The organism is Ruegeria sp. K5, from assembly GCF_056531805.1.
Map to the genome: position 1 here is coordinate 230,686 of NZ_JBQFML010000003.1, position 57,229 is coordinate 287,914.

50 protein-coding genes and 1 tRNA gene (2 of these 51 running past the window's edge) are annotated in these 57,229 nt (G+C 59.3%); 16 read left to right on the forward strand and 35 right to left on the reverse strand.

The genetic code is table 11. The annotated features are described in order from the left end of the window. A protein-coding gene (locus ACR0MO_RS12250; RefSeq protein WP_170453897.1) for an ABC transporter transmembrane domain-containing protein crosses the window boundary here: on the reverse strand, positions 1 to 1,799 show its 5' portion. Its footprint begins 1,309 nt before the window's first position; only the first 1,799 of its 3,108 coding nucleotides appear in the window; its start codon is at positions 1,797 to 1,799; its stop codon lies off the left edge, out of view. A 250-nt stretch (positions 1,800 to 2,049) separates the two neighbouring features. Here ACR0MO_RS12250 and ACR0MO_RS12255 point away from each other — a divergent pair, with 250 nt between their 5' ends. The 3 genes from ACR0MO_RS12255 to ACR0MO_RS12265 all read left to right on the forward strand — a co-directional run bounded on the left by ACR0MO_RS12255 (position 2,050) and on the right by ACR0MO_RS12265 (position 4,787). Next, entirely contained in the window at positions 2,050 to 2,811 is a 762-nt protein-coding gene (locus ACR0MO_RS12255; protein WP_480882025.1) for a DUF6478 family protein, read from the forward strand. 11 nt (positions 2,812 to 2,822) lie between these two features. Further along, on the forward strand, positions 2,823 to 3,182 hold the full coding sequence (locus ACR0MO_RS12260; protein ID WP_170453899.1) for an Ig-like domain-containing protein: 360 nt from the start codon (positions 2,823 to 2,825) through the stop codon (positions 3,180 to 3,182). Positions 3,183 to 3,260: 78 nt separating this feature from the next. Beyond that, on the forward strand, positions 3,261 to 4,787 hold the full coding sequence (locus ACR0MO_RS12265) for an MFS transporter (RefSeq protein WP_170453900.1): 1,527 nt from the start codon (positions 3,261 to 3,263) through the stop codon (positions 4,785 to 4,787). 179 nt (positions 4,788 to 4,966) lie between these two features. Here the strand turns inward: ACR0MO_RS12265 and ACR0MO_RS12270 are convergent, their stop codons facing one another. From ACR0MO_RS12270 to gpmI, 4 genes are all read right to left on the reverse strand, one after another. Beyond that, entirely contained in the window at positions 4,967 to 7,000 is a 2,034-nt protein-coding gene (locus ACR0MO_RS12270; RefSeq protein ID WP_480891500.1) for an autotransporter family protein, read from the reverse strand. 591 nt (positions 7,001 to 7,591) lie between these two features. Beyond that, positions 7,592 to 8,932, reverse strand: coding sequence for a S41 family peptidase (locus ACR0MO_RS12275; RefSeq protein ID WP_170522571.1), 1,341 nt, complete (start codon positions 8,930 to 8,932; stop codon positions 7,592 to 7,594). Positions 8,933 to 8,938: 6 nt separating this feature from the next. Continuing rightward, positions 8,939 to 10,069, reverse strand: coding sequence for a murein hydrolase activator EnvC family protein (locus ACR0MO_RS12280; RefSeq protein ID WP_480891502.1), 1,131 nt, complete (start codon positions 10,067 to 10,069; stop codon positions 8,939 to 8,941). After that, positions 10,066 to 11,580: a 2,3-bisphosphoglycerate-independent phosphoglycerate mutase gene (gene gpmI, locus ACR0MO_RS12285; RefSeq protein WP_480891504.1), complete on the reverse strand. Its 1,515-nt coding sequence runs from the start codon at positions 11,578 to 11,580 to the stop codon at positions 10,066 to 10,068. Before gpmI ends, ACR0MO_RS12280 begins: the two co-directional genes overlap by 4 nt. A 214-nt stretch (positions 11,581 to 11,794) precedes the next feature. On the opposite strand from gpmI, the gene ACR0MO_RS12290 reads away from it, so the two are divergent. Both ACR0MO_RS12290 and ACR0MO_RS12295 read left to right on the forward strand, forming a co-directional pair. Further along, a complete protein-coding gene (locus ACR0MO_RS12290) occupies positions 11,795 to 12,928 on the forward strand; it encodes a DUF819 family protein (protein WP_480584854.1) in 1,134 nt (377 codons plus the stop codon). Positions 12,929 to 12,931: 3 nt separating this feature from the next. Next, on the forward strand, positions 12,932 to 14,353 hold the full coding sequence (locus ACR0MO_RS12295; protein WP_480584856.1) for a pyridoxal phosphate-dependent decarboxylase family protein: 1,422 nt from the start codon (positions 12,932 to 12,934) through the stop codon (positions 14,351 to 14,353). Here ACR0MO_RS12295 and ACR0MO_RS12300 read toward each other — a convergent pair. From ACR0MO_RS12300 to ACR0MO_RS12315, 4 genes are all read right to left on the reverse strand, one after another. Continuing rightward, positions 14,350 to 15,990, reverse strand: a complete 1,641-nt coding sequence (locus ACR0MO_RS12300) for a sulfatase-like hydrolase/transferase (protein WP_480891571.1) — start codon at positions 15,988 to 15,990, stop codon at positions 14,350 to 14,352. The genes ACR0MO_RS12295 and ACR0MO_RS12300 overlap by 4 nt on opposite strands. 93 nt (positions 15,991 to 16,083) lie before the next feature. Then, positions 16,084 to 16,320, reverse strand: coding sequence for a (Na+)-NQR maturation NqrM (gene nqrM / locus ACR0MO_RS12305; protein WP_170453907.1), 237 nt, complete (start codon positions 16,318 to 16,320; stop codon positions 16,084 to 16,086). A 15-nt stretch (positions 16,321 to 16,335) separates the two neighbouring features. Next, positions 16,336 to 17,361, reverse strand: coding sequence for an FAD:protein FMN transferase (locus ACR0MO_RS12310; protein WP_480873722.1), 1,026 nt, complete (start codon positions 17,359 to 17,361; stop codon positions 16,336 to 16,338). Positions 17,362 to 17,428: 67 nt separating this feature from the next. Then, a complete protein-coding gene (locus tag ACR0MO_RS12315; protein ID WP_170453909.1) occupies positions 17,429 to 17,614 on the reverse strand; it encodes a hypothetical protein in 186 nt (61 codons plus the stop codon). Positions 17,615 to 17,726: 112 nt separating this feature from the next. Here ACR0MO_RS12315 and ACR0MO_RS12320 point away from each other — a divergent pair, with 112 nt between their 5' ends. Continuing rightward, positions 17,727 to 18,251, forward strand: coding sequence for a CBS domain-containing protein (locus tag ACR0MO_RS12320; RefSeq protein ID WP_170453910.1), 525 nt, complete (start codon positions 17,727 to 17,729; stop codon positions 18,249 to 18,251). On the opposite strand, the gene ACR0MO_RS12325 is transcribed toward ACR0MO_RS12320, so the two are convergent. Further along, on the reverse strand, positions 18,248 to 19,009 hold the full coding sequence (locus ACR0MO_RS12325; RefSeq protein WP_170622237.1) for a metallophosphoesterase: 762 nt from the start codon (positions 19,007 to 19,009) through the stop codon (positions 18,248 to 18,250). The two genes, ACR0MO_RS12320 and ACR0MO_RS12325, sit on opposite strands and share 4 nt — an antisense overlap. Positions 19,010 to 19,186: 177 nt before the next feature. On the opposite strand from ACR0MO_RS12325, the gene ACR0MO_RS12330 reads away from it, so the two are divergent. The 4 genes from ACR0MO_RS12330 (at position 19,187) to ACR0MO_RS12345 (ending at position 22,199) form a co-directional block, all read left to right on the forward strand. Beyond that, entirely contained in the window at positions 19,187 to 20,200 is a 1,014-nt protein-coding gene (locus tag ACR0MO_RS12330; RefSeq protein WP_480891506.1) for a GDP-mannose 4,6-dehydratase, read from the forward strand. Between the two features lie 13 nt (positions 20,201 to 20,213). Further along, positions 20,214 to 21,497, forward strand: coding sequence for a Vi polysaccharide biosynthesis UDP-N-acetylglucosamine C-6 dehydrogenase TviB (gene tviB, locus ACR0MO_RS12335; RefSeq protein ID WP_170453912.1), 1,284 nt, complete (start codon positions 20,214 to 20,216; stop codon positions 21,495 to 21,497). A gap of 94 nt (positions 21,498 to 21,591) precedes the next feature. Continuing rightward, the gene (locus ACR0MO_RS12340; protein WP_170453913.1) at positions 21,592 to 21,816 is read left to right on the forward strand and encodes an AbrB/MazE/SpoVT family DNA-binding domain-containing protein; all 225 of its coding nucleotides are present in this window, start codon (positions 21,592 to 21,594) and stop codon (positions 21,814 to 21,816) included. After that, positions 21,813 to 22,199 carry a type II toxin-antitoxin system death-on-curing family toxin gene (locus ACR0MO_RS12345; protein WP_480873711.1) on the forward strand — a complete coding sequence of 129 codons (387 nt, stop codon included), beginning with the start codon at positions 21,813 to 21,815 and terminating at the stop codon, positions 22,197 to 22,199. The genes ACR0MO_RS12340 and ACR0MO_RS12345 overlap by 4 nt, the downstream gene beginning before the upstream one ends. Positions 22,200 to 22,286: 87 nt before the next feature. Here ACR0MO_RS12345 and nqrF read toward each other — a convergent pair whose 3' ends face one another. The 6 genes from nqrF to ACR0MO_RS12375 are packed head-to-tail and all read right to left on the reverse strand — an operon-like array spanning position 22,287 to position 28,147. After that, positions 22,287 to 23,510, reverse strand: coding sequence for an NADH:ubiquinone reductase (Na(+)-transporting) subunit F (gene nqrF, locus ACR0MO_RS12350; protein ID WP_480873708.1), 1,224 nt, complete (start codon positions 23,508 to 23,510; stop codon positions 22,287 to 22,289). 10 nt (positions 23,511 to 23,520) lie between these two features. Further along, positions 23,521 to 24,129, reverse strand: coding sequence for an NADH:ubiquinone reductase (Na(+)-transporting) subunit E (gene nqrE, locus ACR0MO_RS12355; protein WP_170453916.1), 609 nt, complete (start codon positions 24,127 to 24,129; stop codon positions 23,521 to 23,523). Continuing rightward, complete coding sequence (locus tag ACR0MO_RS12360; RefSeq protein ID WP_152460184.1) at positions 24,129 to 24,782, reverse strand: NADH:ubiquinone reductase (Na(+)-transporting) subunit D; 654 nt, start codon at positions 24,780 to 24,782, stop codon at positions 24,129 to 24,131. Before ACR0MO_RS12360 ends, nqrE begins: the two co-directional genes overlap by 1 nt. After that, positions 24,782 to 25,597 carry a Na(+)-translocating NADH-quinone reductase subunit C gene (locus tag ACR0MO_RS12365; RefSeq protein ID WP_170522537.1) on the reverse strand — a complete coding sequence of 272 codons (816 nt, stop codon included), beginning with the start codon at positions 25,595 to 25,597 and terminating at the stop codon, positions 24,782 to 24,784. Before ACR0MO_RS12365 ends, ACR0MO_RS12360 begins: the two co-directional genes overlap by 1 nt. Next, a complete protein-coding gene (locus tag ACR0MO_RS12370) occupies positions 25,590 to 26,798 on the reverse strand; it encodes an NADH:ubiquinone reductase (Na(+)-transporting) subunit B (RefSeq protein WP_480891507.1) in 1,209 nt (402 codons plus the stop codon). Before ACR0MO_RS12370 ends, ACR0MO_RS12365 begins: the two co-directional genes overlap by 8 nt. Before the next feature lie 5 nt (positions 26,799 to 26,803). Continuing rightward, the gene (locus ACR0MO_RS12375) at positions 26,804 to 28,147 is read right to left on the reverse strand and encodes a Na(+)-translocating NADH-quinone reductase subunit A (protein ID WP_480891508.1); all 1,344 of its coding nucleotides are present in this window, start codon (positions 28,145 to 28,147) and stop codon (positions 26,804 to 26,806) included. 298 nt (positions 28,148 to 28,445) lie between these two features. Here ACR0MO_RS12375 and ACR0MO_RS12380 point away from each other — a divergent pair, with 298 nt between their 5' ends. Both ACR0MO_RS12380 and ACR0MO_RS12385 read left to right on the forward strand, forming a co-directional pair. Continuing rightward, positions 28,446 to 29,561: a THUMP domain-containing class I SAM-dependent RNA methyltransferase gene (locus ACR0MO_RS12380; protein ID WP_480891511.1), complete on the forward strand. Its 1,116-nt coding sequence runs from the start codon at positions 28,446 to 28,448 to the stop codon at positions 29,559 to 29,561. A 113-nt stretch (positions 29,562 to 29,674) separates the two neighbouring features. Continuing rightward, positions 29,675 to 29,751 (forward strand) — tRNA-Pro (locus tag ACR0MO_RS12385). A 248-nt stretch (positions 29,752 to 29,999) separates the two neighbouring features. On the opposite strand, the gene glf is transcribed toward ACR0MO_RS12385, so the two are convergent. The 3 genes from glf to ACR0MO_RS12400 all read right to left on the reverse strand — a co-directional run bounded on the left by glf (position 30,000) and on the right by ACR0MO_RS12400 (position 32,970). Continuing rightward, a complete protein-coding gene (glf, locus tag ACR0MO_RS12390) occupies positions 30,000 to 31,169 on the reverse strand; it encodes a UDP-galactopyranose mutase (protein ID WP_480891514.1) in 1,170 nt (389 codons plus the stop codon). Positions 31,170 to 31,291: 122 nt separating this feature from the next. Beyond that, positions 31,292 to 32,173 (reverse strand): hypothetical protein, encoded by an 882-nt coding sequence (locus ACR0MO_RS12395; RefSeq protein ID WP_170622247.1) that lies wholly within the window; start codon positions 32,171 to 32,173, stop codon positions 31,292 to 31,294. Then, on the reverse strand, positions 32,170 to 32,970 hold the full coding sequence (locus ACR0MO_RS12400) for a glycosyltransferase family 25 protein (RefSeq protein ID WP_170453922.1): 801 nt from the start codon (positions 32,968 to 32,970) through the stop codon (positions 32,170 to 32,172). Before ACR0MO_RS12400 ends, ACR0MO_RS12395 begins: the two co-directional genes overlap by 4 nt. Before the next feature lie 594 nt (positions 32,971 to 33,564). Between ACR0MO_RS12400 and ACR0MO_RS12405 the strand changes: the two genes are divergently transcribed. Then, a complete protein-coding gene (locus ACR0MO_RS12405) occupies positions 33,565 to 35,349 on the forward strand; it encodes an ABC transporter ATP-binding protein (protein ID WP_170453923.1) in 1,785 nt (594 codons plus the stop codon). Between the two features lie 57 nt (positions 35,350 to 35,406). Here the strand turns inward: ACR0MO_RS12405 and ACR0MO_RS12410 are convergent, their stop codons facing one another. From ACR0MO_RS12410 to ACR0MO_RS12470, 13 genes are all read right to left on the reverse strand, one after another. Further along, positions 35,407 to 37,350 (reverse strand): vWA domain-containing protein, encoded by a 1,944-nt coding sequence (locus ACR0MO_RS12410; protein WP_480873692.1) that lies wholly within the window; start codon positions 37,348 to 37,350, stop codon positions 35,407 to 35,409. A 10-nt stretch (positions 37,351 to 37,360) separates the two neighbouring features. Then, positions 37,361 to 38,698 (reverse strand): protein kinase domain-containing protein, encoded by a 1,338-nt coding sequence (locus ACR0MO_RS12415; RefSeq protein ID WP_480891517.1) that lies wholly within the window; start codon positions 38,696 to 38,698, stop codon positions 37,361 to 37,363. A gap of 8 nt (positions 38,699 to 38,706) precedes the next feature. Next, positions 38,707 to 38,967 carry a hypothetical protein gene (locus tag ACR0MO_RS12420; protein ID WP_170453926.1) on the reverse strand — a complete coding sequence of 87 codons (261 nt, stop codon included), beginning with the start codon at positions 38,965 to 38,967 and terminating at the stop codon, positions 38,707 to 38,709. Positions 38,968 to 38,984: 17 nt separating this feature from the next. Further along, positions 38,985 to 40,616, reverse strand: a complete 1,632-nt coding sequence (locus ACR0MO_RS12425) for an SUMF1/EgtB/PvdO family nonheme iron enzyme (protein WP_170453932.1) — start codon at positions 40,614 to 40,616, stop codon at positions 38,985 to 38,987. Next, positions 40,609 to 41,799: an ABC transporter permease family protein gene (locus ACR0MO_RS12430; protein WP_480708467.1), complete on the reverse strand. Its 1,191-nt coding sequence runs from the start codon at positions 41,797 to 41,799 to the stop codon at positions 40,609 to 40,611. Before ACR0MO_RS12430 ends, ACR0MO_RS12425 begins: the two co-directional genes overlap by 8 nt. After that, positions 41,799 to 42,530 (reverse strand): ATP-binding cassette domain-containing protein, encoded by a 732-nt coding sequence (locus ACR0MO_RS12435; protein ID WP_170453934.1) that lies wholly within the window; start codon positions 42,528 to 42,530, stop codon positions 41,799 to 41,801. The genes ACR0MO_RS12430 and ACR0MO_RS12435 overlap by 1 nt, the downstream gene beginning before the upstream one ends. Next, positions 42,511 to 43,761 carry a trypsin-like peptidase domain-containing protein gene (locus tag ACR0MO_RS12440; RefSeq protein ID WP_170453937.1) on the reverse strand — a complete coding sequence of 417 codons (1,251 nt, stop codon included), beginning with the start codon at positions 43,759 to 43,761 and terminating at the stop codon, positions 42,511 to 42,513. The genes ACR0MO_RS12435 and ACR0MO_RS12440 overlap by 20 nt, the downstream gene beginning before the upstream one ends. A 5-nt stretch (positions 43,762 to 43,766) precedes the next feature. Then, positions 43,767 to 44,861 (reverse strand): serine/threonine protein kinase, encoded by a 1,095-nt coding sequence (locus tag ACR0MO_RS12445; RefSeq protein ID WP_480891522.1) that lies wholly within the window; start codon positions 44,859 to 44,861, stop codon positions 43,767 to 43,769. 8 nt (positions 44,862 to 44,869) lie between these two features. After that, on the reverse strand, positions 44,870 to 46,102 hold the full coding sequence (locus ACR0MO_RS12450; protein WP_480891525.1) for a PP2C family protein-serine/threonine phosphatase: 1,233 nt from the start codon (positions 46,100 to 46,102) through the stop codon (positions 44,870 to 44,872). 5 nt (positions 46,103 to 46,107) lie between these two features. Then, on the reverse strand, positions 46,108 to 46,728 hold the full coding sequence (locus ACR0MO_RS12455; RefSeq protein WP_480584907.1) for an FHA domain-containing protein: 621 nt from the start codon (positions 46,726 to 46,728) through the stop codon (positions 46,108 to 46,110). A gap of 34 nt (positions 46,729 to 46,762) precedes the next feature. Further along, positions 46,763 to 48,277 carry an FHA domain-containing protein gene (locus tag ACR0MO_RS12460; protein WP_480891527.1) on the reverse strand — a complete coding sequence of 505 codons (1,515 nt, stop codon included), beginning with the start codon at positions 48,275 to 48,277 and terminating at the stop codon, positions 46,763 to 46,765. Positions 48,278 to 48,353: 76 nt separating this feature from the next. After that, positions 48,354 to 48,821: a hypothetical protein gene (locus ACR0MO_RS12465; protein ID WP_170622254.1), complete on the reverse strand. Its 468-nt coding sequence runs from the start codon at positions 48,819 to 48,821 to the stop codon at positions 48,354 to 48,356. Positions 48,822 to 48,880: 59 nt separating this feature from the next. Beyond that, positions 48,881 to 49,585: a hypothetical protein gene (locus ACR0MO_RS12470; RefSeq protein ID WP_170453949.1), complete on the reverse strand. Its 705-nt coding sequence runs from the start codon at positions 49,583 to 49,585 to the stop codon at positions 48,881 to 48,883. Between the two features lie 163 nt (positions 49,586 to 49,748). Between ACR0MO_RS12470 and ACR0MO_RS12475 the strand changes: the two genes are divergently transcribed. The 3 genes from ACR0MO_RS12475 to ACR0MO_RS12485 all read left to right on the forward strand — a co-directional run bounded on the left by ACR0MO_RS12475 (position 49,749) and on the right by ACR0MO_RS12485 (position 53,963). Then, the gene (locus ACR0MO_RS12475) at positions 49,749 to 50,297 is read left to right on the forward strand and encodes a sensor histidine kinase family protein (protein WP_170524687.1); all 549 of its coding nucleotides are present in this window, start codon (positions 49,749 to 49,751) and stop codon (positions 50,295 to 50,297) included. Beyond that, positions 50,297 to 51,040, forward strand: a complete 744-nt coding sequence (locus ACR0MO_RS12480) for an FHA domain-containing protein (protein WP_170453953.1) — start codon at positions 50,297 to 50,299, stop codon at positions 51,038 to 51,040. The genes ACR0MO_RS12475 and ACR0MO_RS12480 overlap by 1 nt, the downstream gene beginning before the upstream one ends. Positions 51,041 to 51,173: 133 nt before the next feature. Beyond that, positions 51,174 to 53,963 carry a bifunctional aconitate hydratase 2/2-methylisocitrate dehydratase gene (locus ACR0MO_RS12485; protein ID WP_480891530.1) on the forward strand — a complete coding sequence of 930 codons (2,790 nt, stop codon included), beginning with the start codon at positions 51,174 to 51,176 and terminating at the stop codon, positions 53,961 to 53,963. A 52-nt stretch (positions 53,964 to 54,015) separates the two neighbouring features. Here the strand turns inward: ACR0MO_RS12485 and ACR0MO_RS12490 are convergent, their stop codons facing one another. The 3 genes from ACR0MO_RS12490 to ACR0MO_RS12500 all read right to left on the reverse strand — a co-directional run. After that, complete coding sequence (locus ACR0MO_RS12490) at positions 54,016 to 55,269, reverse strand: aminotransferase class V-fold PLP-dependent enzyme (protein ID WP_480891533.1); 1,254 nt, start codon at positions 55,267 to 55,269, stop codon at positions 54,016 to 54,018. A gap of 194 nt (positions 55,270 to 55,463) precedes the next feature. Beyond that, a complete protein-coding gene (locus tag ACR0MO_RS12495) occupies positions 55,464 to 56,204 on the reverse strand; it encodes a maleate cis-trans isomerase family protein (protein ID WP_480891535.1) in 741 nt (246 codons plus the stop codon). After that, positions 56,201 to 57,229: the 3' portion of a pyridoxal phosphate-dependent aminotransferase gene (locus ACR0MO_RS12500; RefSeq protein WP_480891537.1), read on the reverse strand. It continues 39 nt past the right edge of the window; 1,029 of the gene's 1,068 nt are visible here — the last part of the coding sequence; its start codon lies off the right edge, out of view; the stop codon is at positions 56,201 to 56,203. The genes ACR0MO_RS12495 and ACR0MO_RS12500 overlap by 4 nt, the downstream gene beginning before the upstream one ends.

The window sequence follows — 57,229 nt, forward strand, 5'->3', positions numbered from 1 at the left end:
TCATGCGCCCTGAGCATGGACAGGAAATGCCCGTCACTGGCCAGACTTTCGGGCGAGATATGGCGTGTGGGGGCTGCATACAGCAGGTTGCCGCCCAGCGGGACAGCCGGGTTAAAGCGATTGGGATCGAACCGATAGACATATTTGTCCAACCCCTTTTCGCGCAGACGTTCGGCAATGGTGTCCCGCAAATTGACGATTTCCTGCGCCAGAACGGGATGCAGCTTGGGATCAAAGCGCGACCCAAGCGTCCGGCGGAACATGAATTCGTCAATGCCCATCGCTTCGACAAGTTCGAACCACCAATTGCGGATATCGTCGATATTCTCCAACCCCGCGAGACCCGGATCGATCCATTCATCGCTGAGCGAATCCGTCGGGTTGCCCGAGCGCGCGGATTCGATCTGTCGCCGCGTCGGGGCCTTCTTGTCGTCGCTTTCAGGCTGGGGATGCGTTCGCAGGGGCATCATCAGGTTGTCGCCCAGCGTTCCGTCAAACAGATATGGGCGCGAATAGGCATATCCGATGCGGGCCGCGATAACCGACTGATGCAATTCGCGCAAATCGTGCCCGGCCATGATCACGTCACCCTGAACCGGCAGAATCTCGCGCGTCAGCAACTGACCCAAAGCGCTGCGCTCGGACGCGTGGGTGGACTGGATTGCCACGCGCGCGCCGTTGGGGATGACAAGATCAAGGTCCTCAAGGATGGTTTTACCGTCTCCATCCCGCACCGTTACGTTCCGCAACTCGATATCGCCATTCAGATGCGGGATCGTCTCGGGTTCGCCGTCAAACAAATGCTCGGGGATCATGTTGTCCGGCGCAAATCGCTCGGTCACGATTTCCCAGCGCAGCGACATGTCCTGCACCTGATTGTAATAGGTCAGAAGATCCTTCCACGGGCCGCTCAGATCCTTGTACGCCCCAAGGGCCGCGACCAGAGCGCCCACCGTGATCTCGCCCTTGATCGCCAGATAGCCGCCGACGGAATAGAACAGAAACGGCGTCATCTGAGTGATCAGATTGTTGAGGAACTTCATGAAGAACTTTTTGTTGTAGATCTTGAACCGGATCTCGAACAGGTTCCCCAGCCGATGGCTGAATTGCGCCAGACGATAGCGCCAACCGCCATTGGTGCGCAGATCGCTGATCCCTGCCGCACTTTCTCCGATCTCGGAACTCAGATGCCGGACCTCCTGAATGCGGTCCTTGTTCAGCAGGTTGATCTGGCGCTGCAGCTTGGGGATCAGCCAGGCCTGCAACGGGATCAGGGCGATACTGGCCAGCCCGAACCAGACGCTTTGCATGAACAGGAAGGTGACGATGGTCATCATCTGCCCGAACTGGAATACCGGCTGCGCAATGGCGTCGCCCATCAACCCGCCCATCGGCTCGGCCTCGGACGTGATCATCGAGACCAGCTCACCCTGGCTTGTCGTCGCAAAGTAGGATTTTGGAAAACGCATGGATCGGTTGATCAGCGTGAACCGCAACCGGCGCAGCATCCGCTCGGCCAGAACGCCCTTCATCGTGTTGATGCGCATTTTCATCAGCCCGCTGGCGATCACGGTGGCCAGAAAGGCACAACACAGGATCAGCAGGTAATGGACCTGTGTGAAGGTGATCCCCAACAGGGTCACCGTATCCCCCGGCGCCCCAATGGCGTCGTTGATGATCTGCTTGGGCAATTCCAGCGAGGCATACAGGAACGGAAATGACAAAACGGTCAGAACCAGCAGCACAAGTTGCTGTTTCTTCGAGTATTTCCAAATAAACGAAAACAGAGTGGGTTCCATGCACTGGCCTTGTCTGTAATGAAATTGTTGCGCCGAGGTTCCTAAGAAAGACCCACTTTAAGTCAGGTGGCAGACGGTAAGCACTGGCCCCGCGTAATACAAGAACGCTTGGGGTGTTTCTTGGCACGAAATCGGGGCTTGCGGGGGTGCGTCTTCAGGATTGGTGAATATTCGCCCCCTACTGTGCCATTCCGGGTTTGTCCCGCACCGCGTCTTTGACTAAAGAGGTACAACTTCGGACGATGGGACCATGGGCAGGATTCTGGATCGCTATATTCATCGACGGGCCATGCAGCGTTGGCGCACCGCCGCGCAGCAGGCGCAGGATGTGCCGCAGTCCAAACTGCGGCTTCAGCGCGATCAGGCCCGCGGGCTGCGGGCCCATCTGAACAAGCTGATCCATATTGCCGATGGGCGTCTTATCCGTCCCCAGATTGGCTCGGTTCAGTTTCCTAAGCCCGTCGGCACCGACTGGTCCTGGCGGCCGGACCTGTGGCGCGGACCTCTGACCCGACCGGGTGTGGCCTCGGCCCCGCGCAAGGCCGGGATTGACGGTCAGGTCACCCTGTTCCACGACTGTCCACAATCCGAGATCGCGGTTCGGCAAGTCCGAAACCGGGGCGAGGATGATCTGGCCCCGTTTAGCCTGGCGGTTGAGGCGTTCAGCTTCGAGGGCTCATTCCTGTCACTGTCCGTCGAACTGCCGCCCGAGGCTGCGCGGGATCTGACCAAACAACATCTGATGCGTGTCGATACGTTGATTGACAGCGAACAGAACTCGGGCGTTTTTGCACGCCTCAACATCCAGCACGGGCCAAACACCGAACAGGTGCTGCGGCAGATGGATTTATCCGTATCCCCCGTTGCGGTGGATTTCGATCTGGCGCATCTGCCCCTGAACGAGCGGCGGATCGAAAAAATCTGGCTGGACCTGATCTTTGAAAACCCGCGCATGAATCGCATAGTTCTGCGCGATCTGACCTTCTGCCGCCGCCACCGCGCCGATTTGTGAGACGCCAGGACATGACGCAGCCCAGCTTGACCCCATCCAGCTTTGAAAACGGCATCTGGCAAGGCCATCTTGAGGCAGACACGCAGCCTCAGATCGAGGCCCGCTATCTGGGCGAAACCTTGTCTGGGGTCGAGGTCTCACCCGCCGATGGCGGTTGGACCATCACAGTGCCCGTTCCCGTTGCCGCCCTGTCCGAAGGCGTTCATAGCTTTGTCATCATCGACACGGCCAACACGCAAAAGCTGGGCGGTTTCACCATAATCGCGGGCGAGCCCGCCGCCGATGATCTGCGCGCCGAGGTCGAGCTGTTGCGCGCCGAACTGGAGATGCTCAAACGCGCCTTCCGCCGGATTTGCCGGGACGACGCCTGACCGCCTCGGGCCGGTTTCCCTATCTTTTCAGCCCTTTTCATGCATCATTGACCCACCAGGATCGAAAAAGGTGCGGATATGGAGCGGAGCAGCATCATAAAAGTCATCGCTTTGATGGTGACCGCCTTCGGCATCGGGATCGATTTTACCGGCGCCCTGATGCTGGTCCCGGCAATCGAGAACAGCTTTGACACCGATATCACCAGCACCCAATGGGTCCTGAATATCTATGCGCTGTTCTTTGCCATGACCATGGTAGCCGGGGGCCGCCTTGGCGATATGTACGGCCACCGCAAAATCATGATCATCGGCCTGACGATCTTTCTGTTTTCGTCGGTGATGTGTTTTGTGGCCCCCAGCCTCGATTTCCTGATCGGCGCGCGGGCGCTGCAAGGGATCGGCGCGGGCTGCGTCTGGCCCTGCACGCTGGCTTTCGGGGCCACCAAAGTCTCGCGTCAGGAACACCGCGCGCTGGTGATGGGTCTGATCCTGGCCGGCGTCACCTCGGGCAACGTCTTTGGTCCGATGATCAGCGGGCTTGCCGTAAACCTGGGCGAGTGGCGCTATTTCTTCCTGGCGAATGTGATTTTTTCCTGCATCTCGATGGCCACCGCGCTGGTCCTGATGGAGCGCGAGACCCAGCACAAGCAGGGCGAGCATATCGATTTCGCCGGTATGGGCCTGTTGTCCCTGGCCGTACTGCTTCTGCTTTACGGGCTTGATGTCGGCGCGGATTGGGGTTGGACCTCGGTTCCGCTGCTGCTTTTGTTCTTTGTCAGCGCGGTTCTGTTTTTCCTGTTCCCAAAGGTCGAGAAACGCGTGAAGGAACCACTGCTACTGCCGCAGATGATGCAGAACAAACAGTTCCGGATCACACTGGGGCTGAACATGTTCAACGTCTCCGCTGCCTTTGTCGCCCTGCTGTATTTCCCGCAATACATGCAAAAGGTGCTTGGCTGGTCGACCTTTGCCTCGGCTTTGGGGCTTGCTCCGCTGACCGTTCTGCTGGCCGTGGGCTCGATCGTGTCGGGGACGCTTTACAATGATTTCGGGCCCAAGCGGCTGTTGTTCTGGGGATACATGCTGGCCACCATCGGCTCGGCCAGCATCGTGCTTCTGCCCGGCGGGTTGGGGTATTTCCAGATCCTGCCCGGCATGGCGATGATCGGGCTGGGGGCAACGCTGACGGTTGGTCCGTCGGGCACCGCGGCAGTTTGTGCGGTCAAGCCCGAACGCGCCGGTCTGGTCGGTGGGCTGAGTTTCATGACCCACCTTGTTTACGGAGCGATCTCCGTCGCCTGCGCCACCGCGATCATGTATGTGGTGTCCCTGTCCAGCCTGCGCGACAAACTGGCCGCCGCCAAGATCACCCTGTCCGACACCGATCTGCGCGCCATCAACGGCGGCACACTCGATACAAACTCGGCCCGCGCGGTTTTGGCCAAATTTGATGCGGATCAGGTCGAAACGGTCAAATCCGCCCTTTCAGCGGCCTTCAACAGCGGCATGAGCATGGCCTTTGTCTTTTCCACCATCTCGGTCTCGGTCGGTATTCTTCTTGCGCTGAGGCTGGACGAAAGCAAACTGCACAAGATCGAGGGATGAAGAAGGTCCGCGCCCTGCTGCAAGCAACTTACCAGAAGTATTGCGAGGCCAGATACAAAGCACAGTGTACTAAACTACTCTAAAATTTAACCCTCGCATATTTCTGGGAATGTACCGCACCCGGGAACGGCGGCAGTGCGCAACAAAGCCGCAGTTTAATCGATGGCTTTTTTTACTGATCAGAACAGTACGCTTAAATTTGCTCCCAGGCCATGTTCTTCGCCATTGGAACGAGCCGAATAACTGTACCCTGCCGTGAACCTAGTTTGCTCAGACATCTGATACCCTAGCCCCAGCCCAAGAACGAACCCATTGGCTCCTCGGTTTTGTCCGACTTGAGTGAATGTCCCAAATATCGGGCTCGTAACGGTGATTTCGTGTTCCCTGTTCTTGTTGGCATAGAAGTCGTACTCGTAGCGGGCAAAGGCTATTGGTGTGAGCAAACCATTCTCGGTTAAGAAGTCCTGTTGATAGTCAATTCCAATGGAAGCGATCAGGGACTCCGCATCCGCATTTTCAACTGAATAGTTAAAGTCACCGCCCCCGGTCTCTGTCCCAGAGCCTTGCCGGATGCGACCATAATTCAATCCAAAAACTGTGGACATTCTTGCACCGCTTTTCAGGTTGACCAGCTTCCTTGCCTGAACACCGGCGTGAATTCCCTCTTGGTCAAGATCCGATTTTGCCTCACCTCCAGTAAAGCCATCAAGAGAAGGGTTAATCCGCCTGGCGTCGGTTTCACCGAACATGTATCCGATCAACCCGGAAAATTCCCAGGTTCCGGTTGTCGTACGACCGTAAACACCAGCGTGATAGCTGTCGGTCGAAAAGTCTTGATCGACTTGATCGTGCTCATCCATAGAGGACGTCCCAACGCCTGCGTAAACGCCAACGACCCCTCTATCGGAACTTACGACATCCGCACCGGCCACAATGGTGCTGAGCGAATAATCGAATGTTCCGAGGCCGTCACTGCCATCGACATTGCCACTCACATAAGCTGTATCGATCCACCAGCGACGATCAGCACAGTCTATTGCACCAGTCCTGTTCTGGATGGCATCGATGTCACCGGACGCAATGGGTTGGTCCTGGGTCCTGAAGCCAACGGATTGATACCTGCGACAATCTGCGTGGCTAAGCACAGCGTTGGTTATCAGGTCCAGTTGCTCCAACCCGATTGTCAAATTTGAGGAATAGGGCTCGGCATGTACCCGATTGAACCCGGCCAACCCAGCATTGGTTAGCGTGCTGACAGCGTTGCCCAAAGTCGCGCCACTGCTAAGCATGGTTCCCGGCGAAGTGCTTGCCGTGTTCGCAACTGCTCCGGAAAGGTTACTGGCATTGGGAGAGCCTGCAACTAGGGGGTTCTGCGGCAGGCTTGAAACGGGCAGCGTCGTAAACGCTATATCAATTCTACCGTCTGCCGTTGGCACATTTGCGATACTCAAGCTGGAGAGAGCTGGCAAGGAACCCCCGGCAACAAGTATGGGGGTGTCACCGTCGAAACTGGAAGCTTGAAAGACTGTGTAATCGTTGCCAGACGCATAGTCTTGTGCTGACAAACCGGGTCGAGCTGCTTCGACCTGTATCCTCGCACGATTGATTCCGGTCACTGGACCGGTGGATGTAACCAAGTCGGCTTTTTGTCCGGCTAAGGGATCAACTTCAGTCAAGATGGTTGATCCGGCATCAAAGGCGATCCCTCCAGTGTTGTGGAGCGTTCCGATAGAAAAGCCCGGCGAAAGTACGCCGCCGTTTTTTACCGTGAAATTGACGGCATTTACCGTGCCATTGCCCGCCAAAGTGCCAAAATTGTCGAAGTTAAAGGAAGAAAGACTGCTTGACGCATCCAGGCGCAACGTTGTTCCGGCGGCAATCTCCATATCGCTGGTTGAAGAAATCGAACTATTGGTCAGTGTAAAATCAGAAGCCTCAACAATCCGAGTTTGAATAAAATATGCACCGAAAACGACTTCGGTTGCTCCCACAACCGTCAGGTTGTCGTAGGTTAACGGACGGTCGGATTGAAAGTACACTTCGGTGGGGTCGATGTTTTGGCCATTGAATGGCGCAAACGTCATGGATCGGCCCGATCCAATCGAAGTGTTGATCAGATTTACTCTAAGCTTGCCGTTCAGGTTTGTAGCCAGCGCTTCTCGGGAAACAAAGTCTCCACTACCTGCTGCGACATCTACATTAAGCAGGGTCAATACTGAAGCGTTACTGGGAACTACGTTCCGACCCGGGACATATATCTCGATCTCCCCAGAGGACGTTATTGATGAGTTTTCAATAGTAAGTCCCGTTATCGGTCCATTCGGGATTGGAAGACACGTACGCTCGGTTGTAGAGATAGTTTGGTTTGTAAGAGTAGTTTCAGATCCAGATGAATACTCTACTCGAGGCGATCCCAATTCAGCGCAAACCTGTGAGCTTTGGGCTTGTGCGCTGGCTGACAACAAAAAGTAAGCTAAACTTACGAATGTTAAACTCGTCAAAGCCACGCGCTGCAATTTGCGACCCAAATCGATCGGGCTATTGATTATCACCAACTGTCTCCTCTCGCGGCAAAAGGCGAAACCACTTCACCATCATAAGGCTTGAAGAGAACAATTCATATATTTGTTTTTGATAGGAAATTCCTGTGGCATTTGAGCAAATTCACCAAACGAACACCGTTTGCTTTGGCACCCACAACTACCATTCACACGTTGTCGATCGCGCACTTATTCGCACACGATCAACACTTTTGGTCAGAGGTTCGGCCCTACTCCGCCCCGCGTCCCTAATGCCCAAGCGCCTTACTGCGAAGGCCCGTTTGGATTGAAAGCCGACAGACCCTTGAGGATATCTATGGCGTAGGCCAGCTGGTAATCCTCTTCCCGCAGTTCAGCGGTGGCTTCGGCCTTGGCGCGGTCTTCTTCGATCTGGCGGATTTCGTCCTCGCTCAGGCTGTCATTGTCCAGACTGCCGCGCAGTTCGGCCTCGGACCGGGTGAAGCGGTTTTCCTCTTCTTCCTCGGTTTCGGGCTGCGGGCGCGGCTGTTCGACGATGATGTCGGGGCTGACGCCAAGCGCCTGGATCGAGCGTCCCGACGGCGTGTAATAGCGCGAGGTCGTCAGGCGCATCGCCCCGTCGCCCCGCAGCGGCATCACCGTCTGGACCGAGCCTTTGCCAAAGCTCTTGGTACCGACCACGATGGCGCGGCGGTGATCCTGCAGGGCACCGGCCACGATTTCCGAGGCCGAGGCCGAGCCGCCGTTGATCAGAACAACGATCGGCTTGCCTTCGGCCAGGTCACCGGGGGTTGCGTTGAACCGCTCGCCCTCTTCCGGGTTGCGGCCACGGGTCGAGACGATCTCGCCTTCGTTCAGGAACGCGTCCGACACCCGGATCGCCTGCGTCAGCAGACCGCCGGGATTGTTGCGCAAATCCAGCACGACGCCATTGACCTTTTCGATGCCACCGGCTTCGGCGATCTGTTCTTCCAGCCCGGCCTGCAGGTTGGGGAAGGTCTGATCGTTAAACGTAGTCACCCGCAGCACCACGCTGGTGCCCTCGGTGCGGGCGCGCACGGCGGTCAGTTTGATCGTGTCGCGGATGATGGTGACGTCGAATGGCTCGGGCTCGCCTTCGCGGACAACGGTGATGATGATCTCGGAGCCCACCGGCCCGCGCATCAGCTCAACGGCCTTGTCCAATGTCAGGCCCAGAATGCTTTCGCCATCCACATGAGTGATGAAATCCCCGGCCTCGATCCCGGCCTCATCGGCGGGCGTGTCATCGATGGGCGAGACGACTTTGACAAAGCCTTCTTCCTGCGTGACTTCGATGCCAAGGCCACCGAACTCACCCCGCGTCTGCACGCGCATCTGTTCGGCATCATCGGGGGACAGGTAGCTGGAGTGCGGATCCAGCGAGGTCAGCATGCCGTCAATTGCCGCTTCGATCAGTTCCTCGGGCTCGACCTCTTCGACATATTGCGCGCGAATGCGTTCGAAGATGTCACCGAACAGGTCCAGTTGCTGATACACATCGGCCTTCTTTTCGGCCTCTTGCGCCAGCAACGGGCCTGCAATCTGAGTGGTTGCAATGATGCCTGCCACGGTTCCGGCCAGTCCGGCCATCACAAATTTCTTCATACTCGTTTATCCATCCTTGCTGGTCCGAAACCACGATTCCGGGTCCACGGGGCTGTTGTCTTCTCTTACCTCTATATAGAGCGTTTCTGACCGGTCAGTTCCAGTGCCATCACCAGTTGTTGACAAAATAGCGCCGATTTCCGGGGTTTCACCGGGCATCAGCCCAACCGGTGTGCCTTCGGGGATCACTTGTCCGATGTCGCCATAGACCTCTTGCAAGCCGGAAAAAACAAACAAAAGCCCCGGTTGCGGTTCCAGAATAATCAGGTTTCCAAGGTCCAGCAGCGGGCCGCGATAGCGAATGGTTGCCGCAGTGGGCGCAGTCACCAGCGCGCGGGGCCGTGTGCCCAGGACCAGACCGGGGCGCGTCACGCCCGCCGCGTCTGTTTCGCCTGCCCTGTGCAGAAGAATGCCCTGAACCGGCAGCAATATATCACCCTTGCGACCCGAGACGCTGGCATTGGTGGCCGCAATCTCCCCTTCCGAGATTTCGGACAATCCGCTGGCAAACCCGTCCAGCGTTTCGGTCGACGAGATCAGGATCGCCGTCTTGATCGGATCCTCGACAAAGCGCTGCGGCAGGTCGGTGCGGTCGGCAATCGCCTCGCTCAGACGGGTGCGGGCCGATTGCACACCGGTCAGGCCTTCGGTCAGGGTTTCGGCGGCGTCCTGTTGCAACAGGCGCAGGGTCTGAACCTCTTGCAGATCACGCGCCAAAGCTTCGGCCTTGGCGTTTAGGCCCGGTGTGACCTCGGACAGCATCATGCCGGTGCGGGCCGCGCCCAAAGGGCCAGAGGGATGCAGCATCAGAACCGGCGGTGCGGTGGTCTCGATCGTCTGCAACACACCCAGCAGCTGCGCCACATCCTTTTCGCGGGCGCGCAATTCGGCAGACAGCTGCGCCTCACGCGTGGCGGCCATGCGCAAACCGTCGCGCATGGCGGACAGTCCGGCCTCGTAGCCCTGGATCGTCTGGGTCAGGGCCCGCACGCGGTCCCGCGCGCTATCGGCTTCGGTCAGTGAAACCGAGGCCTGTTCCAGCATCTCGGCCGCTGCCAGCGCCGCCTCAGACGGATTGCTTTGGGCCGTCGCCGAACCGGCGAGACACAGCGCGACTGCGACGGCCAGACCCCTCATGACAGCAGGCTTTCCCCGGTCATTTCAGGTGGCTTGGGCAGGTCCATCAGGTCCAGAAGCGTTGGCGCAAGATCCGACAATCGCCCGCTTCGCAACGCGGCACCTGCGGGGCCACCGACCAGAGCAACCGGCACCGGGTTCAGCGTATGCGCGGTATGTGGCCCGCCGGTTTCCGGATCGACCATCATTTCGCAATTGCCGTGATCGGCTGTGACGATCATCGCGCCCCCGGCGGAGTTCAATGCTTCGACGACCTGTGCCAGACCCTGATCCACGGCTTCGCAAGCTTTGATCGCGGCCTGCAAATCGCCTGTATGCCCAACCATGTCCGGATTGGCATAGTTGGTGACGATCAAATCATAGCCCGCCTCAATCGCCTCGACGAATTTGGCGGTCACTTCGGTCGACGACATCTCGGGCTGCAGATCATAGGTCGCCACTTTGGGCGATTTGGGCATGAAGCGGTCCTCGCCTGCCTCGGGCACCTCTTTGCCGCCATTCAGAAAGAAGGTCACATGGGGGTATTTCTCGGTCTCGGCCAGCCGGAACTGGCGCAGGCCCTGTTTGGCCACCCATTCGCCCAGCGTGTTCACGATGGCGCGTTTCGGGAACACCGTTGTCATGTAACCGTTGTGGCCGTCGGAATACTCGACCATCCCCAGCAATGCCGACAGCGCCGGGCGCGGGCCGGTATCGAAATCGGCAAAGCCCGGCTCGCCAATGGCGCGCAGGATTTCCCGTGCGCGGTCGGCGCGGAAGTTCAGGCAAAAGAACCCGTCGCCGTCTTTGACACCCTTATAGCCATCCAGCACCGTGGGCGAGATGAATTCATCGGTTTCCGATTGGTTGTACGCGTGATCGACCGCGCCATGTGCGGAACTGGCCGCGCGACCCTGCCCTTTGATCATGGCGTTATACGCCTCTGACACGCGCTCCCACCGGTTGTCGCGGTCCATCGCAAAGTAACGCCCGCTGACGGTGACAATGCGCGCGCCTTCGGGCAGACGATCCTCAAGCTCGGCGATGTACCCAAAAGCCGATTTCGGGGCAACGTCGCGCCCATCCGTCACCGCGTGCAACGCTACCGGCACCCCGGCATCGGTGATTGCCTTGGCCGCAGCGACGATGTGATTCACATGGCCATGCACGCCGCCGTCCGAGGGCAGACCCATCAGATGCGCCGTACCACCCGCCGCCTTCACCTTGGCGATAAAATCCTGCAACGTTTCATTGTCGAAGAAGGATCCATCCTCGATGGCAAGATCGATCTGTCCAAGATCCATCGCCACAACCCGGCCCGCGCCGATATTGGTATGGCCAACCTCGGAATTGCCCATCTGCCCGCTGGGCAGACCCACATCCGGGCCGTGGGTGATCAGCGTGGCATGCGGGCCCTGAATGATCGCATCGAAGGTGGGCGTTTTCGCCAGATAAGGCGCGTTGGCCTGCGTGTCCTCGGACAATCCCCAACCATCGAGAATGCACAGGACTACGGGTTTGGGCGTGGCCATTTTACTCTCCGGTAACTGCTCTTGGCGAACCTTCTACCCGGTGACCGCCGGGGGGTGAACCGCCTTTGAGGCAATTGGCGCAGATTTAATCAACCGCTCATCGGGCACAGAGGCCCGGATTTCCATACCCCAACACGCAGCGAACCTTACGTCACGCCACCTTGCGCCATTGAGGTCGGGCTGCCTAGTCTCGACCACAGGGGAGAGGACAGTCATGCAGCCAGAGATTGCGGTGTTTGCACTGATCTACGTATTCGCGCCTGCCGCGCTGATGCTGTTGGCGCGGCATTGGGCGCTGGCCGGGCGGCTGGGGCCGATTGTGCTGTGCTATATGGGTGGTCTGGCGCTGGGTTTGTCGGGCCTGCAACCCGAACCGGCCCAGCACATCCGCAACAGCGTGATCGAGGCCAGCCTGGGGCTTGCCCTTCCGCTGCTGCTGTTTGGCGTCAATCTGCGCGCCTGGGGTCGGATCGCCGGATCAGCCCTTTTGTCCATGGTGTTGGCCGTGTTGTCGGTAAGTCTTGTTGCTACCGGTCTGTTCTACGCGTTCAACGCAGGCGGCACCGAACAGGCCGAGCAGCTGTCGGGCATGGCCGTCGGCATGTATACTGGCGGGCTGGCCAATATGGGCGCGATCAAGCTCGCGCTGGATATCCCCGAGGGTCGCTATCTGCTGTTTGCCACCGTCGACACCGTTGTTGGCGCAGCCTACCTGCTGTTTGTGCTGACGCTGGCCCCTGTGGTCTTTGGGCGATTCCTGAAGCCCTTTGCCGGAGGCGTTGAAACCAATTCGCCGGAACCGGCCGAGGCCACCCGGCCCAACTGGATCGCACACGGGCTGATTGCGTTGCTTGGGGCCTCGATGTGTGTCGGTGCGGCATTGACCTTGGCCCCTTTCGTCACCTTCGCCGCGCCGCAGGTGATGATCGTCGTTCTGCTGACGACGCTGGGCATTCTGGGGTCCCTGACCCCGTCCTTACGCCAAAACCGGGCCGCGCCGCATATGGGGATGTATCTGCTTTATGTATTTTCGTTCAGCGTTGCGGCCTCGATGGATCTGGCAAAGCTGCGCGACTTGGATCTGGCCGTTCTGGGGTTCGTCCTAATAGCAACCTTTGGCAGTTTTGCCCTGCATGCGCTGCTGGCGCGATTGGCGGGGGTGGATCGGGACACGTTTCTGATCACCTCGGTCGCTGCTGTCATGTCTCCTGCCTTCGTGCCCATGATCTCGCGCAGCCTGCGCAACCCGGCGATCTTGATGTCGGGAATGGCAACCGGCATTCTGGGTTTTGCCATCGGGAACTATCTGGGCATTTCTCTGGCGCTGCTGCTGGCCCAAGGGGGATAGGATATGGACCATCAGAAACTACCGGAAACCGGCCGCCCCGAGGGTGAGATACTGGACCAGCTCAAGTCCTTTGCCGAGGATGACCCGAATTATCGCGATGGCCGGACCTGGAGCCTGGTTTACCATCTGGATAACGACCACGACGCCTTCACCGCCAAGGCCTACAGCGCGTTTTCTTCGGCCAACGGCCTGAACCCTGCCGCGTTTCAAAGCCTGAAACGGATGGAGACCCAGATCATCTCGACCATGGCCGGTCTGCTGCATGGCGGGCCGGACACGTGCGGCGTTGTGACGGCGGGTGGGACGGAAAGCTGCCTGATGGCGGTCAAAACCTATCGCGATATGGCGCGCAAACGGCGCAAGGTGACACGGCCCAACATGATCCTGCCCAAGACGGCGCATGTGGCATGGTTCAAGGCAGCGGAATATTTCGGGGTCAAGGCGCGCCTGCTGCCAATGGCACCGGATTATGCGACCGACATTTCCCGGCTGAAGCGAATGATCAACGCGGGCACGGTCATGATCCTGGGTTCAGCCCCGGAATACCCGCATGGCACCATCGACCCGATTGCCGAAATGGGGGCGATTGCGCAGTCCAAAGGCATCCCGCTGCATATCGACGCCTGCGTCGGCGGGCTGATCCTGCCGTTCATGGAGCGGAACGGGGTTGACCTGCCCGACTGGGATTTCCGGGTTCCGGGCGTCACCTCGATCTCGGCCGACCTGCACAAATATGGCTATGCGGCCAAGGGGGCCTCGACCATCCTCTATCGCGATCTGGACCTGCTGAAACACCAGATGTTCATCTGTCAGGACTGGCCCGGCGGAGTCTTCGCCTCTCCCGCTCTGCTGGGCACCCGACCGGGCGGAGCCTATGCTGCCGCATGGGCGGTGATGCAAAAGCTGGGGGTCGAGGGCTATTGTCGGCTGGCCAAAGACACGACCGAGGCGGTCGAAAAGCTGAAAGCAGGCATCACAGCGATCGACGGGCTGCGCATTCTTGGCAACCCGCAGGGGCCGTTGCTGGCTTATGGGTCAAGCGACCCAAAGCTGAACATCTACGCCGTTGCGGATCAGTTGGAGCGGGCGGGTTGGAACATCAACCGGGTGCAAAACCCCGATGGCATCCACTGCATGGTCACCGCCAAACACCTGCATGTAACGGATGAATACCTGGCTGATCTGGCGCAGGCCGTCGCCACCGTGCGCGCCAATCCCGAACTTGCCAAGACCGGCGGGGCGGCAACCTATGGCATGATGGCCCATGTCCCCCTGCGCGGAATGGTCAAATCCAAAGTGCTGGATGTGTTTGCCGAGATGTATCGCGCGGGCGGCGGCGGATTACATCTGGACGATGGCAAAGCACCGAACCTGCTGGAACGCAGCATGGCGCGCTATGTGCAATGGAAAGCGCGGCGCAGCTAGTCTTTCAGGTAGGTTTTGTAGGGTTTTGCCTTGCGGTTGCGGTACTTGACCGTCAGGTCCAGAGGCATCTCGTTTTCGTCGTAAACCCCCAAGACAATCCCCCTGCCCCGGCTTTTGCTCCGCATCTCGATCAGTTGCTGTTCCGACCGGGTGGTGCGCTGCGACGGGCGGCGGGTCCAGGCGAACAGATGCTCGTACATCTCAGCGATCACCTCGGCATGATCGGTACTGTCGCCCAGATCGATCAGTTCCTGCGGGTCGTTTTCCAGATCGAACAGGATGGGGCGGTGCCCGCCCTCGCAATTGATCAGCTTCCAGCGCTTGTTGGCGACCATGAACATCACTGCATCCCGGACCGAAGCATTCAGACGCTCGGCAATGGGTGAGGCGGAATAATCGTATTCGCAGATCACCACATCCCGTGGCACCTCTTGCACCTGCCCATGCAGGATTGGCAGCAGGGAATGACCTTCGAGGATATGGTTGGCCACTTCCCCTCCGGCCACATCGACGAAAGTAGGCGCTAGGTCGATGGACTCGACCAGCGCGTCACAGACCGTACCGCGCGTGGCGTCGGCCTCGGGCGAGGGGTCGTAGATGATCAACGGCATCTTGGTCGAGGCATCGTGGAAGAAGGTTTTCTCACCCATCCAGTGATCGCCCAGAAAATCCCCGTGATCCGAGGTGAGAACGATCATCGTATCGTCCATCCGCCCGGTCTGTTCCATCCAGTCGAACAGGCGGCCCATCTGGTCGTCGGCCTGCTTGATCAGGCCCATATAGGCGGGGATCACGGCCTCGCGGACCTCCTGACGAGAAAAGGTCTGGCCGATCTTGGTGTCCATGAATGCCTTGAGCACCGGATGCGCGTTCTGGCGTTCTACCTCGGATCGCACAACGGGCAGCACATGTTCGGGGCCGTACATCGAGGCATAGGGTTCCGCCACGATGTAGGGCCAATGGGGTTTGATAAAGCTCAGATGGCAACACCACGGGCCGTCATGGGTTTCCATGAACTCCATGCCGCGCCCGGTCAGATAAGGCGTTTCGCTATCCTCTTCGGCTATATTCGCGGGCTCAGTTGCGTTCTTGAGGAACCAGCCGGACAGAACGTTGCCCTCAGCATCCAACCCGGAATTGGCGAAGTCGTGCCATGGGTTATCGCTCTCGTACCCTTTGGCAGTCAGATACTTGTTGTATTCCTTCGCGCCGTCCGGGTCGTAATAGCCATCTGGCCCCTCGGGCAACATTCCGTCGTCTCGCTCGAAAACATCAAAGCCGCATTCGGCCACGCGGGCCCCGATCAGGCTGTCAGGTTCCAGCCCCAGCCGAGCCATGCCTTCGGCGTCGGCGCGCATATGGGTCTTGCCGACAAGGTAACAATCCATACCGGCCTTGCGCAGATGGTCGCCCATCGTGATCTCGCCCACTTTCAGCGGAATGCCGTTCCACGACGCGCCGTGGGAATGCACGTAGCGCCCGGTATAGGTGGACATGCGGGAACTGCCGCAGATCGGCGACTGAATATAGGCCCGGTCAAACCGCACACCACGGGCGGCCAAACGGTCAATGTTCGGAGTGTGCAGATGCGGATGCCCGTAACAGCTCAGATAATCCCAGCGCAGCTGGTCGAACATGATGAACAGGATGTTTCTGGCTTTGGCCACGCGCGCCTCCCGACTGGTCCGGGGGCTATCTAGCCAGTTCCAACGGCGCTGCGCAAATGCAGATCAGGACTGACGTTCCATCTGTTCCAGCATCTTCTTGGCGCGCTTGCACTGAAGCTGATCGCGCAGGGGGCTGTTCGGGTCTACATCCTTTTGGCAGACCACGCATTTATCCGCGCCCGAGATCGCGTTCAGACCACCGCAGCTGCCCTTGATGGTCTTACCCATCAGCATCACACCCAGCGACATGCCGACCATGACCAGAGACAGAAGAATAAAGGCCAGAATGAAGGTGCTCATGTCGGTTCCTACCGGTCAGTTGGTTCCCAGGGCGTCTTTGAACGCGCTGCTGTGGACGGTTATATAGGCATCGTCGCCGCCTGTCACATCGCGCGAGATGAAATACACGGCAAGTTTATACTGTTCGGCCAGTTCCATACCCTTTTCCTGCCCCAGCGCCAGCATGGCAGTCGCCCAGGCATCGGCCATCATCGCGTTTTCGGCCAGAACCGTGACCGAGGTCGTGCGATGCGTGATCGGACGCCCGGTGGTCGGGTCGATGATATGCGAATAGCGCACGCCATCCTGCTCGAAGAAGTTCTTGTAATCGCCCGAGCTGGCCATGCCGCGATCATCCAGCGACACAATCAACTGCACGCTCTGCGATCCGGCCTCGGGTTTTTCGATGCCGATCCGCCAGGCCTCGCCCTGATCGTTCTGGCCCTTGGTGACCAGATCGCCGCCGATTTCGACCAGATAATCCTCGATCCCCGCATCCTGCAGGGTTTCGGCCACCGCATCGATGCCATAGCCCTTGGCAATCGCTGACAGGTTGATCCCGACAGACGGATCAGATTTCGCCAACGTGCCAGCCGAGGCATCCAGCGTCAAAAGTCGCGCCTGCCCCACACCATTCAGGGCGGCCTGAATATCGGCATCCGATGGCACCGGATCCTCGGGCTTGCGCGGGCCAAAGCCCCAAAGCTCGATCAGCGGGCCCAGTGTGACGTCGAAAGTACCGCCGGTTTTCTCATGCACATCATTTGCCGCCGCCAAGACCAACGCGAATTCGTCAGAGATCGCCACCGGGTCGGTGCTGGTTGAGGCCGAGAAGGTCGAAACCTCGGAATTCGGGTCCCAGTTCGACATCTTGGCGTTGACCTCGGCCAGTGCCTGTTCGACCGATGCGGCCAGCGCGGCCTCGTCCAGATCCTCGCCAATTGCGGTGATGTTGAAGGTCGTGCCCATCGTCTCGCCCGACAGGCGCACCACGTCGGGTTCCTTGTCGAACAGGCAACCGGTCAGAAAGGATGCAAGGGCCAGTGCAGACAACAGACGCATGGATCGGTCTCCGGGGAAAATCAGTGCCCGGCATATGCCAGCGCCCCCTGTCAGAGTCAAACCGGCTTCACAGCTTCAGCGGCAAAAAGCCCAGCACCAAAAGGCCGATCCCCGCCGGAAGCCCGAACAGCCACGCGCGTTTCTGCCAACCCTCGGGCTGTTGTTTCCACGCCATGCGGAAATTATGGCCACAGACGACCACCGCAAAGAAGATCAGCGCCGCGATGGGGGGTGTCAGGTACAGATCGCTCACAAGGTCAGACTCCGGGTTTTCGCCGATCAGGGCATTTGCACCCTATACAGGCCATTTAGCTGCGCTAAGGTAAAAGGGAAAGACACTGCAAGAACCAAGAAGGAGATTGCCCATGGCCCCAACCTCTTACCAGGCACCGATGCGCGGCGATAAAGACAAAAAGACGACGCACAGCCAAACGACGGGGTCCAATCTGGCGCAGTCACAGACGACCGTGGCCAAACTGCTTGAGGGCAAGGGCGACTCGGTGTTTTCAGTGCGCCCGAACGAGACGATCCATTCCGTGGTCAACACCCTGAAAGAAAAGCGGATCGGGGCTGTTCTGGTAACCGATCAGAACGGCGCGCTGCAGGGGATTCTGTCGGAACGCGACATCGTGCGCCGGATGGCGGACACGCCCGGCCAGACCCTGCCGCAATCGGTCGAGGATCTGATGACGCGCGAGGTCAAGACCTGCTCGCCCGATGATCCGTTGAACGAAGTTCTGAAAACGATGACCGAGGGCCGGTTCCGCCACATGCCGGTCCTGCGCGATGGCAACCTGTGCGGCGTGATCACAATCGGCGACGTGGTGCATTTCCGCCTTAAAGAACTGGAATACGAAGCGCTGCGCATGAAGCAGATGATTGTCGGTTAGGTCGAGGTAAACCGCACCCCGCCCCTGAATATCTCAGCCGCCGTCAGGCGGCTGGTGGAATAGGCCCCGGTATCGATTGAGACAACCCCGTTCTGCGCCCGCGCGTGGGCGACAATCGTGTGCCCGTGCACAACCCATTGCCCGTCCTGTCTGGCCTGAACCCGGAACATCGGATGCCCCCACAGGCAAATCTGGCGCAATTGTGCGTCCAGCGCCTTGCGCGGGTCCAAAGCGGCGTGGACAACCGTGACATTCCCGCTGGTCCAGCTGAGCGGGCGGTTTGACAGCCAGCTCAGCAACTCATTTCCCATGGCTTGCCGCAGCTCTTCGGCTACGGCAACGGCCTGTTCGCCTTCTGTCACCTCGGCACCGCCTGACACTCCGAACGAGTTCAGCGTCTCAACGCCGCCGTTTTGCTGCCAAAGGTGACCCACACGCTTTGGGTCTTCGACAAAACGCAACAGCATCTCTTCGTGATTGCCCAGCAAACAGATGATCCGCCCGCCCGAGGATTCGCTGAGGTGGTGCAGGTGATGCAGAACCTGTGCGCTGCTGTCGCCGCGATCCACGTAGTCGCCGACAAACACCCATGGACACGTATCATCCAGACGAGGCAGTAGATCCTGTAACAGGTCCAGCCGCCCGTGAATGTCCCCGATTGCGATGAACCGCTCCTCGGGCGCGATTTCCGGCGCGTCAACCTCTGCGGTCTGCGCGTCACCCTGCCCGAACAACCCTTTGATCCAGTTCCTAACCATCACAGTCTTTCACTACCCGGCCTGATGCGTTCCGACAATCGGCAATTCCGGGCCATGGCACGATGTTGACCAATCCGGTTGCAGATTTGCTATGACGGATAAAAGGGAGATTCTACTTGACCTTGCAGCAAGGAGAGTATCCCTGATGCCTAGGGTTTTATTGTGTTCGAGGGTTTTATGAAGCGAGTTTTGATTACCGGTACAGCGGGTTTCATCGGGTTCCATCTGGCCAAGCTGCTGCTGTCAGAAGGGTTCCGCGTTCATGGTTATGACGGGATGACCGACTATTACGACGTCACCCTGAAACAGCGCCGCCATCAGATGCTGATGCAGACGCCGGGCTTCACCGCAACCGAGGCCATGCTGGAAGACCACGACCAACTGATGAAAATCGCCGATGAGTTTCAGCCCGAAGTCATTGTGCACCTCGCCGCCCAGGCCGGTGTCCGCTACAGCCTGGAAGAACCGCGCAGCTACATAAACTCCAATGTTGTCGGCACCTTCAACGTGATGGAGGTCGCGTGTGTGCATAAGGTCGATCACCTGCTGATGGCCTCGACCTCGTCGGTCTACGGCGCGAATGAGGATATGCCCTTTACCGAGGTCGAAAAGGCCGACACGCAGCTGACCATCTACTCGGCCACCAAAAAGGCGAATGAGGCGATGGGCCATTCTTACGCGCATCTGTGGGACCTGCCGACCACCATGTTCCGCTTTTTCACCGTCTATGGCACCTGGGGACGGCCCGATCTGGCGCTGTATAAATTTGTTGATGCGATTCTGGATGATCGTCCGATCGACATCTACAACCATGGTGACATGTATCGCGACTTCACAAATGTGAACGATCTTGTTCGCGGCATCCGATTGTTGATCGATGTGCCTCCGGTCCGGCCCGCAAGCGCGGAGGAGATCGAGGACGGAGACAGCCTGTCCCCGGTCGCCCCCTATCGGGTCGTCAATATCGGCAATGGCGACAAGGTGCGCCTGATGGACTTCGTGGAAGCCATCGAAGAGGCGGTGGGCAAAGAGGCGATCCGCAATTACATGCCGATGCAGATGGGCGATGTTCCCGCCACTTGGGCCAATACCGACCTGCTGCAACGCCTGACGGGATACCGCCCGCAAACCGATTTCAAGGATGGAATCGCGCGCTTTGTCGAGTGGTTCCGAGAGTATCACGGCAAATAAGGGGCAAAGCTTGATGCTGGACACAAACCCGGATGCCCGCAAGATCGCTGTTATTGGACTGGGCTATGTCGGCCTGCCGCTGGCCGTGGCCTTTGGCAAGATCGGTCCGGTCGTCGGCTTTGACATCAACCAGCCGCGCATCGACGCCTTGCGCGGCGGCAATGATGCCACGCAAGAGGTCGAGCCCGAAGATCTTGCCGCCGCCTCAGGGCTGAGCTTTACCACCAACGTCTCGGATCTGGCCGACTGTGACACCTATATCGTCACCGTGCCCACCCCGATTACACCGGGCAAACGGCCGGACCTGTCGCCTTTGCTGGCGGCGTCCGAAACGGTTGGCGGCGTTCTGAAACCCGGTGATCTGGTGATCTACGAATCCACCGTCTATCCCGGCGCGACCGAGGAAGACTGTGTGCCGGTGCTGGAACGCGCCTCGGGCCTGCGGTTCAACGCCGATTTTTATGCAGGCTACAGCCCTGAACGGATCAATCCCGGCGATAAGACCCACCGGATTGCAGATATCTGCAAAGTCACCTCGGGCTCGACCCCCGACGTGGCCGATCTGGTCGATGCGCTTTACGCGCGGATCATCACCGCCGGAACCCACAAGGCCGAGAGCATCCGCGTCGCCGAGGCCGCAAAGGTCATTGAGAACACGCAACGAGACTTGAACATTGCCTTGGTGAACGAACTTGCGATGATCTTCGGCCGGATGGAAATCGATACCGAGGCCGTTCTGCGCGCCGCAGGCACCAAGTGGAACTTTCTGCCCTTCCGCCCCGGTCTGGTCGGTGGGCATTGTATCGGCATCGACCCCTATTACCTGACCCACAAGGCCGAGGCGGTGGGGCACCACCCTCAGATCATCCTCGCCGGGCGGCGCCTGAATGACGGGATGGGCGGTTATGTGGTCTCGCAACTGATCAAGCGGATGACGCGCGACGGTATCAATGTCGGCGCGGCGCGGGTTCTGGTGCTGGGGCTGACCTTCAAGGAAAACTGCCCGGACCTGCGCAATACACGCGTGGTTGATATTATCGAGGAACTGCAAAGCTATGGCGTCAGCGTCGATGTGCACGACCCGCATGCCGACCCGGCAGCGGCGCAGGCGGAATATGGTCTGTCCCTGATCGATACGCCACAGGACGGGACCTATGATGGCGTCATTCTGGCCGTCGCGCATGAGGAATACAAAACGCTCGATCCGGCCCAATTCCGCGCCTATGGCAAATCGCAAAGCATCGTCTATGACATCAAATCCTGCCTGCCGCGTGAGGCCAGCGATCTGAGGCTTTAGGCCTAGATCCGACAAGCCTTGGGGGCCTCAAGCCCCTAGGCTTGCGAAATGGGGCCGCTTTCGGTATATACATCCATATATACCGGAGGTCCAAATGATCGAAACCAAGATCCGCAAGGTCGGAAACTCGGCCGTTATGACATTATCGACCGAAATGCTGACCATCCTCGATGCCAAGGAAGGGGACACTCTTTTTGTGCTGCGCGGGGATGATGGCACGTTGAAAGTCATGGCGCATGACCCTTCGGTGGCCGAGGCGCTGGCAGCGGCCGAGATCGTCATGGATGAAAACCGCGATCTTCTGCAGGCCTTGGCTTGAAGCTGCGGATCTGGGTTCCGCTGGCCGCAGTCATCGCCATTCACGACCGACAAATCTCGCGCCATGGCGGCGCGCCCGGTATGCGCGACCGGGCGCTGTTGGAGATGGGCTGCGCACGCGCCATGAATCTGGCGGCCTATGAAGATGCCGATCTGGCGGCAATCGCAGCGGCCTATGCGTTCGGCATCGCCAAGGCCCATGCGTTCATCGACGGCAACAAACGCACGGCTTTCGTCACCGCCCTGACCTTTCTGAGGCTCAATGGATATGCCTTCCTGCCCGACCCGGTCAAAGGTGTCCAGATGATAGAAGACCTTGCAGCGGGTCAGGTTGACGAGGCGGAATTTGCGGCCTGGCTGAAGGCTGGCTGGACGCAGATCTAAGCCGTCTCGGCAATTGCTTAAGATCACCAAATAGCAAAGCCCCGCTGCGAATGAGCGGGGCTTTGCTATCTTGGTCCTGCGTTAATCTTACCCGCCGAAATCGTCGAGCATGATGTCTTCGCGATCCACGCCCAGATCCAGCAGCATGTTGATGACCGACTGGTTCATGATTGGTGGGCCACACATATAGAACTCGCAATCCTCAGGCGCGGGATGGTTCTTGAGGTATTCGTCGTACAGAACGTTATGGATAAAGCCGGTGTAGCCTTTCCAATCGTCCTCGGGCTGAGCATCCGAAAGCGCCACGTGCCATTCGAAATTGTCAAACTCTTCGGCCAGCTGATCGAAATCCTCGACAAAGAACATCTCTTTCTTCGAACGCGCGCCGTACCAGAAGGTGATCTTGCGGTTGCGGTTCTCAAGACGCTTGAGCTGGTCGAAAATGTGGCTGCGCATCGGGGCCATACCGGCACCACCGCCGATGAAGACCATCTCTTTTTCCGTCTCGCGGGCAAAGAACTCACCAAACGGACCCGAGATCGTCACCTTATCACCCGGTTTCAGGTTGAAGATATACGACGACATCTGACCGGCCGGGATCCCTTCGGAGCCCGGAGGCGGTGAAGCAACCCGGACGTTCAGCATGATCATGCCCTTTTCATCCGGATAGTTGGCCATCGAATAAGCACGTTCGATCGGCTCGTTCACGACGGACTCGTATTGCCACAGATTGAAGCGGTCCCAATCCTCGCGATACTCTTCCTCAACGTCGAAATCGGTGTATTTCAACTGGTGCGCGGGGGCCTCGATCTGGATGTAACCACCGGCGCGGAAGTTCACATCCTCGCCTTCGGGCAGGTCCAGCGTCAGTGCCTTGATGAAGGTGGCCACGTTCTCGTTCGAGCGAACGGTGCATTCCCACTTCTTGACGCCAAAGACCTCTTCCGGGACTTCGATCTCCATATCCTGCTTGACCGCAACCTGACAGGACAGGCGGTCGCCGCAGGATGCCTCGCGCTTGGTGATGTGGCTTTCCTCGGTCGGCAGGATCGACCCGCCACCCGAATGCACACGCACCCGGCATTGCGCACAAGTACCGCCGCCGCCGCAAGCGGAAGGAACGAACAGTTTCTCGGCCGCCAGCGTTTGCAGCAGCTTGCCACCCGCCGGAACGGATACGGTTTTCTCACCGTTGATCGTGATGTTGACGTTACCGGTCGACACCAGGCGCGAGCGGGCGGCCATGATGATGGCAACCAGTCCCAGAACGATCAGAGTGAATAGGATGACGCCTAAGCTAAAGGTTTCCATTGCGCCCTCCTTACAGTTTCACGCCCGAGAAGGACATAAAGGCCATAGCCATCAGTCCCGCGGTGATGAAGGTGATGCCAAGACCCTGCAAGCCGTCCGGAATGTCCGAATATTTCAGCTTTTCGCGCACACCCGCCATCGCGGTGATCGCCAGCGCCCAGCCAAAGCCCGAAGACAGACCATAGGTCGCCGCCTCGGCAAAGTTATAGTCGCGCTCCACCATGAACAGCGAGCCACCAAGGATGGCGCAGTTCACCGTGATCAGCGGCAGGAAGATCCCCAGCGCGTTGTAAAGCGGCGGGAAATACTTATCCAGGATCATCTCGAGGATCTGAACCATCGCCGCGATGACACCGATATACGAGATCAGGCCAAGGAAGGTCAGGTCCACATCCGGGAACCCGGCCCAGGCCAGCGCGCCCGGTTTCAGCAGGTAGTTCAGCAGCAAGTTGTTGGCAGGCACGGTGATCGCCTGAACCAGCATCACCGAAATCCCCAGACCCAGCGCTGTCGAGATCTTCTTCGAAACGGCGATGAAGGTACACATCCCCAGAAAGAAGCTGAGCGCAAGGTTTTCGACAAAGATGGCCTTTACGGCCAGTGAGATCAGACCTTCCATCAGTGGGCCTCTACCTGCTGAATTTTGTATTCACGCTCTTCCACCTGGTTCGGCTTCCATGTGCGGAAGGCCCAGATGATCAGACCGATGATGAAGAACGCCGACGGGGGCAGCAGCAACATGCCGTTGGGCACGTACCAGCCACCGTTGTTGACGGTCTCCAGAATGGTGACGCCAAACAGCGACCCGGCGCCGAACAGCTCACGAATGAAGCCGACCAGCAGCAGGATCAGACCATAGCCCATGCCGTTGCCCATGCCGTCGATGAAGGACGCGACCGGGGGGTTCTTCATCGCAAACGCCTCGGCGCGGCCCATCACGATACAGTTGGTGATGATCAGGCCAACGAAAACCGACAGGGTTTTCGAGATCTCAAACGCGTAAGCCTTGAGGATCTGGTCCACCAGGATCACCAGCGAGGCGATGATCACCATCTGCACGATGATCCGGATCGAGCCCGGGATCTGGTTGCGCAGGCACGAGATGAAGAAGGACGAGAACGAAGTCACGAAGATCACCGCCAGCGCCATCACCATCGACACCTGCAGCGACGAGGTCACCGCCAGCGCGGAACAGATGCCCAGCACCTGCAAGGTGATCGGGTTGTTGTCGACAAGCGGGTCGACCAGCATCTCTTTCTTGGTCTGAGACATTAGAACTCTCCTGCTTGCAGCTTGGCCAGGAACGGAGCGTAGCCCGCGTCGCCCATCCAGAATTTCACCAGGTTATCGACACCCACCGAGGTCAGGGTCGCCCCCGCCAGCGCGTCGATATAGAAATCAGGTCCGGCCGCAGGCTGGGATTTCGACACGGTGATCTGCAGATCGCCATTGTCATCGCGCAGCTTTTTACCGTTCCACAGCGCCTTCCAGCGGGGGTTGTCCACCTCGGCCCCAAGGCCCGGGGTTTCGCCATGCTGATAGAATTGCAGACCGTAGATATCGTTGCCGTTATTTTCCAGCGCGATAAAGCCATAGAGCGTGGACCACAGGCCATAGCCGTGCAGCGGCAGGATCACCTTGTCCAGATCGCCCGCATCGTCGCGCAGCAGGTAGATTACGCGATACTTCGACTTGCGGCCAATACCAGCCGGGTCATCGTCCAGCGCAACGCTCAGCTCAGGATCGCTGGCGGCGGCAATGTCGTCGAAGGTGGCCGGGTCGAACTGGTCATCGACGAAATCGCCGGTGGACAGTTCCACAACATGCGGCTCGAACGCGGCGAAAGCTTCGGTCACGTCGGTGCCCGGCTCATAAACGCCTGCCACCTGCAACACGTTGATCTGCTTGTCCTTCAGGCGGTTGACCTCTTGCACCGGGCGCAGGCTGACCGCCGCGGCTGAGACAACCATCGAGGCGACAAGACAGACGGCGACCGCGATGAAGATCGTCTTGCCGACCGAATCCGGCGAGGCCGCCAGAAACTTGGCAATCGCGCCCTTGGGTTCTGGGGATTGCGTATCAGACATGGCGACGCGCCCTCCGTTTGATGTTGGCCTGAACGACGAAATAGTCGATCAGCGGTGCAAAGACGTTGCCGAACAGAATGGCCAGCATCATGCCTTCGGGGAAAGCCGGGTTGATGACACGGATCATCACAACCATGACACCGATCAGCGCACCATAGATGTAGCGGCCCATGTTGGTGTGGCTTGCGGAAACCGGCTCGGTCACCATGAAGGCCAGACCGAAGGCGTAGCCGCCGATGACGATGTGCCAATACCATGGCATCGCAAACATCGGGTTGGTATCCGATCCGATCAGGTTCAGCAGCAGGGTAAAGCCAATGGTGCCCGCCAGACAGCCGATGATCAGGCGATAGTTTGCAATCCGCGTGGCCAGCAGGAAGGCCAAACCGATCATACAGGCCAGCGTCGAGGTTTCGCCAAAGCTGCCCTGAATCGAGCCAAAAAACGCATTCCACCAGGTGATGCCATCAGCGGCCAGCGCCTGAAAGCCCTGAGACGCCGAGACAGACAGAGCAGTCGCGCCCGAGAACCCGTCAACCGGCGTCCAGACCGTGTCACCGGACATGCTGGCCGGATAAGCGAAATACAGGAACGCCCGACCTACCAGAGCGGGGTTGAGGAAGTTCTTGCCGGTGCCGCCAAACACCTCTTTCCCGATCACAACGCCGAAGATGATCCCCAGCGCCACCTGCCACAGGGGCGCAGTAGCTGGCATGATCAGCGTGTAAAGCATTGAGGTGACAAGGAAACCTTCGTTTACTTCGTGCCCGCGCACGGTGGCAAAGATGACCTCGAAGATACCGCCTGCAACCAGCGTCACGATGTAGATCGGCAGGAAATACATCAGCCCGTGCATCACATTGGCAAAGATGCTGTTGGGGTCCAGCGAAATCCCAAACATCTGCAACAGTGCAATCCGCCAACCGGTCGCCGAGTCAGGCCCCAGCGCAGCAATGGCCGAGTTCGCCTGAAAACCGGTATTGTACATCCCCCACAGGATGCAGGGGATTGTCGCGAACACGACATAGGTCATGATCCGCTTCATATCGATATACGACCGCACATGCGGCGCAACTGTGGTTACGGTTTTCGGAGTGTAGATGAAGCTTTCCACCATCTCGTAGATGGGGAAGTACTTCTCGTACTTGCCGCCCTTGGTAAAGTTCGGCTCGATCCGATCAAAGAAGCTGCGCAAACCCATTTGGCTCAGCCCTCCTTTTCAATCTTGGTCAGGCAGTCGCGCAGCGCCAGCCCGTATTCATATTTCGCCGGACAGGCAAAGCCGACAAGGCCCAGATCCTCTTCGTCCAGCTCCAAAGCACCCAGCGCCTGAGCGGTGTCGGTGTCCATCACCAGCAGCGCGCGCAGCAGCTGTGTCGGCAGGTAGTCCTGCGGCATCAACTGCTCGAACGTGCCGGTCGGAACCATTGCGCGGCGTCCGCCATTCAGGTTCGAGGTCAGCGGAAACAGCTTCTTGGCAAGGGCAGAGCCCAGAACCGGCTGCACCGCGAATTTCGACGGCATCGGAAGGATCCAGCCCAGCGTGTGCTGGTCGTGATCTTCGCGAATGATCGAGATCTGGCGGGCAAAGCGCCCCAGATAAGCGGTCGGTCCATCGGCCTGCGTTCCCGACAGGATCGAGCCCGAGATGATCCGGGGCGTGCCGTCGACATTGACCTCGTCCCGGGTCAGGTCGTCGGTCGAGGCGCCCATGACGGTACGGATCAGGCGCGGCTGACGCGCGCCGGGGCCGCTGATCGCGATGACGATATTTGGGTCCAGATGACCGGTTTGCACCAGACGACCGATGGCGATCACGTCCTGATAGCCGATCGTCCAGACCTGTTTGTCACCTGCCAGAGGTTCCAGGAAGTGGATATGCGTACCAGCCAGACCTGCCGGGTGCGGGCCCGCGAAGGCGGCGGCTTCAACACCGGGCACATCCGCACCGGGAACGCTGTCGCCGTCCTTGTGGCAGAGATACGTCTTGCCCTCGGTCAGTTTTGCGATGGCCCCAAGACCCGCAGCGAAGGCCTCCCCCGCATCCGCAATAATCACAGCGGCATCTGCGGCCAGAGGTTCGGAATCCATCGCCGTCACGAAAATCGCAGCGGGTTTGGTTCCGGGTTCGGGCATTTTCGAATAGGGCCGTGTGCGGAACGCGGTCCACAGACCGGCGGCACACAGCTTTTCGGTCACACCTTCGGCACTGTCGGCATTGCCAACCCCCGAGAAATCGACGCCCGCATCATTGGGGTCCGATACCTCGATCACCACACTTTGCAGCACGCGGCGCGCACCGCGATTGATGGCCACGACCTTGCCGGTCAACGGGGCCACCATCATCGCATCGGGCGCATCCTTGTGACAGAACAAGGGCGTGCCACGTTGAACCGCATCCCCTTCCTGCACCAGCATGCGTGGTTTGAGCCCCAGATAATCTGCGCCCAACGCCGCTACGGTTTTGAATTCCGGCCCCGGATGGATTTTCTGTTCAGGCGCACCCTGAACCGGCAATTCCATCCCCTTCTTCAGTTTGAAAGTTTGCATGTCGCTACTGTCTTCCAAGCCTCTTTACCTGCGCCGACCATCTCTGCCATCGGGTCATGGCCCGAGATAGCGCGAATTGTCTCATCCAAGGGAGGGCAAAAGCGCCATTTCCCTGCCAAAATCCGCTGGCGTTCTTTCGATCACGGACCCTTTACGCGCGCCTGTCGCGAAACGCAAACCTGTTACCGCCGAAAATGCGGAAACCCTATCACTTTCTGTGTGAACAGGCACAATGGCAGCAATCTAGCATAAAAAAAACCGTGTCGCGCCCGGTTTCTATCCGGTGTAAGCAACGGAAATGACAACATCTGACCAGTTCGAGATCTTTTTGGCGGCGACCCCGGGCCTCGAGGCGCCGCTCTGTGACGAAGCCGTTCAGAACGGATTCGCAAACGCTCATCGCGTGGCCGGCGGCGTCAGTTGCCGGGGCGACTGGTCCGAGGTCTGGCGCGCCAATCTGTGCCTGCGCGGGGCAAACAAGGTTCTGGTCCGGATCGGCAGTTTCCCCGCTGTTCATCTGGCACAACTGGACAAACGCGCCCGCAAATTTCCATGGGCCACATTCCTGCGCCCCGACATCCCCGTGAAGGTCGAGGCCACCAGTCGCAAGTCGCGCATCTATCATGCCGGGGCCGCGCGCCAACGCGTGGAACGCGCCATTTCGGAAACGCTGGGCACGCCGATTTCATCCGAGGCAGACCTGCGCGTCATGCTGCGCATCGACAAAGACGTCTGCACCCTGTCGCTGGATACCTCGGGCGAGCCCTTGCACAAACGTGGCCACAAACCCGCCATCGCCAAAGCGCCGATGCGCGAGACCATGGCCGCCATGTTCCTGCGCAATTGCGGCTATGACGGCTCCGAACCGGTGCTGGACCCCATGTGCGGCTCGGGTACTTTCGTGATCGAAGCCGCCGAGATTGCCCTTGGCCTGCAACCCGGCCGCTCGCGCCGGTTTGCGTTTGAAGACCTGGCTTGCTTTGACGCAGAAGCGTTTGACGCGCTGCGCGTAACCGGGCCGGAGGTACAGACGTCCATCAGGTTCTACGGCTCGGACCGGAATGCAGGCGCCATCGAAGCCGCCGCCGCAAACGCGGATCAGGCCGGTGTTTCGGACGTGGCCCAATTTACCCAACGCGCGGTCAGCGACATAAAACCACCCGAAGGCCCCGCCGGGCTGGTCATCGTCAACCCGCCTTACGGAGCCCGCATCGGCGATGAAAAACGCCTCAGATCGCTTTACGGCAGCCTCGGCAAGACCCTGCTGACGCGCTTCTCGGGCTGGCGCGTCGGGATCGTAACCAGCAATCCTTCTCTCGCCCGATCCACCCGCTTGCCTGATTTGTCCGCCGGGCCAGTGGTCGATCACGGCGGCACGAAAATCAAACTCTACCAATCCGGCCCGCTGCCCTAAAGGTCCGCATAGCTGCGTTCATCCCGCGCGCCTGCCTATTCCAGTTGCCCGCGAGATATAGAAATATCCCTCTTGCACATCCCAAACACCGGGTATAGACCCGCCGCCACGGTCGGAGTGTAGCTCAGCCTGGTAGAGCACTGTCTTCGGGAGGCAGGGGTCGGAGGTTCGAATCCTCTCACTCCGACCAAACCAAAGTTGTCCCGTAATTACGCAATCATTTTGCTTGCAGAGCTGCCGTTGCGTGTTTCGGTGGTGCTTGAGTCCTATGCTCCTTGTCCACCAGCCCCCTTCGCAAGTGGTCCGCCGTGAACCGGCAACCATAAGAAAGTTCGGTGCCTACTGCCTTGACGCAGTAGCTCGAGCGCAGTGCAAGATGTTTCGACAGCTTTGCGGACGCAGCCGAAGCCTTATTTTTGTGCTTTGTAAAACGGACGTTTAGAGCGGCGCAACAAAGAACGCAGGGGCTTTCTCGCCTTTGCTAAGACTCGCCTCAAATGCGCGGGCGGTGTCGAGGGCTTCGCGGATTGTCACGTCCATATCGAGGTAGCGATAGGTTCCCAACCGGCCTACGAACGTCACTCCGTCCGTTGAACGAGCAAGATCAACGTAGGATCCGAGCAACTCCTTTTCCTTCACCTGACGGATTGGGTAATAAGGCGTGTCACCGGGTTCTGCCAATCGAGAGAACTCGCGATAGCAGACCGAGCTTTCATGCTGTTCCCATGGGGCAAAATGCTTGTGCTCGGTTATACGGGTATAGGGCACGTCCTCGTCGCCATAATTCATGACAGCGCATCCCTGATAATCCCCATCATAGTCAAACCGCTCGAAATCAAGCGTGCGATAGCCAAGGCGTCCCAACTGGTAGTCGAAATACCCGTCAAGCGGCCCCGAATAGAACACATGATCGTAGTCTGCGCTCATATCCTTGGTGAAATGGGTGTTCAGATGCACAGTGATCCCGGGATGATCCAGAATGGCCCCGATCATCGCGCTATAGCCGTTTTCCGGCATCCCCTGAAAGCGATGAAAGAAATAATTGTCGTCGTAGTTAAACCGGACCGGCAGTCTTTTCAGGATGGATGCCGGCAATTCCGACGGATGAAGGCCCCATTGCTTCTTCGTGTAACCCTTGAAAAACGCTTCGTACAAATCCTTGCCGACAAAGCGCAGGGCCTGTTCCTCGAATGTCTGGGGGTCGTCGATACTGGTGTCTGCCTGCTCTTGCGTGATGAAAGCTTCAGCCTCATCCGGGCGCAGGGTTTTGCCGAAGAACTGGTTGATCGTGTGTAAGTTGATCGGCAGCGAGAATACGCCCCGTTTGCCGTCCGCGTCGCGCGACGTGGTTTTGACGCGGTTCTTGTAAGGCAGGAAGGTCTCGAACCGGTTTACGTAATCCCACACCTCGGCGTCGTCTGTGTGAAAGATATGGGGCCCGTAGACATGCAGCAGCACACCGGTTTTTTCATCGCGGGCCGTGTGGCAATTTCCGCCAATGTGATCCCGCGAGTCGACGACGGTGATGTCATGGCCCGCCTCTGCCAGGTGCCGACCGATTACAGCGCCGGACAAGCCCGCGCCCACCATCAAGTATTTTCCAGACATTCCCGGCCTTCTCGGTTTCTGTTGGCGGTATGTGTCGATATTTGATTGCAGAATATCTTGCAACCAGAGTCTTGTTGGGCCCCTTCCACCGATGCACTCTGCCCTCGCATTGCTGTTCCCGCTCAGGTCTTTTTGGAAATTGTCGTCATATCCAACGGTTTGCTCAGCTGTCGCCGCGCGATTTTGAATATCCCGGCGCGGGCCTCGCTGGCGCTGCGAAAACGCGGCAGAACCGACATCCAGCCCCGGCACATGCGCCAGCCCACCTGTACCCGGCCCGAGATTGGCTGACCGCCCTGCAATATCCCGGCAAAGACAATCGGGACCGTGCGGCGAGACAGATCGAACATCTCTTTCAAGACCGCCTCTTCCTCTTCCGAGCTCAGGTTGCCCGTCTCAGCCATCACCGCCTTCAGGTTCTTGCCTATGGGTCGGGTATGATGCATCGCAATCCCGTCCAGAATGGCAGTGCGATATGCTCCGGCCTCGTCCCAGCGGCACCAGATATAGTCCAGCCCATAGCCGCTCATCGTGCCGCGGAACAGAGGCAGGGCCTTCCTGAGAACATCCCGGTGCAGGCAGGGGGCCATGATCTCGATGTAGTTGGTGTATCGCAGCACAAATCCGGGGCATTGGCTGAATACGAAATGCGAGAAGTAGCTTTCGGGGCTGAGCGAGGGCTGCGCGATCCTCAGACCATGCGTGTTCATCGCATCAAACAGCGCGTTCACATCCTGCGCGCTGATGTCCAGATCGTCATCGGGCAGCCAATAGAAATCATACGCATCCAAATCCCGGTCTGACAGGGTTGCGAACAGCCCGTCCCACTTCCCGCCCTTGATCAGAACCGCCTCGACCCCAGGCTCTGGCTGGAACGCCGCAAAAGCCTCGTCCGAGAAATAACTGATCAGAAGGTCATAGTTCCGGTCTTCATAGGGAATCTCCTTCCAACGGGTATGGAGGGAATTGCCGCCCGCACGGACGACGACAAGGTTCTTTTTCATATACGATTCCGAAGCGTGTTGTCCGTGCGCAGCAAGGGGCCCAGCCCTTCGATCATCTCTGGCTTCAGGGGATGGCTGAGCCGCCCGTAGGTGTACTTGATCTGGTACAACAGGTTCCGCACGAACCGGCCGATGGACGACTCGCTTTTCTTGCTGGTGCGGCAGGCTTCAATGTTGCTGTCGAACACCCCACGCTCGGCCACCATCTGCTCTGCCAGGGTCAGGATCGGGACTTTGTGTTCCCAATAAAACTTGAGATCGATGTCCACAGGCCGCGCAAACGGCGCGTGTACCCGAAGCAATTGTGCCGCAGCACGGCGACCCAGAATATAACCCGTGGTTCTGGGCGGCAGACAATCCGACAGGACAAGGTTCTGATCCGCAAAGGGTTTCAGTATCTGATTATTTCGGCCTGAAACGCCATCCAGTTTGATCATGACATCTTCAAAGCATTCGGAGCATTTTGACAATGCACTCAGAAAGGCCGTCGGGTCCTGCACAAAAGTCGCATCGTCCTCCAGCACCAGAACAACGTGATCCTCGGACTCGGCTATAGCTTGCCAGATTTGCCGATGTCCAAGCGCACAGGCCACTTCGTTTGCGCTGAGGGGACGTTTGAACTTGCTACGGTTCATGTCCGCGTCATAGTAACGACCCAGGTCGGTTTCGTTCAGCTGATCACCGGCAAGGGCGTCCGAAAATTCGTACTGCAAACCCAGGCGCGCAAGTTCGTCTTCGCAGGAGCGTCGCCGGTCTACGTCTTTTGGCAGACTAAGAATTACGGCTTTGATCGACACTTGCTTTCACCTAATCAAATTTGCCGGGGTTCTAAGGGCCATACATGACATTCACAAGCGTTAAAACTGCACCTGCATGCGCCGTTGGGTGCGCTGAGCCCAATGGCGGTTTTCCGCTGAACAACAAGCCCGGCGTAAATATTCAGAAGCCCGTCCCCCAAAGATGTACCGCGATAGGCCAATGTCAGGCTATCACACTGAAACTGCTTATTCAAATTTCGAATTACGCTTGGTGAGATGCAAAAATACTTTCGCTGAACGGAGGCTTAGTCAGACCGCCCCACATAGCGTCCGGCAACGGCTTTACCTTGTAATATTGGGTGATCGGCGTGACCGATAAGACACATAATACCGGATGACCAACTGATCCCTTGCGCATTCATATGCTGCGCATACGGGGTAAACGGCAATGTCCCGACCTCTTGCAACTCTGCTCGATCATTCCTAGCTGAGCATCCCTACGCGGCGAATATTGCCGTCATACGCTCGTCCATCGAAAACGGTCACTCTGTCACGTGATACAATCTGCCCTTTAGGCAGAAATGATTATAGGTTATCTGAGCGAGCGCATGGTTTCATGATCTGGAGAATGCAATGATTAAGCGCGCCTGGAATGAATGGCGATCCGGCTATATGGGCCGCCTGATGGGCGAAAGTTTGCGGGCTCAGGGCTGGATGTACGCTGTCGCAATTGTTGCGATGATCATCGTGGCAGCCACCACTGCCGGGTCGGCCTATATGATGGAATACATCGTAGATGCCATGACCAGCCCCGAGATGCGCGAATGGGCCCCATTGATTGCGCTTGGCGTCATCGGGTTGTTCCTGGCCAAGGCGGTGGCTTCGTTCGTGCAGGCGGTTTACCTTGCGCGGGCGGGGAACCGGATTGTCGCGTCGCAACAGCAAAAAGTGTACCGGAAATTGATCCGGCATGGCGTTGGTTTCTTTGGCAAGAATGAATCCTCCGGACTTCTGATGCGAACGACAAATGGCGCGCAGGCCGCCCGTAAACTGATCGACGTTCTGGTGACCGGCTTCATTCGCGATGCCCTTACGTTGTTGGGGCTGGTTATCGTCATGGTCTATCAGCAACCGCTGTTGTCCGTCATGTTCCTGATCGTGGGCCCCGTTGCCTTGTTGGGTGTCCGGTACCTTCTGAAAAGTGTCCGGACGATTATGAAGGCCGAATTCAAATCGATGGCCGAGATCATCCGCGTACTTCAGGAAACCTCTGCCGGGATCCGGGTCATCAAGGTGCTTTCGCTGGAAGATCGCATGACCGAGCGGATGGATACCGCCGTTCGGAAAGTTGAAAAACGCGCCAATGACATTGCCCGTCTACAGGCCATTGCAAGCCCGCTGATGGAATTCCTCGCGGGCTTGGCGATTGCAGGCATCCTGATTGTCAGCACCCTTGGCATTGCCGGAACCGAGCAGCCCACCGCCGGCCAGCTGATGTCCTTCATCACCGCCTTGCTGATGGCCTATGAACCCGCAAAGCGACTGTCGAAAATGCGCGTCCAGATCGAGGCAGCCATGGTCGGCGTAGGCCTCCTGTTCGGCCTGCTTGACCAGAAGGATACCATGATCGAAAGCCCAGACGCCGAGGATTTGCCTGACGGGCCAGGTGAGATCGCGCTAAAGAACGTGAAGTTTGGCTACCAGGGCTCGATCTCGGTGATCGACGACATGAATGTGACCTTCGAAGCCCGCAAGACCACGGCTCTGGTCGGTCAGTCCGGCGGCGGGAAATCCACGATTTTCGGTCTTATCATGCGCTTCTATGACCCGCAGGAGGGTACCGTGGAGATCGACGGCCACGATGTGCGCCTCGCAAGCTTCGACTCTCTGCGCAAGAAGATCTCCTATGTGGGCCAGGACACGTTCCTGTTCTCGACCACCGTCATGCAAAACCTGCGCTTCGCGGCGCCGGATGCGACAGATGAGGAGATCTATGACGCCGCCCGCGCCGCCTATGCGCATGACTTCATCTCGGAACTGCCGGATGGCTACGACACGATGGTGGGTGAGAACGGTGCATTCCTGTCTGGCGGTCAAAAACAGCGATTGGCAATTGCCCGCGCCATCCTGCGCAAAGCGGAAATTCTACTTCTGGACGAGGCGACCAGCGCACTTGATGCCGAATCCGAAAACCTTGTGCGCGAAGCGTTGGATTCCCTGACCAAAGACATGACCGTGATCGTCATTGCGCACCGTCTGTCGACGGTTCTGGAGGCGGACAAGATCATGGTGGTTCAGGATGGCTCGGTTGTCGAACAGGGCAATCTGGACGAGCTGATGGCCCGCGAAGGCAGCTTCCGCAAGCTGTTTGACCAGCAGTTCAAGAAGGGCAACGAAAAAGCGGCGATTGCCGGGTGAGTATCCGGGCCTCGGTCTGTTCCCGAGGCCCGGAACACTAACGCTGGTCGCAGGGCACTAGGGCAGATCGTCCAGCAACATCGGATAAAGCAGATTGCCCGCCTGTGGCCCGGCTCCCAGATAATCGACCCATTGATCCGTCGACTCATTATAGCGGCGATAACGTTCGATCTTGTCGTATAGACCGTTCACGATGGTCTGCTGTTCCGAGATCGGCAGGCGCACCCAGTCATCCTCGGTAATTGCCATGATCTGCGATTTGTAGGGCAGATCCGCTAGATATTCGTCCAGCGCCACCGCCTCGGCCAGGCTGGGATCGGACTGGCGCGACACCTGATCGGGTCGGCGGCTCATATCCGCGGCCACACCCAGAACCTGCGTAAAGAACTGATCGGGGTTCACCACGTTGCGCTCGGCCTGATCCACGATGATACGCAGGGCCTCTTCCAGATTGCTCAGATCGGCCTTGGAGATCAGCAGCCGGATCGACAGCGGTTTCAGGCCCGTGCGGTCAAAATCACGGTCGGCCACGTAAGCCTCGAACAGATCGGGCGCTTTCGCGCCCTCGGTCCGGCCCAGATAAGCCAGTTGCATGGTGCGGCTGGCGGTGTTCAGACCGCTGAACAGCCCGCCTTCACTTTCGTCGATGATCGCGTCCTCGTTCAGCAGCTCATCGCCACCGCTGCGCCGATAGGATGACGCCTGCTGCGCCACGAACTGTCCCAGCTGACGGGCGGTGTCCTTGTAGATGGCCGGATCGCCGTTTTCGATCGGGAAATACAACGGCGCGGAGTTCGGGAAAGCGGTCAGTTGCTTATAGGCTGCCTCGGCCGAGGGGTGATCTTTTGCCCCGCGCTCGGTCCGCAAGTGCATGACCGCCATGGCCCCGCCAATGCGTTCACGGATCAGCCGGTTCAGGCTTTCCGCGCTGAGGCCGGTGGACGAGTATTCGTCATCGAACTCACGAGGCCCGGCATCGGTGACCAGCACGATAAACCGGCTGCCGAACTCACCCCAGTCCATATCCTGCAACGCATGTTCGATGCCACGATAGCTGTCTTCGCGGAAGTTCTTGCTGCTGGATTCGGCCTCCTGCATCTGGTCGATACCGGCCAGAAAATTCTCGACATTCAGGCCCTGTTCCAGATCGACAAAGGTTTTGACGTCATACCCCAGCCCCGGAGCCGCCTGCAGGCTGTCGCGATAGCCCACAAGCCCAAAGCTAAGCGCATTAGCCGCGTCCGAGGATGCCGCCTGACGATATACTTCCTGCAGCGCATCCCGTGTGGCGCGGATATAGGGCTCCATCGAAATTGTTGTATCGACGACAAACACCACCGCTGTTTTCAGATCACCCGTCGCGTCGGGGCTGGTCACGTCCGGCAGGTTCGGCGCGTTGGCGCTGGCCACGGCAACCTGCAACAGATTGACGAAGGGGCCGATATCGAACACCGCCTCTTCGGTGGACAAGATCGGCATGACATAGAGGTTCTGCCGCTGGTCAATCGTCTCACGCGGGCCAAGGGCGATCACGGTTTCCGACGGCGTGCCGCCCTGTTCCGCCGCCAGTGCCTCATCCCGGGCATCCTTGGCCAACCCGGCTGGATTTTCGCTTTCGATGATGTCGTAGATCGGATCGATGTCGTTGAAGAACAGAACCCGCCCCACATTGTCGCTGCCTTCCAGCGTCGCGACGATGTTCTGGTTCCAGTCAACTGTCGCCGTCTGCGGCACCCACATCAGATCGTCACCCTGATCGGTCGCGCCAATCTGCATCCAATCGCCGTCCCGTTCGTAAACAAAGAACACCTGCAAAGGCGACAGGGCGGTGGCGGTTTCTTCACTATCGGGCTCAACCCGCGCGTCGATGCGTTCGCGGATCAGCACCCGTTGGAACAGGCTGGTTTTGCCCTCGATCGGCAGCGGCGATTTCGATTGCGCCAGCACCGGCCCGGCCAGCATCAAGGCAGTTGCAAGAAGGGCTATCCGTTTCAACATCATATCCGTCTCCTCACTCGCCCAAGCGGTTCAGGGCGTCGCGTGCAGGGTCCGAGCCCAGATCAGCCGCACGCTGATAATAGCGCCGCGCCGCAGAAGGGTCGGGGCGCGGGAAGGGTGAAGTCACTGTGCTATGGGTCTTGGGATCGTACATCTCGGCGATCAGGATATTGGCGTCAGCCCTGTCCTGCTGCGGCAGTTCCTGATCATTGCTGATCGCGATCAACGCCCCAAGCGCGGCATCCAGATTCTGTGACCCGCCCGCGGCCAATAGGTCTCGGGCCGCGGTCAGAGGGTTGTCGGCAGCAACCGCATCCTGAGCGATGCCCACAGATTCGTTGACTTCAGCCGAGGGGCCACCTGCGCCGTTCAGAACATACCACGTGCCGCCTACAATCACGGCCAATCCAACAACAGCAGCCGCAATAAGGGGCAGTTTGCTGCTGCCCGACGCCTCGGGGGTTGCGGCGGGTTGTTTTTCAGGTGCCGCACCAGCCGAGGCGGATTTCTTGGCCCCGCCACTCAGCGCCTTGCGGAACAGGCCGGGCAAATCGGTGGGGCGGTCCTTGGGGTTGGCTTTCAACAACTGCTCCAACGCCCATTTCAGGCCCGGCTCGACCTTGGGATCGGTGATCTTTACGTCCGTCTTGCGATCTTCGACGGCGGCAAACCCCTTACCTTCACCCGGCAGTTTCAGCCCCGATGTCCGCATCAGGACCAGCCCCAGCGCATAGGCGTCGGTGGCGGCTGAGACCTCATTGCCAAACAGGCCCAATTGCTCGGGCGCGCAATAGCGCAGCTTGCCGGCAAAACTGTCGCCGATAATCGACTTGTCCGTACCCACACTGTCCGAGGCGAGACCGAAATCGATGAACTTGGCCTGATTGATATCCTCGTGCGAGATCATGACGTTGTCCGGGGCCACGTCACGATGCACGATGCCCAGCTTGTGAATGGCCTCAAGCCCCTGCGACAGGCGCAAACCCAGTTTCAGAACATCGTCCGAGGACAGCCGCGCGCCCTTCTTCAGGTAGTGCGCCAAAGGGTGACCCGGCACAAACTCCATCACCAGAAACAGACGGCCATCCTTGTCCAGCATCGAGGTTTCGAACCGCACAACCGCATCGCTGCGTACGGTGCGCAGCAGGTTCGCCTCACGCCGGAACAGGTCGACCGCTTTTTTGTTTCTGGCAAAGCTGGGCGTCATGACCTTGATCGCCACCTCATGCCCGCTGGCCCGGTTCAACCCGCGAAAGGTGGCCCCCATGCCGCCTTCGCCCAGCAGGGACTTGATCTCGTAGGTGTCCTGCAGAACGCTGCCGGGTTTCAGGCCAAGTACCGAATGTTCCATGGTCGTCCTTACCTCCGGTTTTTCAGGCTGATGGCGCTGTGTTTGCTAAAGGTGCGGATATCCATGATCTGAAAGCAGATGCCCGCAAACACCAGCGAGGATGTGATCCCGAACACCACGGTCAGAAACGCCGCGATAATGGTCGTTGTATCCGGTCCCAAAGGCGACAGGCGCAGCATGTTCACCGCGATAAAACAGAAAAAAACGATGGATATGCCGGTGGTGATCCAGACCAGCACTTCAAGCGATTTGTTCAATACATCCCGCATTCTTCAACCTTTCCAATTCATTCTTCGACAAAGCCCAGAGCAACGGCCTGAAAGTCATCTGCGATCTGATCCAAATCCGAATAACCCGCCACAGTGCGGGCACCGATGTGATCCTGCACCATCGCCAGACAGGTCGCCCGTTCGCGGCCACGCTCGGCCTCGGTGGGGTAGATGAAATCGATCTGTTTGCGGAGCAGGACGGGCGAGTACTGATCGACAAGACCCTCGATCAGGTTGGCGTATTCGACGATATCCGCCTTGGCCTTGGCCTCCAGCTCGGCCAGTTTGGCGGCGGCGTCTTCCTTGGCGGCCAGCACTTCATCAAGGAAAGCCTGATCCCCGCTTTGCCGCGCTTCCGCCTCCAGCGCGTCCAGTTCCGGCGCGATGGTCAGGGATGAGATCAGCGCGTTCAAGTAGCGCCGGATGCCCTGACCACAGACCAGCACGCCCGAGGTCAGGATCAGGCGGATCGACTGGTCCCGCTGCGCGTTGCGCTCGACCCGGCCCCGGTTCAGCGTGTCCTTGATCACCGCAAGCTGCGTTTTGGTACGATCCGACAGGGTCTCTGCCGAGATTTCGTCCAAGAGGTCCATCGCCTCTTGCTCGCTGGCCGCCACCGCCAGCCCTTCATCGGGGCGCGCCAACTGGTCCAGCCCGTCCTTCAGCGCCTGATCCTGATCGGCCGAGGTAATCGCCAGACCCTGCAACACCAGCCGGGTGCCGGTGAACCGGTCCGCCGAGGCTGTGTTGGACAGGATGTCAAAGGGCGGCACTTCGAACCGGGTCGAGGATGTGATGTCAGCCAAAGGCGTCCGCGCGTCGCCACCGCGCTTCACGAAGCCACCCGCCTGACCATGCAAACGCCCGTGACGCACCAGCGCAAAGGGATCGCCCACAATCTCGGACGCGTTGCCCAACATGTCGTGCAGACCCAGCGGATTGGGGCGCAGAGATCCCACGACCTGCAATTTCCCCCCGGCTGAAGCTGTGCCGCCATGGGCAATGTATTCATCCTGCGGCGTGCCTTCGGGCACAGGCGGCAAAGGGGCCCGGAACAGGGCCTGATCGACTTCCAGACCGCCACGGGCGGAATATTCCCATTCCTCTTCGGTCGGCAGGCGCAGATAGGCGCGGGTATCACCCACTCTGGGCAGCGAGTCCGGCGCGTTTTCCATCAGCCACAGGGTGTAGGCTTCGGCAAAGCGCTGATAGTCCAGCTTGGTCTGCCCAACCGCCGGAACAAAGCCTCGGCGGCGGGGTTCCTTGTCGGGGCAGCCTTCCATGACCACATCCCATTGCGCCTGCGCCAACTCATACTTGGCCATGTAGAAATAGCCCTTGGCCGCGCCTTCGGGGTCGGCAAACGCGCCTGAGACAAAGGCCCGGCGCAGACCGTTCAGATAGGGCTGATCGCTGCCTTCCTGTCCCAGCACGACCGAAACATCGCCGATCACACCATCGGTATTGGGCGTCGCCACCTTTCGAAAGGTCATGGCCCCGCCGCAAGGCATGGGCAGGGACAAGTCTCCATCTGCAGGCTGCGGGTTATAGTATTTCTCGCGCCATGTGATGTCCTGCGCCTGCGCGGTTGCGGAGAAGGTCAGCAGACCGATCAGCGGGGCCAGGGCAAGGCGGGTCAGTTTAGGCATGGGTCAACACCTCCTGAGGTTCGACTTTGCGCACGGCAAACACCGCCCAGACCGCTGCGGTCACCGCTGTCACGGCCCCCAGAACCAGCGTCGCCAGAATGTTTCCCACATAAAGGCGCGCCACGGATTCACCCGGGGCGGTTTCAAACGTTGCGTTGATGGCCAGCAGGAAGGGCAGGATGATGATCAGCGTGGCAATCACACCGCCCAGCACCAGCGTCAGGCTTTGCACCACCGGGATCACACAGCGTTGCCGGTCGGGCATGGTCAGCATGGAAAACAGGCTGAAGATCACCCGCTGCCGCTCGACCATGCCGCGCAGATTGGCCGACATCGCCGCCCAGAAGCCAAACATCGCCAGCGCCGCAATCGCGGTGAACAGAATGTTCAGGTTGCGCCGGAAGGACAGCAACAGGGCCGCGTTTTCGGCCCGTGGGCGCGATTGCAGCCCCATCTCGGACAGATGCGCGGACAGGGTTCCGATATCCTCAAGCGAGCGCGCATAAAGGCGGAAACTGGCATAGGTCTTGGGCTCGGCCACAGGGTCCGTCCAGTTCGCGGGGGTCGAGGTCAGATCGTCCCGGAACCGCTCGACCGCCAGAAGATCGGGCAGCGACAGAAAGATGGCCGGGCGGGGCCAGATCTCGGGCGGCAGCACGCCGATGACCTGCAGATCGCGGCGCGCGTTTTCGCGCTGGCCGTCCACCTCGCGCCCGATGATCATGTCCAGCGTATCGCCCGCCGATACCGACAGATCCTGCGCCAGCTTGTCTGAGATCCATACACGCCCCGGCGCAACCGCTTCGCCGTCGATCAGCGGATCGCCAGCGGCTGAGGGGATCAGCGGCACCGCGCGCTCCAACTTGCGCTGTGCTTCATGCCGCACCGCATTGGCCGATGTGTTGATCGAACGGGTGGCAGGCACAATGAACCCCACATCCTGCCGCGCGCCTAAGGCCGCGAAGAAAGCCGCGTCGTGCTGTTCGGCCCCGATGGCCAGAATTTCGCGGTTCGACGGATCCTCGATCAACCGGCCCACCATGGTGCCGATGATCCCGTTTTTCAGGGCCAGAATGATCAGCAGCGGGCCCAATACGCCTGCCAAAGCGGCCACGAAACACAAAGCCGATTGCCAGTCATGGCGCAATTCGCGCAAGGCCAATAGGGTCGGTATCCGCACCATCACGCCACCCTCGCCGCCGCGCGGCCTGCGGTTGAGAAGATCGAGTAGGACTGCCCCTGATGATCCAATATGCGGTGATCGGCGCGGGGGGTGTCCGCAAATTCACCGGTTTGCGCCTGATGGCTGGCCAGAACCACCGCCGATCCGGCCTCGGCCGCCAGATGCACAATCAACCCTTCGACCTCGGCCACATTGGCGGGATCAAGGGCCGAGACAGGCTCATCCAGCAACAGCAGCGCAGGTTGCCCCAGCAACGCCCGGGCGACCGAGGCGCGTTGGCGTTGGCCCACGGACAACTGACCCGGCTTGCGCGCGGTCAGATCCCGCAGCCCCATGGCGCGGATCAGGTGATCCTGCCATTCGGCATCCGGTACCTGCCCGGCAACACGCACCGGCAGTTCGATGTTTTCCTGCAAGCTGAGATACGGCACCAGAGTATTGGTTTGCAGCACAAAGCCCAGCTTGTCCGGCCCGGCAAACGCGGCCCTTGGGGTGTCGGGCGTGACCTGAACCCCGTCAATCACATGCCGCCTGTCCGGCAGGTCGGTCAGAGGCAACGCCCCGGCAATCAGCCCAAGCGCGGTGCTTTTGCCTGCACCGCTAACCGCATCCAGAACGATGGTTTCGCCCGCGTTCAGCTCCAACTCTTCGATCACCACGAAGAAACCGGGGGCGCGTTCGATCCCAAGGTTGCGGATCGACAGAACCGTATCAGGGACGTCTGAGGACAAGCGCCACCCCCCCGAGTTCAACCTTGGATTTCGTGTTGATCTGCACCGGGTCATTCGGCTTCAGACGCCGGCCATCGACCTTGGTTCCGTTGGACGAGCCCAGATCGGTCAGCATCATCTTGCGCCCCTGCAAGGACAGGCTGGCATGACGTCGGCTGAGGTTGCGATCGGTAATGGTCAGCGTGTTTTCACTGGCCCGCCCGATGGTGACGCCGGATTGCAACTGCGACGCGCTGAATTTGGCCGATTGGCCATCCATGCTGACAGCCAGAATCGCCCGGCCCGAGGATTTCACACCCCCGCCACGCAGGGATTTGGACCCGTCATCGCCCTTGTTTTGCGACGCAACATAGTAGATCCCGCCGATCACCAAGGCCCCGGCCCCGCATAGAACCGCCAGAATGATCAGCAGGCTGTTGTCACCCCCTGCGGGGTTCACCATTTCCGGGTTCTCCGGATCGCATTCCTGTTGATGGGACGTGAACGGGATACCCGTATCCCGCAAAAACCCGGCAATGGGATTTGCGGACGAGGCCCAGAACGTGTTGTTCGTGGGTGTAACGCCATCCGAGCTCCAGACCGAGATCACTGTGTTGATCCCCAGAACCGAACCGCAATAGTCGATCAGCGGCCCGCCCGAATTGCCCGGATTGACCGATGCGGTGTGCTGCACAATCTCCAGCGTCCGGCCGGTTTCGTTAAACGATCCCGGTGCCACTTTACTGATTGCGCCCTGAGTCAGAGTTGGTTCCAGAAACGGCAGCATATCGCCGCCCGCGTTGATCTGATCTGACGATCCCGGATAGCCGATGGCGGCAACCTGTTCGCCCTTCAGCGCCTTGCCTTCACGCAGCGACAGGATGCCGGGCCGGTGCCCGCCGTTTTCCTGCGGGACGATCCGCAGAACCGCCAAGTCCAACTCGCGCGAGGCATGCAGCACCTGCGCATCGTAAAAGAACACCCGATCACCCTGTTTGAAACCGACCTGAATGTACTGGCCGCCATCAATGACGTGATGGTTGGTGATATAGTAATACCCGTTGCCTTCGGGCAGTTCCGACAGAACAAAGCCCGATCCGGTGCCACCCCGGCCACCGCCCCGATCCACCAGGGTCCGCCCCATCGCCTTATCGGCCTCAGCAACAATTTCCGGAACGATCTGGGCCGGGGCCGCACTAGCCATGGCGATCAAACAGGCGGCAGCGAAGCCAAGGGAACGGATAACTTTCACGACACTCACATCAGGATTCCATATGCAATGACGGCCGCAGCCACGACCAGGATCAACAGCAAGACCAGTACCGACGCCGCCCGCGATCCACCCCGTTTTCGAGGTTTCGGTGTTGGGCGGTTGGTCCCTTTTTTGCACGGTTCGGGCGCGGAATTGCGCGGGACTGCTTGGGGCGCGTGCAGGTCGATACCAACAACGCGCGCATAGTCGCGGGCAGTGCGGATGCGATCCCGTGGCAGCAGCTTGCAGCCCATGTCGATGGCATTCAGCAGCGCGTCGTCATATTGCGCCTGAACGCGGTTGCGTTTCAGGTTCTGACGCACCGGGACATAAGGGTCCCGCCCGCTGGCCCGCATTTCTTTCCAACGCTCTTCGGCATTGGGCGGCAGGCTTTGCGAGACCATCTCGTACAGGATCACGGACAAGGCGAACAGGTCGCTCCACGGGCCTTCATGAACGCCTCCGGCCAGACCGGTCTTTTCCGCGGGGAATTGCTCAATCGCCGCATATTTCCGTGTGAACATCGAGGCCAACCCGCTGGATTTCCCCATCAGCCGCGCCGCGCCAAAGTCGATCAGGATCGGCTGACCGTCTTTGCGGATCATGACATTCGCGGGCTTCATATCCCGGTGCACCACGCCAACTTCATGCACCGCGTCCAACGCGCCCAGCATCGACCTCAGGAAGGTCATCACCAGGTCCTGCGGCACCGACCCCCGCGCGTCGATCATGCGCGCCATCATCCGGTCCAGCGGATCGCCGTGGATATATTCCATCACGCAATAGGCCGTACCGTGCTTGCGAAACGCAGCACGCACCCGCATCAGGCCCTGCTGCTGGGGCAGATCGCGCAGCAGGTTGGCTTCTTGCAGGAAGGCTTCAAGCCCCATGTGAAACAGTTGCCGCCCCTCGGATGTGGGCGACACCGCGTTGTTGGGGCCGCGATCTGCATAATCCGCCGGAAAATACTCTTTGATCGCGAACCGCTCGCCGGTTTCGCGATTGCGCGAGCGGTAGGTGATGCCAAACCCCCCCTGCCCCAGCACGTCGCCAAGAACGTAACCGGCAAAGGTTTCTCCCTTTGGCAGATGCACGGACACTGTTGGGTCTACCTTCCTTCACCAAGGGGTTCACCATCCTCTGCCTCACCCTCGTTCGGGACGGGTTCGGATGCTGGTTCCTCTTCCACTTGCGGGGTTTCCGACTCTTGCGGCGCTTCCGGGGCCGGTGCTTCGGGCTCGGCTTCATCCGGCGAGCGTGTCGCGGGCCCTGTATCCGGGTCCTCCTGACCCTCCGGCTCGGGTTCCGTCAGCGGCTGACCATCGCCGTCCGGGTCTGACACTGCCGGATCTTCGTCGACCGAACTGTCACCGATTCGCCGTTCTTCCTGCTGCACGGGCGGGGTTGGCGCGGGCTCTTCCTCCTGCGTGACCTCGGGTTCGCCGCCCTGGCTGAAAATCAACGCCCCTGCCGTTGCGACAACGGCCAGCGCCCCCAGTCCAATCGCCGCGTATTTCAGGGATTTATTGTTCCTGTCCGAATTGTGGAACGCCCATTGGCTACCTCGCAAAAGGCTGCTCATGCCGTCCTGAACATGGGCGTAGACGACAACCGTGGTGTTGTCCTGCTTCGGCTTTCCCTTCGCCTCGACCGCGTTCAGCAGATCGGATGCAACACCGCGCATATCGCGGCTTTTGCCATTCTGAAGGATTTCGCGAATCTCGGCCTGTGACAGGGTATCCAGCCCGTCCGAGCAGGACAGAACCACATCCCCCGGTTTCAGGCTGATCGCGTTGACATCCGTCAGCGAAATCCGGTCGCCCATCAGGGCCGAGCGCAGCGCGTTGCGGCGCGGATGGCTGTCGGCCTCTTCCTGAGACAGTTTTCCGGCCGCCACCATCTGCAGCAATTCACCATAAAGCGAATGATCCGCATTCAGCTTTTTCAGCCGCCCGTCCCGCAGCAGAAACAGGCTGCTGTCGCCCACCGACACCCAGATCAGCCGGTCCCCCAGCTTGAGCGCCGCCACCAAGGTACAGCCCATCCCCTTAAGGTCAGGCTGCGTGGCGATGCGCTGGCGCAGGGCCTCGTTTGCCGCCGTCAGCGACTCTTGCAGCCGGTCGCGCGGGCGCGGCGCGTCCGAGCCCCCGACAAAGTGCTTTTTGAACGCCGACAGGGCCAGGTTGGATGCAACCTCACCCCCGGCATGGCCGCCCATCCCATCGGCGACCAGCATCAGGATGTCGGACTTGGGATCACGCTCGTTCTGATAGACAAGATCGAACGCATCCTCCTGATTGTCGCGCTGGCCCAGGCTCTGTTTGCCGCTGATGATTGTCATCTGGATCAGTCGTCAGAGCTTTCGGCCAGTTCCGACCAGTCAAAATCCTCGTTACAGAAGGCGACGAACCGCACATGCGTCTGCTTGGACAGTTCGATCAACGCGTAGTTTTCCAGTGGCATGGTCGTCGCCACGATCTGACCATTGATCCGGCTGATATTGCGGCCCGTGCCGGGGGCGGCAAAGAACACCCGGTTGGCATCGTCGAAAATGATCCGAAGGTGATCATTGCCGGAAATCATCTTGTCGCCGAAATCCAACGACACACGCTCAGCACCGTCGCGGCCCAGCGTGTTCATGCCCGAGCCCAGATTGACCGATTGCCCCAGCCCCGGCCCCTTGACCACGACCAGCCAGCCGGTGATCGGATCCACCATCGGGTCGAACTCGGCCTTGTCCGAGAAATTCTTGGACATGCCACCGTGATAGATCTGCGTCTTGTCATCCTCGACATATTCCGTCGGCGCTTCGCTGAAGGACGACCCGCTTGGCATCGCATGCGTCGCCTCGTCATCCGACGGAGAAATGCTTTCGGTAAACCCGTCATCCGAACCGAAGTCCATATCGTCGTTCAGGTCTTCTTCGTCCTTGTCGAACAGCCAGCTTGTCTTGTTGTCGTTGCCCATGTTCTTCACCTTTCCTGTGTGTTTGGCCGCTGGGTTATGCCCGGACCAGTTTCAGGCGAACGGACCCAAGGCCCAACGTGTCACCCACATTCACTCTTTGTGCGCCCTTGATCTTGCGCTCGTTGACCAGCGTCCCGTTCAGGCTGTCCAGATCGCTGAGCGTGAACCGCCCATCGGGTGAGCCGCTAAGCTCTGCATGCACCCGCGAGATACCGCCATCCGGGATCACCACGCCGTTCGTACTGCTGCGCCCAAGGGTCGAGCGGCCAGACGGCACCGGGAACCGATGTCCGTTATCGACCCGCACCAGATAGGCAATCGGCGGCGGAGCGGTGGCCACGGTGCGCGCGTCATCCTGCGGCGGGCGCATGCCGGTGATGTCGCCATCGTCGAACTCTCCCGCTTCCAGATCATCGCCGTCATCGCCCGATCCGCGCCGGGTCAGCAGCACGATCAACAGGATCAGCAACAGCAACAGAACCCCGGCCCCGATATACACATACAGCGCCGGCAGGCCGAAAATCAGACCCTCTTCAACCGGGTCGACCACTGGATCCGGCGTCGGCGTGGGATCGACCACGGGCTGGAATTCGGCCGAGTAGCTTTTGGTTTCCGTCTGTCCAGGCTGGCCCACAACCGGTTGGATCATGTCGATGGTGATCCGCGCAGGCGCGGGATCGCCAACGGGAACGATCAGGCCCGAGCCTTTGACCGCGTTGCCATAAGACCGGATGAAATCCGCCACGACCGAGGTCGCATCGGATTGGTTCTGCAGGAACACCTCTTCCATCAAACCGTTTTGCGGGTCGGTCAGGCGTTTCAGAACATCGATGCCGCGCGTTGTGCGCGCATTGCCCTGCGCCCGCCAGAACATGCCAAGGGCCGAGACCGATACACCCTCACGCTCAGCCGCTTCCGAGATCTCTTCGACCGTGGCCAGACCTTCCTCATCGCCGTCGGTGATCAGGATCAGGTTTTTCAGCAGCACATCGTCCTGCTGGCTCAGCAATTCGATGGCGCGGGTGGCGTTGGCGACAAGGCGGGTGTTCTGTTCCTTGATCTCAAGGTCTTCGATCACATCCTCGGCGCGGGCGCGGCTGGTCGAAAAGGGCGACAATTCGACAATGTCGTTGCCAAACCCATAGATCGCCACTTTCTCGTCCGTCGGCAGGTTGCTGACAACGCGCGAGATCAACTCGCGTTCGCGGTTCCAGCTGCGCAGACGGCCGCTGCGCTCGCCCACGGACAGGTCGATCAGAACCATCGTTGCCGACAGCGTCAGATTACCGGGCAGATCGTCCACAGATTTGACGAACTCGAAATCGGCCTGCGCATCGCCCAGCGACCGAAAGCTCATCCCGCCGCGTTCATTGCCGGACGGGACGCGCACAAGGCAACTGTCCTCAGGCGCGGGGGCTTCCGGGGCGCAATCCAAAATGGCCAGCCCGGTGGCTGGTGCGCGGGTCTTCCCCTCTTGCGCGTGGGCTGCGCCCGAAATGACCAAAGCGGCGGCAAGCGCCAGAAATCTGCGTGAAAATCCGTAGGTCACGATCCCAAGACCCCCCTCAGGCAAGACGTCCCGGTCGTCGCATGCGTCGACAAGCGCCGACCTGACGTGATTGGTATTAAATCGACAACGCGCGATAGGCCGCTTTGATCCGGTTCAGTTCGGACGACACGACCGACGCACTTGCGCCACTGTTCACGTCACGCTCGACCGCGCTCAGCTGGTTATCCAGCGCCTGCACCTGCTGCAGCTTCACCGGGTCCGAGGCCGAGGCCGCACGCGCCTGCGCACCTTGCGCCTTCACTTCGGCAATCTGCTGACGCAGCGACGCGATTTCGGAACTGTTGGCATCCCGTTGTGCGGCCAATTGCGCGTTGCGCTGCTCGGCTGCCCGGTTTTGCGCAATAATGGCATCCGCCTGCGCCTTGTTATTGGCGATCTGGCGGTCATATTCGCCCGAATTCAGGTTTGCGATATTGTCGAACAATGTGGCCGTTGTCGGATCGGTCGATCCGGTACAACCGGCAATCGCAATCAAGGAAACAAAAGCTACTGGTTTTGAGAAACGGAAAAGATCACACGTCATTTTACCACACTTACTATTGGAAAACCCGCGCCTGAAAGACAGACGCGGGTCAAAGGAAATTAAAGCAGATTAATGGATGCGCGGGTCCGGGCCAGACGGTTTTTATTGCTGACCGCCGCATTGGTCGCACCGCCCAAACCGGGCTGGCCTTTGCTTGAGGCCGTCCGAAGCTCGGAAATGGTGTTGTCCATATTCTGTTCGCTGCGCTTGAGCTCGGTCGAGACCACCTGACGGTTGGATTTGATCGCCTTGACACGCTGGTTATACGCGGATTGCGACAGCTGCCCGCCATCCAACTGACGACGCAGCGACTTCAGTTCTGCGTTCTGCGAGGCCAGAACCGAACGCAGGTTCGCTTCGACCGAGTTCAGCTGTTTGCTGACATTCGACAGATTGGCCAGAACCGCCTTACTGTTTACAATCTCGACGTTTTTGGCTGCGGCCTGCTTGCCGACCTGATTGCCGCCAACACCGCCGATCAGCCCCCCTGCGGCGGCACCCGCAGCGCAATCACCAGCGTCACCACCCAGCAGCAGTCCAAGTCCGCAGCCGACAATGGCACCCGCAACGGCACCCTGAACCGTGTTGTTTACAATGATGTCCTTGGACACCTGATCCAGGCTGCGAACTTGCTTTTCAAGTTGCTTTTCCTGCTGGGTCTTACCGGCCACCGACGACGATGACGCGGATTGGATCGTCTCTTCGGTACAGGCTGAAATGAAAAGGGAAATAGCAGCAAAAAGGGACACTGCGGCTGTACGCATCTCGTTACTCCGTAATACAAATTTTTCTTCGTAGTTGATTATGAACTCACATGTTTTTTATTTTCAATCAACGATTCGCGAATGTCTTGTGATTACAGGATACTGATTCGGGACACTTTCGACCAAACACTTTCGAAGATTCGTTCATAGGTAGAGTTTAAAGATGAAAATACCCCTTGGTATTCGGGACAAGATGAATCTGGCAAACGAGATTTTTGCATTTGCCGGACACATTGCCGCAGGAATTGGCGCGCTGTTTGCGCTTTTGGGCATTAGCTCGAATTTCGCGAACAATACCACCAGTGTGGTCTTTAATGTTGAAGTTGCCAGCCTCTCGTTGCCGGTTCGCATGACACTGCTGATTCTGATTGCGGCGGCACTGGGCTGGGGGCTGGGCGCTCTGGTCGCGTGGTTGAGCCGGTCCAACAATGAATCCCTCAGCTTCGCGGCCTATGTCGTGGCCATTCTGTGGGGCGGAATGATCGTCGGCGCGGCCGAGTGGCTGGCGGTATCGCTCAGACAGCAGATCCTGTCCGAGACCCTGCTGTTTACCGTCGCGGGCATGGGTCTGGCGCTTTGGGTGGCGGGTTTCCATTTTCGCAGTTCCAACGCCGGGGGCAGACATGCGCTGAGGTTGCGCTGTGACGCGCTGCTGTTGTTTTCAATCGGCGCGGCCCTGTTCCTGGTTCTGACATTGCTGGGGACACGATAATGATGATCGGCGGACCTTTGGACGACAAGAACGCTGCGCGCCTGCTTAGCGCGGCGGCCCTGCTGGATTTCATGTTTCTGGGCTTTGTCGTTGCCACGCTTGAACCCGTACTGCGGCAAGAGCTTCGGTTGCATCAGGCGGGCCTTGCCCTGCCGATTGGCCTGTTTCTGGCGCTGGTGCTGATCTACTGGCTGATCTGCGAAGGCATCCTGAGCGGCGCAACCATCGGTCGGTTTGTCATGCGCCTGAACATGCGTGACAAAAGCGGCAAGCCGGTTTCGGCAATGCGCCGGTCGTCGCGGGCGATGAAAAAGATCATGACCCTTGGCCTGACTGGCCTGAACCCGAACTCGGCCGCGCGCTATGACCGGGCCGCCGAGGTGCGATGGTTCAGCCCCATGGCGCCGCGCCCGATCAAGATGTGGCGTCTGGCGGTTTCGTCCGGCCCGGATCAGGGCAAATCCATCGTCTTCCGCGATGTGCCGGGAATCGCGTCCACCCACCAGATCAAGATTGGGCGCGATTCCGGCTGGGCCGACCTGTCGCTGGAGCGTAGCAAGAAGGCGTCCGGGCAACATTGCGTGATCCAGATCGCCAAGGGCAACCAACTCTACCTGCGCGATCTGGGCTCGTCGAACGGAACATTCATTGGTGGACGGCAGATCAGGCCGGAAAAACCGACGCGTTTGGGCATGAACAGCCGGTTCCGCGTTGGCGATGTCTGGATTTCGATCATCCGCTGATTACAGGGTAGAGACAACGCGCCACAGCTGTAGTGCTTGCAACCGGCTGGCATTTCGTATACCGCGGCATACAAACTAAATGGCCAGGTGCCAAACGCACCTCGCGCTCTCGCCCAAACCGTCGGAACACGCCATGAGCCTTTATACAGATTACCTTGCCGAAATCGAAACCCGCAAAGAACAGGGCCTCAGCCCCAAACCCATCGATGATGGGGCTTTGACGAAAGAAATCATTGATCAGATCCGCGATCCGCAGAACGAATATCGCGCGGATTCGCTGCATTATTTCATCTACAACACCCTGCCGGGCACAACCAGCGCCGCCGGTGAAAAGGCAGGCTTTCTGAAAGAGATCATTCTGGGCGAAGCCGCCGTCGAAGAGATTTCGCAGGATTTTGCGTTCGAGCTGTTGTCGCACATGAAAGGCGGCCCCTCGGTCAAGGTTCTGCTGGATCTGGCCCTGGGTCAGGACGCCTCGATCGCTGGCAAAGCGGCCGAGGTGCTGAAAACACAAGTCTTCCTGTACGATGCCGACACCGACCGTCTGAAAGCCGCGTTCGAGGCTGGCAACCCGGTCGCGAAGGACATCCTTGAAAGCTATGCCAAGGCCGAGTTCTTCACCAAGCTTCCCGACATCGACGAAGAGATCAAGGTCGTTACCTATGTCGCTGCCGAAGGCGATATCTCGACCGACCTGCTGTCGCCAGGCAATCAGGCGCATTCGCGGGCTGACCGGGAATTGCACGGCAAATGCCTGATTTCCGAGACGGCGCAGCAAGAGATCGAGGCGCTGAAACTCCAGCACCGCGACGCGCGCGTGATGCTGATTGCCGAGAAAGGCACCATGGGCGTGGGCTCGTCCCGTATGTCTGGCGTCAACAACGTGGCGCTGTGGACCGGCAAGCAGGCCAGCCCCTATGTGCCCTTCGTCAACTTCGCCCCGATCGTGGCGGGCACCAATGGCATCTCGCCGATCTTTTTGACCACCGTTGGCGTGACCGGCGGCATCGGGATCGACCTGAAAAACTGGGTCAAGAAGGTGGATGAGGACGGCAACGCAATCCTCAACAACGACGGCAACCCGGTTCTGGAACAGAAATATTCGGTTGCGACCGGTACGGTTCTGAAAATCGACACCAAAAGCCACAAGCTGCTGAGTGAGGATGGTGACGAACTGGTCGACGTCTCGTCGTCCTTCACACCGCAAAAGATGGAATTCATGAAGGCGGGCGGTTCCTACGCCATAGTTTTCGGCAAGAAACTTCAGACATTTGCGGCCGAAACGCTTGGCATCGAGGCACCTTTGGTCTTTGCCTTGTCCAAGGAAATCAGCCACGAGGGTCAGGGCCTGACCGCGGTTGAGAAGATCTTCAACAAAAACGCCGTGGGCGCGACGCCGGGCAAGACCCTGCACGCCGGTTCGGATGTGCGGGTGAAGGTCAACATCGTCGGCTCGCAGGACACCACCGGCCTGATGACCATGCAGGAACTTGAGGCGATGGCCGCAACCGTCGTGGCCCCCAGCGTCGATGGTGCCTATCAGTCGGGCTGTCACACTGCATCGGTCTGGGACGCCAAGGCGCAGGCCAACACGCCACGTCTGATGAAGTTCATGAATGATTTCGGCCTCATCACCGGGCGTGACCCGAAAGGCGTCTATCATTCGATGACCGACGTGATCCACAAGGTGCTGAACGACATCACCGTGGACGACTGGTCGGTCATTATCGGCGGCGACAGCCACACCCGTATGTCCAAAGGCGTCGCCTTTGGCGCGGACTCGGGCACCGTGGCACTAGCGCTGGCCACCGGTGAAGCTTCGATGCCGATCCCGGAATCGGTCAAGGTGACCTTCAAGGGCCAAATGGCCGAGCACATGGATTTCCGCGACGTGGTGCATGCGACGCAGGCGCAGATGCTGGAACAGCATGGCGACAACGTTTTCCAGGGCCGTGTGATCGAAGTGCATATCGGCACGTTGCTGGCGGATCAGGCCTTCACCTTCACCGACTGGACCGCCGAGATGAAGGCCAAAGCCTCGGTCTGTATCTCGGATGATGAGACGCTGATCGGCTCGCTGGAACTGGCCAAGTCGCGCATTCTGATCATGATCGAAAAAGGCATGGAGCATGAAAACGGCATGCTGCAAAAGCTGGTCAACATCGCCGATGCGCGCATTGCTCAGATCAGGTCGGGTGAAAAGCCTGCCCTGCGCCCCGATGACAATGCGAAATACTTCGCCGAAGTTGTCGTCGATCTGGACCAGATCGTCGAGCCGATGATCGCCGACCCGGATGTCAACAACGCCGATGTTTCCAAGCGCTACACCCACGACACGATCCGCCCGATCTCGTACTACAATGCTGAAAAGCATGTGGATCTGGGTTTTGTCGGCTCGTGCATGGTGCACAAGGGCGACATGAAGATCGTGGCGCAGATGCTGCGCAACCTCGAAAAAGCCTCGGGGAAAGTTGAATTCAACGCGCCGCTGGTTGTGGCCGCACCGACCTACAACATCATCGACGAGTTGAAAGAGGAAGGCGACTGGGAGATTCTCCAACGCTATTCAGGATTTGAATTCGACGATCTGTTCCCCAAAACCCAGGCGCGCACCGAGTACGAGAATATCCTGTACCTCGAACGTCCGGGTTGTAACCTCTGCATGGGCAACCAGGAGAAAGCGGCCAAAGGTGACACGGTTCTGGCCACCTCGACCCGCCTGTTCCAGGGCCGCGTCGTGGCGGATGCGCCCGACAAGAAGGGTGAGTCGTTGTTGGGCTCGACTCCGGTTGTCGTACTGTCCGCCATCCTTGGCCGGACCCCGACACTGGACGAATACAAGGCGGCTGTCGAAGGCATCGACCTGACCAAATTCGCCCCGCCGGTGCAAGCGCCCGCCGGAACGAAATCGGTCCACTTCTAAAGCCGCGATCCGATCAAACCAAAAGCCCGGCCTTCTGGCCGGGCTTTTTTGTTCAGGCGGTCATGTCCTTCACGGCAGTCAGCAACTGCGCCACCTCCTGCTCGGTATTGTAGTGGCACAGCGAAATGCGGATGCAATCCGACAGTCCCAGCGGCGTCAGCACATTGCCCGAGTAATGATCTGCCTTGCGGGTATGGGTGCGGATACCCTGCTGATTGAGCGTTTCGACCACCTGTTCCGACGGGATGCCATCCACCACAATCGACACCAACCCCTCACGCGCAGCGTTGTCCGCCCCGGCCAGAATGCGAATGTGGTCCATATCCCGCAGCCCCGGCAGGTTTCCGACCCCGTTGATCATCGCGTTCGTCAGATGCGTCTCGTAGCCGTGAATGGCGCGACCCGCAGCCTCGATCCGTTTGCGCGGATCGGTTTCGTCGGACACCTCGCCGCCCAGCCAGATGAAATAGTCGATCACGTCGGACATGGTGGCGTAGGACCCGGTGTCGCGGGTTCCGAACTCCCACCCTGTTACCGGCGCATCGATCAGCATGTCATGGGGCAGCGCGCTCAGCTTGTCGGAAATCCATGCGATGCCATAGCCGTGGCGCGAGAACACTTTGTAAGGTGAGATCGCATAGCCATCGACGTTGTAGGCATCCAGATCCAACTGCCCGTGTGCCGCGTGCTGAATACCATCAACGATGATCAGACAGTCGGGTGAGACAGCCCGGATCGCGGCTGAGATCGCGGCCACATCCATGCCCATCCCCGTCACGGGTGAGGCATGCAGGATTGTCGCCACCGCCACGTCCGGAGTCATCCGCGCGGCATAATCCTCAGCCGTGACCAGCCCGGTTTCGTCGTCATGCTGCACGTTCACGTAGTCCAGCCCGGCAATCCCAGCCCAGCGACGCGCAGCACTGCGGGTCGCCGGGTGTTCGATTGAGGACCCGATCACCTTCGCCCCTTTCGGCGCAACCAGACAGGCCGTGCGGATCAGCCGGAACAGCAACTCAGTCCCGCTTTCCCCGGCAAAGAACTGGCCCGATGAGGCGTTCATGAACACGCCCAGATCGGCCTTGGCCTTGTTGATCACATTTTGGGTGCCCTGCCCCGCCGGATTGATCCGCCCCGGATTGTCCGGGATCGCCGCATAGAAAGCCGAGGTCTCGGCCACCTTCTTCAGCGTCAGCGCGCCACCTGCGTTTTCAAAGAAAACACGCTCGCCCTGAAACGGGCAGCTATCCACATGGGCAAAACGATCGCGGATCGCCGCGATCAGACCGGGGTTGTCTTTGATCATGTTGTACTTCCTGTCACTGCGTCCAAGTGTCGGGGCCGCGATGGCCTGCGCCCGTGTGGGATCCGTATCTCAAAGGAAACCATCGTCAATGTCAGCGATGGCGGCAAGGGGTTGATCCATAGGGTCATCTCACGGCAATCCTTCTGCACAAAGGGTTTAGCTGGCATCCGAATGTCGACAAATCAGAACCTTCCTTACAATCGGTCGAACAGCCGACCCGGAAGCCCGGCATGTGGTGGCAGCCCAAGCTGCTGGACCAACGCAAACATCATCGCCTGGTTCGAGGTCACGACCGGTTTGCCAAGCGCGTCCTCGATCCGTTCAACCGCCTCGACCGCGCGCATATCGGTGCAGCTGAGGACAATGGCTTCGGCCTTGGGATCGTCGGCCCGGCAGGCAAGGTCAAAAACCTCCTCCGGCGTCAGCTCTCCCTGACCGTAATTGCCCAATTCGCGCCCGATATCTGCGCAGCGCACCGTCTCGATCCCGTTATGGGCCAGAAAACCCATGGCCTGCGTGTTGATCTCGCCCAGATAGGGCGAAGAGAAACCCACATTCGACACACCCAACGCCTTGATCGCCTGTACCAGTGCTCCAGCGGCGGTGAAGGTGATGGCACCCGAGGCGGCCTTGATGTCCTGCGCCAATTGCGCGTCAAAGCCGGGGCCATGGGTCAGCGTGGCCGAGGTGCAACCGTACAGAACCACATCGGGTCGCACACCCGCTATCATCCGCAAATCATGGCTGATATCCGAGGCCCCCAGCCCGGCCATCTGGTCCGAGCCCGGAATCTCATCCACGTCATAACCACCCATGCGCTGGAAATGCACCGTCGTATCCGGGCAGCGCATCAGCATCATATCCGTTTCGAGGTTGGTGTTGGTGAAAGGCACCAAAACGCCGATTTTCGCGCGCCTGCGGGTTTCATAGCTCATGACATCACCTTTCTCAGCACGGCCATACAGCGATCCATGATCGCTTCCCGGCAGATCGTGGCCCGCAGGCAATCGGCCAACCCATAGCCGCCCATACCGCGCATCAGCAAGCCTTCGGCCCGCAGGGCCTGATCGGCTTTTTGGGCGGTTTCAACATTCGCAAACCGGATCAGCACAAAGTTGGTATGGCTGGGCGAAACCGACAGACCCAGCGCCCGGCACCCTTCGGCAAAGCGATCCCGGATCGCAGCCGTTTGGTTCACCGTTTCCCGCATATGCGCCTGATCCCGCATCGCCGCCGTTGCCATGGCTTGCGAGGGGATCGACACGTTGTTCGGGTTCAAAACCTTCCGCACTTCAGCCGCAATCACGGGCGGGAACACGCCCCACCCCACACGTGCACCCGCCAGCCCATAGGCTTTGGAGAAGGTGCGCATCACAACCGTGTCTCCACGTCCGACCAAATCAAAAACCTCAGCCGGGTTTTGGCCCTCATCCGCAAATTCCGCATAGGCCTGATCGACAACCAGCAGAACATCCTTGGGCAAGTCGCCGCGCAGACGGATGACCTCGGCATTAGGGATCAGCGTCCCCGTCGGATTACCCGGATTGCAGACAAAAACGATCCGCGTTTGGGGCGTGACGGCGGCCAGAATATCATCGACCGAAACGGTCAGATCGACCTCACGCGCCTGCACGTATTCCGCCTGCACCTGCGCTGTGGCCGACGTCACATAGGCATAGCCGTAATCCGTACCCAGCACCCGGTCCCCTGGCCCTGCAAAGGTGCGGATCAGGCAGCCGATCAGTTCCATCGACCCTGCACCGCACAGGACCGTGTTGGGGTCAAGCTTGTGGACCTCGGCAATCGCCGCGCGCAACTCGGTCCAATCGGGGTCAGGATAAAGCGGCATCTGACCCATCACCGCCTGCCCCGCCGCAATGGCCTTTGGGCTGGCAGGGAAGGCGCTTTCGTTCTGAGCCAGCGAAACGGTGCCCGCATCCCCAAGATCGGCAAGCGCATA

What these genes read in the sequence shown, in the direction of transcription:
- ACR0MO_RS12265 (WP_170453900.1), top strand. Translation starts at nt 3,261, where the DNA reads ATGGAGCGGAGCAGCATCATAAAAGTCATCGCTTTGATGGTGACCGCC.
- ACR0MO_RS12410 (WP_480873692.1), bottom strand. Translation starts at nt 37,350, where the DNA reads ATGATGTTGAAACGGATAGCCCTTCTTGCAACTGCCTTGATGCTGGCC.
- ACR0MO_RS12425 (WP_170453932.1), bottom strand. Translation starts at nt 40,616, where the DNA reads ATGCCTAAACTGACCCGCCTTGCCCTGGCCCCGCTGATCGGTCTGCTG.
- ACR0MO_RS12480 (WP_170453953.1), top strand. Translation starts at nt 50,297, where the DNA reads ATGATGATCGGCGGACCTTTGGACGACAAGAACGCTGCGCGCCTGCTT.
- ACR0MO_RS12380 (WP_480891511.1), top strand. Translation starts at nt 28,446, where the DNA reads ATGACAACATCTGACCAGTTCGAGATCTTTTTGGCGGCGACCCCGGGC.
- ACR0MO_RS12295 (WP_480584856.1), top strand. Translation starts at nt 12,932, where the DNA reads ATGGACCATCAGAAACTACCGGAAACCGGCCGCCCCGAGGGTGAGATA.
- ACR0MO_RS12320 (WP_170453910.1), top strand. Translation starts at nt 17,727, where the DNA reads ATGGCCCCAACCTCTTACCAGGCACCGATGCGCGGCGATAAAGACAAA.
- ACR0MO_RS12490 (WP_480891533.1), bottom strand. Translation starts at nt 55,269, where the DNA reads ATGATCAAAGACAACCCCGGTCTGATCGCGGCGATCCGCGATCGTTTT.
- glf (WP_480891514.1), bottom strand. Translation starts at nt 31,169, where the DNA reads ATGTCTGGAAAATACTTGATGGTGGGCGCGGGCTTGTCCGGCGCTGTA.
- ACR0MO_RS12310 (WP_480873722.1), bottom strand. Translation starts at nt 17,361, where the DNA reads ATGCGTCTGTTGTCTGCACTGGCCCTTGCATCCTTTCTGACCGGTTGC.
- ACR0MO_RS12470 (WP_170453949.1), bottom strand. Translation starts at nt 49,585, where the DNA reads ATGCGTACAGCCGCAGTGTCCCTTTTTGCTGCTATTTCCCTTTTCATT.
- ACR0MO_RS12260 (WP_170453899.1), top strand. Translation starts at nt 2,823, where the DNA reads ATGACGCAGCCCAGCTTGACCCCATCCAGCTTTGAAAACGGCATCTGG.
- ACR0MO_RS12290 (WP_480584854.1), top strand. Translation starts at nt 11,795, where the DNA reads ATGCAGCCAGAGATTGCGGTGTTTGCACTGATCTACGTATTCGCGCCT.
- ACR0MO_RS12330 (WP_480891506.1), top strand. Translation starts at nt 19,187, where the DNA reads ATGAAGCGAGTTTTGATTACCGGTACAGCGGGTTTCATCGGGTTCCAT.
- ACR0MO_RS12370 (WP_480891507.1), bottom strand. Translation starts at nt 26,798, where the DNA reads ATGGGTTTGCGCAGCTTCTTTGATCGGATCGAGCCGAACTTTACCAAG.
- ACR0MO_RS12430 (WP_480708467.1), bottom strand. Translation starts at nt 41,799, where the DNA reads ATGGTGCGGATACCGACCCTATTGGCCTTGCGCGAATTGCGCCATGAC.
- ACR0MO_RS12275 (WP_170522571.1), bottom strand. Translation starts at nt 8,932, where the DNA reads ATGAAGAAATTTGTGATGGCCGGACTGGCCGGAACCGTGGCAGGCATC.
- ACR0MO_RS12280 (WP_480891502.1), bottom strand. Translation starts at nt 10,069, where the DNA reads ATGAGGGGTCTGGCCGTCGCAGTCGCGCTGTGTCTCGCCGGTTCGGCG.
- ACR0MO_RS12485 (WP_480891530.1), top strand. Translation starts at nt 51,174, where the DNA reads ATGAGCCTTTATACAGATTACCTTGCCGAAATCGAAACCCGCAAAGAA.
- ACR0MO_RS12415 (WP_480891517.1), bottom strand. Translation starts at nt 38,698, where the DNA reads ATGGAACATTCGGTACTTGGCCTGAAACCCGGCAGCGTTCTGCAGGAC.
- ACR0MO_RS12365 (WP_170522537.1), bottom strand. Translation starts at nt 25,597, where the DNA reads ATGTCTGATACGCAATCCCCAGAACCCAAGGGCGCGATTGCCAAGTTT.
- ACR0MO_RS12375 (WP_480891508.1), bottom strand. Translation starts at nt 28,147, where the DNA reads ATGCAAACTTTCAAACTGAAGAAGGGGATGGAATTGCCGGTTCAGGGT.
- ACR0MO_RS12420 (WP_170453926.1), bottom strand. Translation starts at nt 38,967, where the DNA reads ATGCGGGATGTATTGAACAAATCGCTTGAAGTGCTGGTCTGGATCACC.
- tviB (WP_170453912.1), top strand. Translation starts at nt 20,214, where the DNA reads ATGCTGGACACAAACCCGGATGCCCGCAAGATCGCTGTTATTGGACTG.
- nqrE (WP_170453916.1), bottom strand. Translation starts at nt 24,129, where the DNA reads ATGGAAGGTCTGATCTCACTGGCCGTAAAGGCCATCTTTGTCGAAAAC.
- ACR0MO_RS12465 (WP_170622254.1), bottom strand. Translation starts at nt 48,821, where the DNA reads ATGACGTGTGATCTTTTCCGTTTCTCAAAACCAGTAGCTTTTGTTTCC.
- ACR0MO_RS12450 (WP_480891525.1), bottom strand. Translation starts at nt 46,102, where the DNA reads ATGACAATCATCAGCGGCAAACAGAGCCTGGGCCAGCGCGACAATCAG.
- ACR0MO_RS12495 (WP_480891535.1), bottom strand. Translation starts at nt 56,204, where the DNA reads ATGAGCTATGAAACCCGCAGGCGCGCGAAAATCGGCGTTTTGGTGCCT.
- ACR0MO_RS12455 (WP_480584907.1), bottom strand. Translation starts at nt 46,728, where the DNA reads ATGGGCAACGACAACAAGACAAGCTGGCTGTTCGACAAGGACGAAGAA.
- nqrF (WP_480873708.1), bottom strand. Translation starts at nt 23,510, where the DNA reads ATGGAAACCTTTAGCTTAGGCGTCATCCTATTCACTCTGATCGTTCTG.
- ACR0MO_RS12340 (WP_170453913.1), top strand. Translation starts at nt 21,592, where the DNA reads ATGATCGAAACCAAGATCCGCAAGGTCGGAAACTCGGCCGTTATGACA.
- ACR0MO_RS12300 (WP_480891571.1), bottom strand. Translation starts at nt 15,990, where the DNA reads ATGTTCGACCAGCTGCGCTGGGATTATCTGAGCTGTTACGGGCATCCG.
- ACR0MO_RS12360 (WP_152460184.1), bottom strand. Translation starts at nt 24,782, where the DNA reads ATGTCTCAGACCAAGAAAGAGATGCTGGTCGACCCGCTTGTCGACAAC.
- gpmI (WP_480891504.1), bottom strand. Translation starts at nt 11,580, where the DNA reads ATGGCCACGCCCAAACCCGTAGTCCTGTGCATTCTCGATGGTTGGGGA.
- nqrM (WP_170453907.1), bottom strand. Translation starts at nt 16,320, where the DNA reads ATGAGCACCTTCATTCTGGCCTTTATTCTTCTGTCTCTGGTCATGGTC.
- ACR0MO_RS12255 (WP_480882025.1), top strand. Translation starts at nt 2,050, where the DNA reads ATGGGCAGGATTCTGGATCGCTATATTCATCGACGGGCCATGCAGCGT.
- ACR0MO_RS12405 (WP_170453923.1), top strand. Translation starts at nt 33,565, where the DNA reads ATGATTAAGCGCGCCTGGAATGAATGGCGATCCGGCTATATGGGCCGC.
- ACR0MO_RS12325 (WP_170622237.1), bottom strand. Translation starts at nt 19,009, where the DNA reads ATGGTTAGGAACTGGATCAAAGGGTTGTTCGGGCAGGGTGACGCGCAG.
- ACR0MO_RS12395 (WP_170622247.1), bottom strand. Translation starts at nt 32,173, where the DNA reads ATGAAAAAGAACCTTGTCGTCGTCCGTGCGGGCGGCAATTCCCTCCAT.
- ACR0MO_RS12475 (WP_170524687.1), top strand. Translation starts at nt 49,749, where the DNA reads ATGAAAATACCCCTTGGTATTCGGGACAAGATGAATCTGGCAAACGAG.